Origin of the sequence: Mucilaginibacter frigoritolerans (assembly GCF_007830615.1) — a bacterium.
Taxonomy (GTDB): Bacteria; Bacteroidota; Bacteroidia; order Sphingobacteriales; family Sphingobacteriaceae; genus Mucilaginibacter; species Mucilaginibacter frigoritolerans.
The window spans coordinates 57,672-115,342 of record NZ_VLLI01000018.1; the positions used below are offsets into that span (position 1 = coordinate 57,672).

At 39.1% G+C, this 57,671-nt stretch carries 50 protein-coding genes and 1 tRNA gene; 30 read left to right on the top strand and 21 right to left on the bottom strand.

Annotated features, from left to right (window positions below; all coding sequences use genetic code 11):
* Positions 1-283 precede the first annotated feature (283 nt).
* The 4 genes from JN11_RS22530 (at position 284) to JN11_RS22550 (ending at position 7,334) form a co-directional block, all read left to right on the top strand.
* Positions 284-2,740 (top strand): glycoside hydrolase family 95 protein, encoded by a 2,457-nt coding sequence (locus JN11_RS22530; RefSeq protein WP_144916363.1) that lies wholly within the window; start codon positions 284-286, stop codon positions 2,738-2,740.
* 20 nt (positions 2,741-2,760) lie between these two features.
* Entirely contained in the window at positions 2,761-3,522 is a 762-nt protein-coding gene (locus JN11_RS22535; protein WP_144916365.1) for a GDSL-type esterase/lipase family protein, read from the top strand.
* 137 nt (positions 3,523-3,659) lie between these two features.
* Positions 3,660-4,037 carry a hypothetical protein gene (locus tag JN11_RS24690; RefSeq protein ID WP_211360885.1) on the top strand — a complete coding sequence of 126 codons (378 nt, stop codon included), beginning with the start codon at positions 3,660-3,662 and terminating at the stop codon, positions 4,035-4,037.
* An 816-nt stretch (positions 4,038-4,853) separates the two neighbouring features.
* Positions 4,854-7,334 (top strand): TonB-dependent receptor, encoded by a 2,481-nt coding sequence (locus JN11_RS22550; protein WP_144916366.1) that lies wholly within the window; start codon positions 4,854-4,856, stop codon positions 7,332-7,334.
* A 196-nt stretch (positions 7,335-7,530) separates the two neighbouring features.
* Here the strand turns inward: JN11_RS22550 and JN11_RS22555 are convergent, their stop codons facing one another.
* The 3 genes from JN11_RS22555 to JN11_RS22565 all read right to left on the bottom strand — a co-directional run bounded on the left by JN11_RS22555 (position 7,531) and on the right by JN11_RS22565 (position 11,925).
* Positions 7,531-8,943 (bottom strand): alpha-L-fucosidase, encoded by a 1,413-nt coding sequence (locus tag JN11_RS22555; RefSeq protein ID WP_144916368.1) that lies wholly within the window; start codon positions 8,941-8,943, stop codon positions 7,531-7,533.
* 19 nt (positions 8,944-8,962) lie between these two features.
* Positions 8,963-11,263 (bottom strand): GH92 family glycosyl hydrolase, encoded by a 2,301-nt coding sequence (locus tag JN11_RS22560; protein WP_144916369.1) that lies wholly within the window; start codon positions 11,261-11,263, stop codon positions 8,963-8,965.
* A gap of 588 nt (positions 11,264-11,851) precedes the next feature.
* Positions 11,852-11,925: transfer RNA gene (locus JN11_RS22565), tRNA-Asn, on the bottom strand.
* Positions 11,926-12,182: 257 nt separating this feature from the next.
* On the opposite strand from JN11_RS22565, the gene JN11_RS22570 reads away from it, so the two are divergent.
* Positions 12,183-13,097, top strand: a complete 915-nt coding sequence (locus JN11_RS22570; RefSeq protein ID WP_144916371.1) for a PfkB family carbohydrate kinase — start codon at positions 12,183-12,185, stop codon at positions 13,095-13,097.
* A gap of 102 nt (positions 13,098-13,199) precedes the next feature.
* Here JN11_RS22570 and JN11_RS22575 read toward each other — a convergent pair whose 3' ends face one another.
* The 7 genes from JN11_RS22575 to JN11_RS22605 all read right to left on the bottom strand — a co-directional run bounded on the left by JN11_RS22575 (position 13,200) and on the right by JN11_RS22605 (position 19,434).
* Positions 13,200-13,436 (bottom strand): cytochrome b5 domain-containing protein, encoded by a 237-nt coding sequence (locus tag JN11_RS22575; protein ID WP_144916373.1) that lies wholly within the window; start codon positions 13,434-13,436, stop codon positions 13,200-13,202.
* 175 nt (positions 13,437-13,611) lie between these two features.
* Positions 13,612-14,148 (bottom strand): RNA polymerase sigma factor, encoded by a 537-nt coding sequence (locus tag JN11_RS22580; RefSeq protein ID WP_144916374.1) that lies wholly within the window; start codon positions 14,146-14,148, stop codon positions 13,612-13,614.
* 246 nt (positions 14,149-14,394) lie between these two features.
* Positions 14,395-15,414, bottom strand: coding sequence for a UDP-N-acetylmuramate dehydrogenase (gene murB, locus JN11_RS22585; RefSeq protein WP_144916376.1), 1,020 nt, complete (start codon positions 15,412-15,414; stop codon positions 14,395-14,397).
* A gap of 123 nt (positions 15,415-15,537) precedes the next feature.
* Positions 15,538-15,744: a helix-turn-helix domain-containing protein gene (locus tag JN11_RS22590; RefSeq protein WP_144916378.1), complete on the bottom strand. Its 207-nt coding sequence runs from the start codon at positions 15,742-15,744 to the stop codon at positions 15,538-15,540.
* Positions 15,745-15,746: 2 nt separating this feature from the next.
* The gene (locus tag JN11_RS22595) at positions 15,747-16,742 is read right to left on the bottom strand and encodes a DUF2975 domain-containing protein (protein ID WP_144916380.1); all 996 of its coding nucleotides are present in this window, start codon (positions 16,740-16,742) and stop codon (positions 15,747-15,749) included.
* A 256-nt stretch (positions 16,743-16,998) separates the two neighbouring features.
* The gene (locus JN11_RS22600; RefSeq protein ID WP_144916381.1) at positions 16,999-17,970 is read right to left on the bottom strand and encodes a hypothetical protein; all 972 of its coding nucleotides are present in this window, start codon (positions 17,968-17,970) and stop codon (positions 16,999-17,001) included.
* A gap of 120 nt (positions 17,971-18,090) precedes the next feature.
* On the bottom strand, positions 18,091-19,434 hold the full coding sequence (locus tag JN11_RS22605; RefSeq protein WP_144916383.1) for an APC family permease: 1,344 nt from the start codon (positions 19,432-19,434) through the stop codon (positions 18,091-18,093).
* A gap of 84 nt (positions 19,435-19,518) precedes the next feature.
* On the opposite strand from JN11_RS22605, the gene JN11_RS22610 reads away from it, so the two are divergent.
* The 9 genes from JN11_RS22610 (at position 19,519) to JN11_RS22650 (ending at position 30,176) form a co-directional block, all read left to right on the top strand.
* On the top strand, positions 19,519-20,187 hold the full coding sequence (locus JN11_RS22610) for a hypothetical protein (RefSeq protein WP_144916384.1): 669 nt from the start codon (positions 19,519-19,521) through the stop codon (positions 20,185-20,187).
* A gap of 123 nt (positions 20,188-20,310) precedes the next feature.
* Complete coding sequence (locus tag JN11_RS22615; protein WP_144916386.1) at positions 20,311-22,206, top strand: DNA topoisomerase IV subunit B; 1,896 nt, start codon at positions 20,311-20,313, stop codon at positions 22,204-22,206.
* 219 nt (positions 22,207-22,425) lie between these two features.
* Positions 22,426-22,974 carry a hypothetical protein gene (locus tag JN11_RS22620; protein WP_144916388.1) on the top strand — a complete coding sequence of 183 codons (549 nt, stop codon included), beginning with the start codon at positions 22,426-22,428 and terminating at the stop codon, positions 22,972-22,974.
* 158 nt (positions 22,975-23,132) lie between these two features.
* A complete protein-coding gene (locus tag JN11_RS22625; RefSeq protein WP_144916389.1) occupies positions 23,133-23,711 on the top strand; it encodes a carboxymuconolactone decarboxylase family protein in 579 nt (192 codons plus the stop codon).
* Between the two features lie 47 nt (positions 23,712-23,758).
* Positions 23,759-24,298: a carboxymuconolactone decarboxylase family protein gene (locus tag JN11_RS22630; protein WP_144916391.1), complete on the top strand. Its 540-nt coding sequence runs from the start codon at positions 23,759-23,761 to the stop codon at positions 24,296-24,298.
* Between the two features lie 65 nt (positions 24,299-24,363).
* Positions 24,364-24,918 carry a hypothetical protein gene (locus JN11_RS22635; protein WP_144916392.1) on the top strand — a complete coding sequence of 185 codons (555 nt, stop codon included), beginning with the start codon at positions 24,364-24,366 and terminating at the stop codon, positions 24,916-24,918.
* A 123-nt stretch (positions 24,919-25,041) separates the two neighbouring features.
* Positions 25,042-27,330: a CRTAC1 family protein gene (locus JN11_RS22640; RefSeq protein WP_144916394.1), complete on the top strand. Its 2,289-nt coding sequence runs from the start codon at positions 25,042-25,044 to the stop codon at positions 27,328-27,330.
* Between the two features lie 76 nt (positions 27,331-27,406).
* On the top strand, positions 27,407-29,650 hold the full coding sequence (locus JN11_RS22645) for a CRTAC1 family protein (protein ID WP_144916396.1): 2,244 nt from the start codon (positions 27,407-27,409) through the stop codon (positions 29,648-29,650).
* Between the two features lie 142 nt (positions 29,651-29,792).
* A complete protein-coding gene (locus JN11_RS22650) occupies positions 29,793-30,176 on the top strand; it encodes a hypothetical protein (protein ID WP_144916397.1) in 384 nt (127 codons plus the stop codon).
* 71 nt (positions 30,177-30,247) lie between these two features.
* Here JN11_RS22650 and JN11_RS22655 read toward each other — a convergent pair whose 3' ends face one another.
* Positions 30,248-30,700 (bottom strand): lipocalin-like domain-containing protein, encoded by a 453-nt coding sequence (locus JN11_RS22655; RefSeq protein ID WP_144916399.1) that lies wholly within the window; start codon positions 30,698-30,700, stop codon positions 30,248-30,250.
* Positions 30,701-30,969: 269 nt separating this feature from the next.
* Here JN11_RS22655 and JN11_RS24885 point away from each other — a divergent pair, with 269 nt between their 5' ends.
* Positions 30,970-31,104, top strand: a complete 135-nt coding sequence (locus tag JN11_RS24885; RefSeq protein ID WP_262713304.1) for a hypothetical protein — start codon at positions 30,970-30,972, stop codon at positions 31,102-31,104.
* Between the two features lie 93 nt (positions 31,105-31,197).
* On the opposite strand, the gene JN11_RS22660 is transcribed toward JN11_RS24885, so the two are convergent.
* Positions 31,198-31,929 (bottom strand): SDR family NAD(P)-dependent oxidoreductase, encoded by a 732-nt coding sequence (locus tag JN11_RS22660; protein ID WP_144916401.1) that lies wholly within the window; start codon positions 31,927-31,929, stop codon positions 31,198-31,200.
* Between the two features lie 155 nt (positions 31,930-32,084).
* On the opposite strand from JN11_RS22660, the gene JN11_RS22665 reads away from it, so the two are divergent.
* The 4 genes from JN11_RS22665 to JN11_RS24560 all read left to right on the top strand — a co-directional run bounded on the left by JN11_RS22665 (position 32,085) and on the right by JN11_RS24560 (position 35,282).
* A complete protein-coding gene (locus JN11_RS22665) occupies positions 32,085-32,384 on the top strand; it encodes an ArsR/SmtB family transcription factor (protein WP_144916402.1) in 300 nt (99 codons plus the stop codon).
* A gap of 15 nt (positions 32,385-32,399) precedes the next feature.
* A complete protein-coding gene (locus JN11_RS22670; RefSeq protein WP_144916404.1) occupies positions 32,400-33,506 on the top strand; it encodes an NADH:flavin oxidoreductase in 1,107 nt (368 codons plus the stop codon).
* Positions 33,507-33,831: 325 nt separating this feature from the next.
* The gene (locus JN11_RS22675) at positions 33,832-35,049 is read left to right on the top strand and encodes a hypothetical protein (protein ID WP_144916405.1); all 1,218 of its coding nucleotides are present in this window, start codon (positions 33,832-33,834) and stop codon (positions 35,047-35,049) included.
* Between the two features lie 86 nt (positions 35,050-35,135).
* Positions 35,136-35,282 (top strand): hypothetical protein, encoded by a 147-nt coding sequence (locus JN11_RS24560; RefSeq protein WP_170227832.1) that lies wholly within the window; start codon positions 35,136-35,138, stop codon positions 35,280-35,282.
* A gap of 81 nt (positions 35,283-35,363) precedes the next feature.
* Here JN11_RS24560 and JN11_RS22680 read toward each other — a convergent pair whose 3' ends face one another.
* Positions 35,364-36,215, bottom strand: coding sequence for a DUF6515 family protein (locus JN11_RS22680; protein WP_144916407.1), 852 nt, complete (start codon positions 36,213-36,215; stop codon positions 35,364-35,366).
* Positions 36,216-36,500: 285 nt separating this feature from the next.
* Between JN11_RS22680 and JN11_RS22685 the strand changes: the two genes are divergently transcribed.
* The 3 genes from JN11_RS22685 to JN11_RS22695 all read left to right on the top strand — a co-directional run bounded on the left by JN11_RS22685 (position 36,501) and on the right by JN11_RS22695 (position 40,154).
* Positions 36,501-38,072: a M81 family metallopeptidase gene (locus tag JN11_RS22685; protein ID WP_144916409.1), complete on the top strand. Its 1,572-nt coding sequence runs from the start codon at positions 36,501-36,503 to the stop codon at positions 38,070-38,072.
* 38 nt (positions 38,073-38,110) lie between these two features.
* The gene (gene rlmF / locus JN11_RS22690; RefSeq protein ID WP_246139080.1) at positions 38,111-39,148 is read left to right on the top strand and encodes a 23S rRNA (adenine(1618)-N(6))-methyltransferase RlmF; all 1,038 of its coding nucleotides are present in this window, start codon (positions 38,111-38,113) and stop codon (positions 39,146-39,148) included.
* 61 nt (positions 39,149-39,209) lie between these two features.
* Positions 39,210-40,154, top strand: coding sequence for a hypothetical protein (locus tag JN11_RS22695; protein ID WP_144916410.1), 945 nt, complete (start codon positions 39,210-39,212; stop codon positions 40,152-40,154).
* Between the two features lie 334 nt (positions 40,155-40,488).
* Here JN11_RS22695 and JN11_RS22700 read toward each other — a convergent pair whose 3' ends face one another.
* Both JN11_RS22700 and JN11_RS22705 read right to left on the bottom strand, forming a co-directional pair.
* Positions 40,489-43,182 (bottom strand): DNA gyrase/topoisomerase IV subunit A, encoded by a 2,694-nt coding sequence (locus JN11_RS22700; RefSeq protein WP_144916412.1) that lies wholly within the window; start codon positions 43,180-43,182, stop codon positions 40,489-40,491.
* 135 nt (positions 43,183-43,317) lie between these two features.
* On the bottom strand, positions 43,318-43,824 hold the full coding sequence (locus JN11_RS22705; RefSeq protein ID WP_144916413.1) for a YdeI/OmpD-associated family protein: 507 nt from the start codon (positions 43,822-43,824) through the stop codon (positions 43,318-43,320).
* Between the two features lie 162 nt (positions 43,825-43,986).
* On the opposite strand from JN11_RS22705, the gene JN11_RS22710 reads away from it, so the two are divergent.
* Positions 43,987-44,412: a nuclear transport factor 2 family protein gene (locus tag JN11_RS22710; protein ID WP_144916415.1), complete on the top strand. Its 426-nt coding sequence runs from the start codon at positions 43,987-43,989 to the stop codon at positions 44,410-44,412.
* A 71-nt stretch (positions 44,413-44,483) separates the two neighbouring features.
* On the opposite strand, the gene JN11_RS22715 is transcribed toward JN11_RS22710, so the two are convergent.
* Together JN11_RS22715 and JN11_RS22720 are read right to left on the bottom strand one after the other, a co-directional pair.
* Complete coding sequence (locus tag JN11_RS22715; RefSeq protein WP_144916416.1) at positions 44,484-45,143, bottom strand: GDSL-type esterase/lipase family protein; 660 nt, start codon at positions 45,141-45,143, stop codon at positions 44,484-44,486.
* 31 nt (positions 45,144-45,174) lie between these two features.
* On the bottom strand, positions 45,175-45,675 hold the full coding sequence (locus JN11_RS22720) for a cytidine deaminase (protein WP_144916418.1): 501 nt from the start codon (positions 45,673-45,675) through the stop codon (positions 45,175-45,177).
* A gap of 232 nt (positions 45,676-45,907) precedes the next feature.
* Between JN11_RS22720 and JN11_RS22725 the strand changes: the two genes are divergently transcribed.
* Entirely contained in the window at positions 45,908-46,885 is a 978-nt protein-coding gene (locus tag JN11_RS22725) for a YeiH family protein (RefSeq protein WP_144916420.1), read from the top strand.
* Positions 46,886-46,993: 108 nt separating this feature from the next.
* Here the strand turns inward: JN11_RS22725 and JN11_RS22730 are convergent, their stop codons facing one another.
* Positions 46,994-48,037: an NAD(P)-dependent alcohol dehydrogenase gene (locus JN11_RS22730; RefSeq protein WP_144916421.1), complete on the bottom strand. Its 1,044-nt coding sequence runs from the start codon at positions 48,035-48,037 to the stop codon at positions 46,994-46,996.
* An 88-nt stretch (positions 48,038-48,125) separates the two neighbouring features.
* The gene (locus JN11_RS22735; RefSeq protein ID WP_211360886.1) at positions 48,126-49,004 is read right to left on the bottom strand and encodes a helix-turn-helix transcriptional regulator; all 879 of its coding nucleotides are present in this window, start codon (positions 49,002-49,004) and stop codon (positions 48,126-48,128) included.
* A gap of 180 nt (positions 49,005-49,184) precedes the next feature.
* Here JN11_RS22735 and JN11_RS22740 point away from each other — a divergent pair, with 180 nt between their 5' ends.
* The 3 genes from JN11_RS22740 to JN11_RS22750 all read left to right on the top strand — a co-directional run bounded on the left by JN11_RS22740 (position 49,185) and on the right by JN11_RS22750 (position 53,772).
* Positions 49,185-50,078 (top strand): glycoside hydrolase family 25 protein, encoded by an 894-nt coding sequence (locus tag JN11_RS22740; protein ID WP_246139081.1) that lies wholly within the window; start codon positions 49,185-49,187, stop codon positions 50,076-50,078.
* Positions 50,079-50,195: 117 nt separating this feature from the next.
* On the top strand, positions 50,196-52,991 hold the full coding sequence (locus JN11_RS22745) for a TonB-dependent receptor (protein ID WP_144916426.1): 2,796 nt from the start codon (positions 50,196-50,198) through the stop codon (positions 52,989-52,991).
* Between the two features lie 4 nt (positions 52,992-52,995).
* On the top strand, positions 52,996-53,772 hold the full coding sequence (locus JN11_RS22750; protein ID WP_144916428.1) for a GLPGLI family protein: 777 nt from the start codon (positions 52,996-52,998) through the stop codon (positions 53,770-53,772).
* Between the two features lie 90 nt (positions 53,773-53,862).
* Here JN11_RS22750 and JN11_RS22755 read toward each other — a convergent pair whose 3' ends face one another.
* Positions 53,863-54,744, bottom strand: coding sequence for a phosphatidylinositol-specific phospholipase C/glycerophosphodiester phosphodiesterase family protein (locus JN11_RS22755; RefSeq protein ID WP_246139082.1), 882 nt, complete (start codon positions 54,742-54,744; stop codon positions 53,863-53,865).
* Between the two features lie 151 nt (positions 54,745-54,895).
* On the opposite strand from JN11_RS22755, the gene JN11_RS22760 reads away from it, so the two are divergent.
* The 3 genes from JN11_RS22760 (at position 54,896) to JN11_RS22770 (ending at position 56,685) form a co-directional block, all read left to right on the top strand.
* A complete protein-coding gene (locus JN11_RS22760) occupies positions 54,896-55,468 on the top strand; it encodes a Crp/Fnr family transcriptional regulator (protein ID WP_144916430.1) in 573 nt (190 codons plus the stop codon).
* A gap of 99 nt (positions 55,469-55,567) precedes the next feature.
* Positions 55,568-56,284 carry a pirin family protein gene (locus JN11_RS22765; protein ID WP_211360887.1) on the top strand — a complete coding sequence of 239 codons (717 nt, stop codon included), beginning with the start codon at positions 55,568-55,570 and terminating at the stop codon, positions 56,282-56,284.
* Positions 56,285-56,382: 98 nt separating this feature from the next.
* Complete coding sequence (locus JN11_RS22770) at positions 56,383-56,685, top strand: response regulator (RefSeq protein WP_144916433.1); 303 nt, start codon at positions 56,383-56,385, stop codon at positions 56,683-56,685.
* Positions 56,686-56,808: 123 nt separating this feature from the next.
* Here JN11_RS22770 and JN11_RS22775 read toward each other — a convergent pair whose 3' ends face one another.
* Positions 56,809-57,468, bottom strand: a complete 660-nt coding sequence (locus tag JN11_RS22775) for a hypothetical protein (protein WP_144916435.1) — start codon at positions 57,466-57,468, stop codon at positions 56,809-56,811.
* Positions 57,469-57,671 lie beyond the last annotated feature (203 nt).

The following is a 57,671-nucleotide window of genomic DNA, read 5'->3' on the forward strand; positions in this document are numbered from 1 at the left end:
AAGCTTATAAACTTTACAAAGAAAGGTATTGGTTAGTTGTTATTAATTTAGCTGGCATAACCTGGAGTGATCCTAAGATTATATTTTTTTATTCTTTATTAGAATTACTTTTTTTGCAATTCGTTAAATTTAAATTTTACATTCGATTTTGAGGGTTTTGCTATTTTCTTTTAAAGGATTGTTTATAATATTTTAAGTGTAATATACACAATTATTAAGATGTAAAAAATCTGATTTTTGAATCCTATAATTTGCTCTGTATAAAATAATAAAATCAAAAAGCATGAAACGTACTCTGCTCTTCATTTTTTCAGTTATCCCTTTCTCCCTCTTGGCCCAGCACCATTTAAAATTATGGTATAAACAGCCTGCCAAGATATGGACAGAAGCATTGCCTGTAGGCAATGGCCGTTTGGGCGCAATGGTTTTTGGTGATGTAAATGAAGAAACTATTTCACTAAATGAAGGGACATTATGGTCTGGCGGCCCGGTGAAAACTAACATCAATCCAGATGCACCTAAATATTTGGCCAAAGTACGCGAAGCATTATTGGTAAAGCATGACTATGCCGAAGCCGATAGGTTAGAAAAAAAGATGCAGGGGTTATACACAGAATCATACCTGCCACTTGCCGACCTGATTATCAATCAACAACTGAAAGACACTACAACATCTGCGTACTACCGTGATCTGGATTTAAGTAATGCAATAGCTACTACAAGGTTTACTTCTGCGGGCATCAGCTACACGCGTGAGGTTTTTTCATCTGCACCAAACCAGGTAATAGTTGTTAGGCTTACAGCCGATAAAACAGGGATGCTGAATTTTAAAATAGCTTCAAAAAGCCAGCTGCATTACCAGGTTACGACTAATAGTAATAACGAATTTGTGTTGAAGGGAAAAGCTCCATCACACGCTGATCCAAGTTATTACACTCATAACAACCACCCAGTTGAATACAATGATGCCGATAAATGTGCAGGGATGCGTTTTGAACTGATTATTAAGGCGATTAACGAAGGAGGAACAGTGGAAAGCGATAGTAGTGGTATTTCGGTAAAAAATGCAGCCTCGGTTACCTTATTAATTTCGGCAGCGACAAGCTTTAACGGTTTTAACCATTGTCCGGACAAAGACGAACACCTGCTTGCTGAAAACTATCTAAACAAAGCCTCCAAATTAACTTACGCAACATTACGCAACCAGCATATAGCCGACTATCAAAAATATTTCAACAGGGTATCATTTGAGATTAAAAGCAATACCCGTGATAAAAACGACGACCTACCAACCGACCAAAGAATAAATGCTTATACTAAAGGAGCTATTGACCCGGATTATGAAACGCTTTACTTTCAGTACGGGCGTTACCTGCTAATTTCGAGCTCAAGGCCCGGTGGTGCACCTGCCAATCTGCAAGGTATCTGGAATAATGAATTGCGCCCGCCATGGAGTTCAAATTATACTATTAATATCAACACAGAAATGAATTATTGGCCGGCAGAAGTTACTAATCTTTCAGAAATGCACCAGCCATTATTCGGATTAATAAAAGGACTTTCTGTTACGGGCAAAACTACGGCTAAACAGTTTTATAATATGAATGGATGGGTTGCCCATCACAATACAGATATATGGGCACAATCAAACCCAGTTGGCGACTTAGGGCATGGAGACCCTAAATGGGCCAACTGGACCATGGGCGGCAATTGGCTTTGCAGGCATTTATGGGAGCATTATTTATATACCAACGATAAGGCATTCTTAAAAAATGAAGCATATCCTTTAATGAAAGGCGCGGCAACTTTTTGTTTGGATTGGCTAGTTGAAGATAAAAATGGCTACCTGGTTACTGCTCCGGGCTTATCTCCCGAAAACGACTTTATTGACGAAAATGGAAAACAAGGTGACGTTTCTGTTGCCACAACCATGGATATGTCAATCATTTACGACCTTTTTACTAACCTGATCAACGCGTCGAAAACGCTGAATATTGACCCCAATTTCAGGGCATTACTTATAGAAAAAAGAAATAAATTATATCCGCTTCACATCGGCCAAATGGGCAATCTGCAGGAATGGTTTAAAGATTTTAAAGATGTAGACCCACATCACCGGCATGTATCGCATTTATTTGGTCTATATCCGGGCAATCAAATCTCTCCGGTAACTACACCTAAATTTGCAGCGGCGGCACGTAAAACACTTGAAATCAGAGGTGATGATGGCACCGGCTGGAGCCTTGCCTGGAAAATTAGTTTTTGGGCAAGACTATTAGATGGTAACCATGCTCACTTGTTGATAAGGGAGCTGCTTAAAACCTGCCTTCAATCGCAAACGGACGATCATCATGGAGGTGGTGTATACCCCAATATGTTTGATTCATGCCCGCCTTTTCAAATTGACGGTAATTTTGGCGGCACAGCAGGCATGGCCGAAATGCTTATCCAAAGCCATTTAAATGATATTTATTTGTTACCAGCACTGCCAGAAGCATGGAGCAACGGCGAGGCAAAGGGGCTTAAGGCACGTGGTAATTTCGTGGTTGATATGAACTGGAGCAACAGTAAATTAACTACGGCTAAGGTTCTTGCTGTTAATGGTGGCATTTGTAAAATACGTACTGCCGGTAAAATTAAGGTAAAAGAAGCTTCAGCAAAAAGCATTCACACCAATTATGGGTATGTAACGGCTTTTACTACTCAAAAGGGAAAAGAATATCACATAGTGGCATTGTAAATTAATTATTGAAAATAAGCATGAATAACAGAAGGGATTTCCTTAAAAAAGCATCCATAGCTGGTGTTGCTGCCTTAACGGGGTCTCAAATGTTGAGAGCCGGCGCGTATAACGAAGTATCATTATCAGATGATACTGTTTCAAAAACATTTCTTTTTCAGGGCGATTCAATTACCGATGGCGGCCGCAGCAATAACCTTGATTGGAACCACGTTTTCGGCCAGGATTATGCTTATTTGATTGTCAGTCGCCTAAATTTTGATTATCCGAACAGGGATTACAAGTTTTTTAACCGCGGCATTAGCGGCAACACCGTTGGCGACCTTGCTGCACGCTGGCAAAAAGATACACTTCAAATTAAACCAGACTTGTTAAGCATATTGGTTGGCATCAATGATGTATTTGCAGTGGTAGTGAAAGGTGAGAAAATTACTGCTGATGATTTTGGGCATACTTATGATACACTTTTGACCCAAACAATTCAGGCCTTGCCAAATATTGAACTTGTACTTTGCGAGCCCTTTATCTTGCCGGTAGGCATGGTTAAAAATAACCCAACTCTATGGACAACTGAAGTGCAAAAGCGCCAGCCTATAGTAAAGGAATTAGCTGCTAAATATAAAGCCGTTTATGTACCGCTTCAGGATGCGTTTAATAAAGCTGCACTTAAAGCACCAGCCGATCATTGGATTTGGGATGGCATTCATCCTATGCCAGCCGGCCATGAATTGATTGCCAGAGAATGGCTAAAAACCGTAAACAAGCATTATAAAATTTATTAATTGAAACCCCTTGATGATTGCTGAGTTTTGATACAACATAGGAAATTTTAACATAAACACATTTCTATTATTTAGAATAATTCTAAAAAATTCAACAATTGTAATTATCAATTGTTATATCCATTACCTTTGCGCAAATGCTCAAAAAAACCATTGCTATATGTTTGCTTGTTACGCTGATCAGTTCCAACTTTTCGCGTTTCTTCATATATGCAGGTTTTGAGCTGAACCATAAATATATAGCCGAGAACTTTTGCATTAACAAGAGCCGCCCATGGATGCATTGCAATGGTCATTGTTATTTCATGAGAAAGATTAAAGAAGCTCAGGAAAACGAAAAAAAACAAGATCGGGCTAATCAGCAAAACCATAATCAGGAAGCACTTCCGGCAATATTGCCTGTTTCATTACTGGCGTTTAAAGACATGGCACCGAAAGTAACTTATCCAAAATCAACTACTCCGGAGATAATTCACCGTTCTTACACTATTTTACTTCCACCAAAAGTCGTTTAATCCCCCTCAGAAATATTGGAGATACTGTTTGCTATCTCAAATTTCTCAATTTTTAATTCAAAGCATTTAGCCTCATTTATACCAGGCTATAATTGCGCTAATTAATCATTACCAAACGAAAATATAATTACTATTTCAAAAGGCATTTATTGATGGCCTTAACAACTATATGCAATCTGATTTTTATCAGTTTGTGTAAGAATAAAATGAATTTCCAGGCCACAATGAAAAGGGTCAAAAATATTCTGAGATAAATTAATATATGCTCAAACGACTTACCATATGGTTTCTGATCTTTGCAATTTTCATTGCGAATTTCGCCATGGTGTTTGTATATATGGGGTTCAAACTCAATCAACAATATATCGCTCAAAACCTTTGCATTAACCGGTTTAAACCAAGTATACACTGCAACGGACATTGCTATTTTATGCGAAAGATAAGGCAAGCGGAAGAAAATGAAAAAAAGCAGTCAACGAAAGGAAACTCAGGCCGGGTTGAAATATCTTTTTTCCAGGAGCCGTTTAGCATTTCATTCATAGAACCCATAATATCAGATAAGGCTGCAACAAGCTTTCGGTTTTTTGTTTATAGGTATATCAGCCAATATTTAAATTCCATTTTCCGACCACCCAAGTCGCTGGTGTAACCTGTATTGACGTTAAGCAGAATCTGCTGTACTCCCAATACCTGGCCATATACCGTTTTAAAATCAACCAGTTAAATGGTTGAAATCCCACTATTGCTTAGAATTAAAATAAGAGTAAGCATCCCTTATAACTTTAGGAAACTGCTGTTCTTATATGACAAATATATATGAAAACTCAATTACGATTTTTTAGTGCACTTTTTATTATATTGATTATATCCGCAGGCCAAACGGCTTTCGGAAAAACGACTATTAGAGACGGAAAAATCACAGGTAAGGTTACCGATAAAGTTACCGGACAACCAATACCTGGTGTAACGATTACTATACCCGATCTAAAAATAGCAACCAGCACGGATACAAACGGCATATATGTGCTGAAGCGACTGCCAAAAGGCGAATACCTCATCCAGGTTAGCGCGATGGGTTACGCGAGTGAGACTAAAATAGTTGACCTGGGCAATACTTATTCAGTAGATTTTAAGCTATCTGCCTCCAATTATGAACTTTCGGATGTAGTGGTAACGGCTTTGGGTAACACAACAACCAGAAAAAGGGCAACCATACCTATCACTATAGTTACCAATAAAATGATCAGGGAAGGTGTTGCCAATACAGCGATTGATTTAGTGTCCTCTCTGCCTGGTGTTAATGCAACAACAGAAGGATCAGGCACCAGTAAACCACAGATAAATGGCCTAGGGTTTGATCGGGTGTTGACCCTGATGGATGGTGTGCCACAGGAAGATTTTCAATGGGGAGATGATCATGGTATATTGATTGATCCTTATGCGGTACATGATGCTGAAATTATCAGAGGGCCCGCTTCACTGCAATATGGAGCCAGTGCCGAAGCTGGTGTGATCAGTTTCAAATCAGCACCTTTACCTGATAATGGAACTGTTTTGGGAAGTATACTTACCGAATACCATACCAATAATGGTTACCTGGGTACCTCATTAAATTTGGCAGGCAACAACAATGGATTTGTATGGGGACTGCAGGCAAGTGGTGAAGAAGCGCACAGTTATTCAAACCCTAAAGACGGTTACGTATGGGGAACAGCATGGAACCAGGTAAACGCCAGGTTAGTACTCGGCATAAACCGCACCTGGGGCTATTCGCGCCTAACCTTGAGCGCCTTGCACCGCAGGATAGAATTGCCCGATGGCAACCGCGACAGCACCGGACGTTTTATGTTCGACTCACCTCAAAACGGAAAGATTTACCCTACGCGGTCTGATTTCTTATCATATAACGCCAATATAGCCAGTGATAAAAGCTTAGGGGAATATCAGGCCTGGTGGCAAAACAGCATCAATGTAGGCAAAGGCCGCCTCGGGCTTGACCTTGGCTTTACCCGGAGTGTTCACCATGACATCGATACCGGAAGTGTTGGCTCTGGTAATTTACTGGTAAACGATATACCTTTCTCTTTCAAATACCAATTAGCGGGAGATAGTTCGCAATTGAAACTAACCACAGGCATCAACGGTCTTTATGAATTTCAGCATAATGGCGCTGCACCGCCTGCGCCATATGTACCGGATTATGAAATACCCAACTACACCAACTTTGAAATAGGCAGTTATGTCATCGTTGAAAAGAATTATAAAAATTTGACGCTGAGCGGCGGTTTACGTTTTGACCGCACAAACTTTATAGGCGACCCAATGTCATTAAACGATGCTGGTAATATTGTTCCAACCGGGGCACCGGGATCTACAGTACAATTTATCGGGTTTAATAACACGTACAGTGGCTTATCAGGAAGTATTGGCGCATCGTATCAGTTGCTTGATAATAATTATGTAAAGCTCAATATTTCAAAAAGCTACCGGGCTCCTGCAATTAATGAATTAACCAGCAACGGGCTGAATATTGGCTCAAACCTGGTGGAAGTTGGTAATATACACCTGAAAGCTGAACAAGGCTACCAGTTAGATTTAGCTTACGGCTATGATGGTAAAGATGTAAGTGTAGAAGCAGACGGTTTTTATAACCATATCAACAACTTCATTTTTGCAGATCGGACAGACGCACTATCAGACGGATTTCCTATCTATCAATATCTTTCCACCAATACCGCGATAATTGAAGGTATTTCCGGATTTTTGAATATACACCCCGCAACTGCTAAATGGCTGGAGTTAGATAATGGCTTCACCTACATCTATTCTCACATTCCAAATGCATCCGATTCAACACAGCATTTGCCTTATATACCAGCCCCTCACTTAAATTCTGAAATAAAGTTAAGGTTGAATGACAGGCACAATTCAATTTTAAAGGGAACTTATTTAAAATTCGGCTTACAACATGACTGGGCGCAAAACAATGTTTACAGCGCATTTTATACAGAACTCCCTTCTGCTCAATATACCCTATTCAATGCAGGCCTGGGTACCAATTTTGTTAACCCTAAAACAGGGCGAACCCTATGCTCCTTATATGTGAATTGTACTAACCTAACCAATGTGGCCTATGCTGACCACCTTAACCTGGCACAATACTTTCTGGCCTATAACGGCACACCCGCTACGGTAACCCGACAAAGCCAGGGGATTTACAACATGGGCAGAAATATCAGCTTTAAATTAATTTTCCCCTTTGGCGGTAACACTAACAAAACTGTATCAGCAGAGTAAATGGATATTAACAGCAATTAAAGATAAATTGCCTTAATAAGGGCCTTTTCCGGTCAATGAACGGAGAAGGCCCATAAGAGCTGAACAAGGGAAATGCAAAATCAGCGCATCTCCATAAGGGTAAAGTTTAACGCAGACAGGATACGCCTCTTTTTGTACGCTACAGTATTAATTTATGGAAAACCTTTTCATTGAATTATCTTTTCTCATTGTATACCTCAAATTCAGCAATTGATGGCTGATGATCTGCACCATCAATAGTGATCCGTGCTTTGGTGCCTTTTACCCCGTCAAAACGGTGTATCTTGATCCTGCTGGCATTATCTCCTTTAAAAACCATCTTCCATTGCCCATTCTGGTAATACTCAAGTGTATAGCTTTTGATGTTTGACTTTTCTTCAGCAATCACTATCGCGTTAAATGATTCTTCCTTTTTGAAGTCTATCTCATACCATGCTCCTTTATTAATAGTTGGATTAGATACCCACGATGAACCAAAATCATCATCATTGGCAAAATCCATAATTGCAGAGTCATCACTCCAGCTTGAATTTGCCTGTTGTTTTTTAGCAAGATTGTGTGATATAATAGGTGCTTCCATCTGTGGTAATTGCATTTTGCTACCATCATTATGCCATAACTCACCTATTTTCTTTAACGCCGCTAAAGCATTATCATCCATTAAACCATCACGGTTTGGTGCCACGTTTAATATAAAGTTGCAATTTTCCTTATTTAACGGGATCAGCGTTTCATTCACCAGCTTTACCGGGTCTTTTACAGGAGTTGTTGGATGGCTGGTTTCCCAGAACCAGTTTTGCTGCAATGGTAAACAGGCAATAGATGGCAAACGGTTTTCTTTATTGGCTATACGCTGTCCTGCTCCCATTTCATAGGTTTTAATATCAGAATAGTATAATGCCTCCTGCGGATATTTAGCACCATTCAAATCCATCAGCAGGCAATTTGGCTGTAAAGATTTCACCAGGTGATAGATTTCCTCGAATGGTATATCATCGTAGGAGATCCTTGACCATGGTGCATCCCAACCGTCAATAATCAAGGCCTCTATTGGACCATAATGGGTAAGCAGTTCTGTTAACTGCGCCTTTACCATTTTAATATGTTCAGGAGTGATACAGTTTGGCCTTAAATGGTGATGGGTATCCAATATAGAATAATACAAAAATACTTTTAAGCCGTTTTTGCGAAAAGCATCAGTATACTCTTTAACCACATCTCTTTTTAATGGGCTATTCATTACATTATAATCCGTTGTTTTGGTATCCCAAATACAAAAACCACTGTGATGCTTGGTGGTGATACAGCCATAGCTCATATTAGCTGATTTAGCTGCTTTTGCCCATTGATCGCAATTTAACTTTGTAGGGTTAAAGGCAGAAGCAGGCATTTCCGGATCGGGCCAGTCCTGATTAGCATACGTTGGGATATTAAAATGGATAAACATTCCAAAACGCAGGTCAACAAATTCCTGCTGTAATTCTGATAATGGCTTTACCGGGGTATTGTCTTTCTGCGCCTTCAGCATTGAAGGAAAAATGCTCAAAAGTAACAGACTTAGCGTTGCAATTTTTTTTATTGTACTCATTGTTATTGTATGTTTCTATCTAATTTTTATAGCCCCATAAAGGTGGTTGATCTTCGGCTTTTGTCCCCCATGATTTGTTGGGCTTAGCTCCCATAGTAAATTCCAGGTTGCTGCCATTCATAATATCATCCTGAGTAATATAGGTTTTATTATAAAGCTTACCATTCAGTTTTACCGATTGGATGTAAATATTTTGTTTGCCAATATTTTTAACACTCATGCTGAATATTTTATCATTTGATAAAGTCATTGATGCACTCTTTAATATCGGTGAACCAATGGCGTATATTCCATTGGCCGGGTTTACCGGGTAAAAGCCCATCGAACTAAAAATGTACCATGCCGACATTTGCCCGCAATCTTCATTACCTGCATAGCCAGATGAGGAGTTGTTATACAGTTCATTCAACACTTTTGATACATAATACTGGGTTTTCCAGGGTTGGCCTGCATAATCATACAGGTAGGCAATATGATGGCTTGGCTCATTACCATGTGCGTACTGCCCTATAAAGCCCGAGGCATTGCCATTAATATCTCCGGGTTTGTTAGCCAGTGTGAAAAAAGTATCCAGTTTGGCTGTGAATGACCTATCACCACCCATAAGCTTAATCAGATCAGGTATATTTTGCGGCACATACCATGAATATTGCCAGGCGTTTGCTTCGGTATAAGGACTGCCACCGTTGCCACCATAGCTAAGCGGATCAAATGGGGTTAACCAGTTACCATCCTTGTTCCTGGCCTGGAAAAATCCAGTTTTAGCATTATACAGGTTTTTGTAAAACGCTGATCGTTTTATAAAACGTTCGTAATCGGCGGTTTTACCCAGCTTTTTGGCTAGTTGAGCAACGCACCAATCGTCATAAGCCATTTCAACAGTAATGGATACGGATTGTGATTCAATATCTTCAGGTATATACCCGTATTTTTCCCAGGCTGTAAATGGCGAACCCGGATGGTCTGTAGTAGATGATGCCTTTACCGCTTGGTATGCTTTTTCGACGTCAATACCCGGGATGCCTTTTAATATAGCATCGGTTATAACGGGAATGGCGTGATTACCGATCATACAGTAATTTTCATCGCCCCAAAGCTGCCATATGGGCAAATAGCCATAGGTTTCATATTGCCTGATCATGGTATTGATAAAACCTGCCGTTTTTTCGGGCTGGATTAAGGTATACAAGGGGTGCGCCGCACGGTAAGTATCCCATAACGAAAAGGTTGAATACTGAACCTTATCCGGTGCGTTACGGATGGTCATATCCGTGGCCTGATAATCACCGTTTATGTCGGCTATATTGTTGGGCTGGGTAAACGCATGGTACAGGCCAGTGTAGAATATTTCTTTTTGTTCTTGTGTCCCCTCTATAATGATCTTGCTAAGTTCTTTCTCCCATTCATCAGCGTTTTGACTGCTTATTTTGTCAAAATCCCAACCAGGAATTTCTGCCATCATATTCTGTTTTGCATTTTCAATGCTTACTGATGATAAGGCTACCTTTACCGTTACCTGTTCATGATCTGTGGTGCTAAAATTCAAAGCTGCTTTTAAAGCAGTGCCGTTCAGCAGGGTAGTTGCATATGGTTTTTGTTTACCATTGGCCATTACAACGCTGTCAAATGGCTTGGAGAACTCTGCATGAAAGTAAACCTTACGCAGCCTTGCCCAACCCGTAATAATGCGATAACCTTCAATAGTATGATTATTGATAACCTTTATTTCACCTGCAATGATTCTGCACTCCCAGTAACCACGCTTTTTGTCCAGTGAATGATCCATGTCTATCACAATATGTGATTGCGTACTTGCCGGGAAGGTATAACGGTGCATGCCTGTATGTGATGCTGAGGTCAGCTCTGCGTTGATGCCATAATCTTGCAGCATTACCTGGTAATACCCCGGCCGTGCAGTTTCCTGCCCGTGCGAGAATGCAGAACGGTACCCGCTGCGGCTAATTTTAGCATTTCCTGGGTTAAGTTTTACCTCACCTGTGGTTGGCATTAATAATACATCAAACAAATCGGCAACCCCTGTACCACTTAAATGGGTATGGCTAAACCCTACAATAGTTTTATCATTATAATCATAGCCTGATGCCGGATCATCAGGAGCATCGCGTGTATCCGGACTTAACTGTACAAAGGCAAATGGCGTGGTTGGCCCGGGGAAATTACTGCCCGACAGACTGGTTGTATCTACCGCGCTTGTTCCTATAAAGGGTTTGACATAATTAACCAGTTTAACAGGCGGTATACTTTGCGCAGATACTCCCTGCCACAATAGAAAAAAAGGAATTACCAGTATTCTGTTCATTGATATATAATAAACTTATTGATTTTTTAATAATTCCGCTAATTTCTTATTAAGAGATTCACCAACCAAATCATTGTTGCTATTATTTGCAATAATCTTCCCGTCCAGGTCAATAAAAAAAGGGGGACGCCCTTAATGTTTTTCAGCGGTAAATAAATCTAACTGGTCGCCAAGATCGCTAATGCATTTACAATAGTCATCCAGCATCCGGTTTAGTGTGGCAATAATAAATTGATCTTTAATCTTAAGGTTTTTGTGAGCTGATTATAGACAACATAGTGTACAGTGAAATACCCTCTCTTCGTGGTGGTTAATGCAGATTTTAACATTGTAGTACCATCAACTTTCTTATAATGTATGAAAATATTTGCGCTCAAGGAATCCTTAATCAATGAAAGATCTGTTACATATTTATTACAGTTTTTCGTAAAGTTTGACAAAAAATCTTACGAAACTAAAATTTTGATGATATAGCCTCTGCATTTTGTAAGGGTGAAAATTATCGCCAGGGCAGCAAAGAATAGCATTTAATGCTCAAAATGGACCATTTTTATTAAAAAAAAGCCCCGCAGACATGCGGGGCTTTTGCTCCTGAGGCTGGGCTCGAACCAGCGACCCTCTGATTAACAGTCAGATGCTCTAACCGGCTGAGCTACTCAGGAATCATTTTCCGGTTTGGAGTTTGCAAAAGTATAATTTCTACGTTAATTTCACAACCCAAATTGAAAAAAAATGTATTTTTTTTCAATAGCATAAACAGACAAGTACCGAATGAAAAAACTAAGCATTGATTAACAGGCAGATAACCGTTATCCAGCCACCATAATTAATTAAATAATTTTGATGTTTTTTTTCAAAAAGCATGTTTTACGGGGTAATTTCACAATATTTGCGACAAAAAAACACAAGATAACCCGGAATGAGTTTATTAGTTATTGGCACCGTTGCGTTCGACGCTATTGAAACACCCTTTGGTAAAACAGATAAAATTGTTGGCGGCGCTGCCACTTATGCAAGTTTAGCTGCAGCTTACTTTTATGATAAAGTGAAAATTGTAGCCGTAGTAGGCGACGATTTTCCGCAAAGCGAGATTAAAGATTTAAATAATCATCATATCAATACTGAAGGGCTTCAAATAAAAGCAGGCGAAAAATCATTCTTCTGGTCGGGCAAATATCATAACGATATGAACAGCCGGGATACATTGATAACTGAGTTGAATGTATTGGCCGATTTTGATCCTATTATCCCATCATCATACCAAGATTGCGAATATTTGATGCTGGGAAACTTAACCCCGCAGGTTCAGCAAACGGTTATTAAACGTCTAACTAATCGCCCGAAACTAATTGTAATGGACACCATGAATTTCTGGATGGATATTGCACTTAATGATCTTTTGGAAACCATTAAAATGGTGGATGTATTAACTATTAACGATGCTGAGGCCCGCCAGTTATCAGGCGAATATTCATTGGTAAAAGCTGCCCGTAAAATTTTAACCATGGGTCCTAAATACCTTATTATTAAAAAGGGCGAGCATGGTGCGTTGTTATTTCATGAAGATAAAATATTTTCGGCACCAGCACTTCCGCTGGCTGAGGTGTTTGACCCAACCGGAGCCGGCGATACTTTTGCAGGTGGCTTTATAGGCTATATGGCCAAAGTAGGCACCGTTAACTTCAATAACATGAAGAATGCTATCATCTTAGGGTCGGCCCTGGCTTCATTCTGCGTTGAGAAATTCGGAACAGAAAAAATCAAAAACCTAACTAAAGAAGAGATTGCTGCCAGGGTTGATGAATTTGTACACCTATCAAAATTTGAGATATAATTTTTGATTTCGGAAGTCGGAATTTCAATTTCGGAATTTTATTCTGCATGTGAGATTCCGGTTTTAATATTTTATAGTAACATCCCGACTTAAGACTTTAGACTAGGCAAGCTTCCCTATCGGATCGAAATGCTGGAACACCCATTCATCATGAGGGGCATCTGATAGTTCGGCGGTAAGATCCTGGCCTGCCCAATGTTCATAATGCTTGCCATTGCGCCATAGCCTGCTGCGTGATACATCATAGATCAATCCCTTATAGGCTATCCATACCTCTGGCTTATCTTGTCCGTTGCGAAGGGCGAGTTGTGATCTGGTATAAACCGGCAATTCATTCATCCGGCTAAAATAATAAAATGAGCCTGCAATAACCTGCCAAAATATTTAAAATGCAAAGCGGCCCGAATGGTAACATCCGGGCCGCTTCTATATATATGGATTTGGATTTTTCAATTTGAAATCTTTCCCCTGCAGTATATAGCAAAGGGAAAGATTTCTGGATTATATATGCTGATTAATTTTCTGCATAAACAGGTTTTGCAATGCCATTGTCATACGCTTTCAAGCTCTTTTTTAACAGCTTACGGGCAACATGGATGCGGGTTTTTACTGTGCCGATAGGTATTTCCAGATGATCGGCAATTTCATGGTATTTATGGCCCTCAAAATACATGGTAAAGGGCACATAATAATCTGCGGGGAGCCTGTCTAAAGCTTTTTTCAAATCATCCATCACAAACTTAGCTTCGCCCTGATTTTTGGTTGAACTGAATACCAGGTTTGGAGAAGATATCTCGTCAGACTTGGTAACAAAGGTGTTCATCTTTATAAACCGGCGATAGTTGTTGATGAAAGTATTTTTCATGATAGTGTATAACCACCCCTTTAAATTTGTTCCTTCTTTAAACTTATTGTAGTAAGTTATGGCCTTCAACATTGTATCCTGGACAAGGTCGTTAGCATCATCTGCGTCGTGGGTAAAGTGTAAGGCGTAAGACCTTAGGGAGGTTGCCTGACGTAGTACTAGGGTGTTAAACTCAATCTTTGTCATACTGTTAAAGTTTTGTATTAGCAGTAAGGCAAACATAGTACCACTAAAAACACTATAGCCCATTTATATCCTATAGTTTAATCACAGGTTTAATCAATCGCCAACATAGTGTAAACCATACACAACAAAACATACAAATAACTGATAATAAGAAAGATAATAGCTATTTAAAATAACAAAAAGGAAATAAACAAGATAATCTTACAGATAAGATGCGATAAATTATTCTAGTTAAAATATAATAAATTAACTAATAATATTCACTTCGCGTTGTAGGATAACGCCAAATTTAGTGTACACACTGTCTATGATTTGCGACGAAAAACTGTACACTTCTCCGCCCGTTGCACCACCATGGTTAACTAATACCAATGCCTGATTTTTCCAGGTACCTGTATTTCCAACCACTTTTCCCTTCCATCCGCACTGTTCAATTAACCAGCCTGCAGCCAGTTTCACCTGGCCGTTAGCCGCGGGATAGTGCACTACTTCAGGGTGCTTGCTTATCAATGTATCAAATTCCAGAGCGCTGATAATAGGATTTTTAAAGAAACTACCTGCATTCCCAATGGTTGATGGATCTGGCAGTTTGGATACCCGGATATGTGACACCACCTGCGATACATCCTTCAGTGTAGGCGCATTGATGCCTCTTGCGGCAAGTTCCTGCTCAATGACTCCGTACTTTAAATTAAAGCTGGGCACAAGAGACAACAGAAATTTTACCGATACAATAATATATTGTTCTTTAAGCTCACTTTTAAAAACACTTTCGCGGTAATCAAACTTACAATCGGCTTTGGTAAAGATTTTAAATTGGCCCGTAGCAATCTCAAAAGCTTCACAGCTCTTAAAAACATCTTTCAGTTCCACACCATAGGCACCAATATTCTGTATTGGTGATGCCCCAACTGAACCCGGAATAAGGCTAAGGTTTTCCAACCCTGCATAACCACGCATAACATTATAATTCACCAAATCGTTCCAAACCTCGCCGGCACCAGCCTCAACATGTACATCAGTATGGCTAATGCGATGCTCAATACCGCGGATATTCATCCGGATAACCAGCCCGCCGAAATCATTTAACAACAACATATTGCTGCCACCACCAAGTACCAGCCTATCGGTTTGTTTCCATTTCGGATCCATGAAAAGTTCGGTCAGTTCCTCTTTTTTACTGATCTCAACAAAATAGCGGGCATTGGCCTCAACACCAAAAGTGTTGAAATTTTTAAGCGAAACGTTTTCCTGTATCTGCAACATGCAATCAATTTTCAGTTGCCGCGAATTTCGTAATTTAATCGGGAATAATGGAACCTCATTAAAATTGCATCATTAAATTACTGCAAAAACCAGCGTTCATTTTTGAACGCAGTGAACCCCATACTAATCTTCCACAAATTCCAAAATATCGCCCGGCTGGCAGTTTAAAATCTTGCATACTGCTTCTAAGGTCTCCAGGCGTACGGCTTTCGCCTTGCCTGTTTTTAAGATGGAAAGATTAGCCATGGTTATACCTACTTTTTCGCTCAACTCGGTCAATGACATTTTTCGTTTAGCCATCATCACATCTAAATTTATTATTATGGCCATGGTTAAACGGTTAAGTCCTGTTCGTCTTTTAATAATTTGCCCTGGTTAAAAGCGCGGTATAACAATAGAAATACGAGGCCAAAACCAATCGGTTTTAATGAATATTTCAATAAAGCGTCATTAATAATTACATCCGGCGTAAAGTATCTGTGAAATATTAGCCTCATCAGCAGCGTCAGTAAAAACAATATGCAGGGATATATCAGCAAGCTTACCGCAATTAATCTTAAGCGGTTTACATTTTTATCAGTAAATGAAAGTCCTTTTGAAAGGTCGGCAATAAACTTTAAAAACGCGGCTAAAAGGTAAAGCATATAAAAAACAAACATAAATATACAAACACCTAATATTATATTGATAACATTACGGGTAGATTCACTTACCGGCACCAGCAAACATTGGAGGCGTTGATTGTAACCAAATGGTACAGGTACATCCACATAATGTAGCTGATTATAAACCGAGTCTTTTTTGTTTTTAGTCGATTTATAGATCACCTTTTTACGGATATAGGACTGATTATTTTCGCGGAAAAATTTAACAGAATCATCATTGTAAAAATCATTGGCAGTAGCTTTTAATTTCCAGCCGGGTAATTGAATAAAGTATTGCGTATGCTCTTTCCTGTCATCGATATGTGCTTTGGCAAACATATAGCCATTTACTGTACAGGTATCACATAAAATATAACTCCCTGTAGTACCTGCAACATAGCCTAACTCAAATCCGCTGACATTAGTCTCATTCTGATTTTTAAAATTGCGCAGATTCTTAATACTATCCCTAACCGAAATATATTTATAATAAGGCAGATCTATTGACACTACTGGATCAATTGGTTTCAAATTGTACGTGATACCATTGGTTATATCGCCTTTTCCGGGGATGCCCCGATTGACCCCACGCATCATCAGGGGAACAAACGGGATCATATATAAAACTACAACTACGCCAATAACCACATTGACTACGATGTTGGTGTTGAACTTAATTTTCATTTTTAATTATTTATAAGGTTTTTAGTAAATCAAAAGTAGTATATAATTATCGATAAAAAGAAATTATTTATTGATTTACGATAAATAATTAAAAGCAGGATGAGTTTTTAAGATACACTACACATCTTATATTTTTAATATTTGGGGGTTAAACCATTAGGAATGTTATCTATTTATAAGACACAAAAACGCTTTCAGGCGCCATAGGAACTACCTGAACCAATCAATCCCAATAAAATTCCAATGCTTTTACCCGCTATTTTTTATATCCCGTAACGTTTAACAATATAATGCTGTAATGTGGAATGCCCAAGGTTCGGCCGGGCGTTACCGTTAAATAAGCCTTCAGGTAACCATCCGTTATGGCTTTCATGGTAGCAATGGTCGACTCTTTAAATTCGGGATACGAGAATTGGTTCGATTTGCGAAACACCAAGTTACCCTTATCATCCACATAAGCTGAAAACAAATAGCTAAAATCCTGGTAAGCCTTATGGATCACAATATCATAGGTAGGTAATAAATACTCATCATACGATTTCGATTCCATATCATAATCCTGAATGGTTTCTTTTTTTACAGTGATCAATTTGCTTTTAGCTATCAGGGTTGCGGGTTCAGTACCAGCAAATGAGCTATCAGGTATACGATTGGCCAGTTCTGATTTAGCTTTTATATAGAGGGTGTCCTTACGGCTTGGTCGCCATAGATTAGTGGTATCCGTATGCAGTACATTCTTAATATAATCGTTGGAGTAAAAAGTCATAAAAACATGCACCTTTTCATCCTGTATCACATTATTTTTCACATGCAGTACCATAAATTGCAAGCTGTCTTTTCTCAGATATTTGAGTTTTAACCAGGCCCAGGCCACGTTAAAAATAGAATCGTGGTCAAATACTACCGGGGCATTTAAAAACCTCCCTTTCTTCGGACTATAAATATTAACTGAATCCATTGATGGGAAGGAAATCTTCCATTCGGGCACCAACTGAAACCCTACCGGACTAAAAGACAATCCATTATCAAACCTACGCCTAACCTCGGTGTATTTGATACCCTGTATGGTTTTTATTAAGCTCTTGGTATGATTAGCTTCCAATGCTTTTTGGGCTTTCTCTGCCTCTATTGCCCTTAATCCGCGATTGCATCTGCCTGCAAAAACTAAAATAAATACAAACAGAACTAATATATTTCTTTGGATAAACCGGAAAATGTGTTTATTCATAGCTAATCAAAAGCACCTTAATTTTTAAGCAGCTAAAATAATAAATTAAATGGATGGGCTACAGGCTAAAACAGCGATAATTCAACTTATCAAATGTTTGTTACAAACTGCTGGATCAGCCTATATGGCATGATTATCACCTTTCCGTTTATATGTACCAACATAATAAATAAGCAGCCCAATTGCATAAACGGCTAAGCATACCAGTATAGCATACGGATTATCTTTAAAAGTGATGAAAATACTGACAGTTACAAACCAGTAAGTAAGTATATAAAGTACGGGCACTAAGGGAAACCATTTAATGCTATAAATACCTGAGCCATCAAGATGTTTTGTTTTTTTCCGCAGTACAAAGATCGATGCTGCAGCCAATGACATGCCGATGGTATCAAAAAACATTACATATTTCAGCATATCGCCAAAGCTGGCAACAAAAAACAGAATAATAATAATTGCGCCAACAAAAAAGCTCATCCCAAATTCCTGCACCTGCGTTTTTTCGTTTACCTTTTTAAATATGGGTGGCAAAATACCATCCTCGGCCATAGCATAATATACCCTAGGGTTTGATAATACATTAACATTTACATAAGCCAGCACCGACAGGAATATCATAACCGATGTTATTTTATATCCCGTACTGCCAAATATCACCCCAACCATTTTGGCAGCCAGGGCCGGTGTTTGCTGTAAACCTCCAATACCCAATACGCGGAAATAGGCATAGTTAATGGCTAAATAAAGCAGAATGACTACCGTGATACCAAAAAAAATAGCCTTGGGGATATTGGTTTTAGGATTAATAATATCACCACCAAAATTAATGGTTTGCTGGTAGCCTGTATAGGTAAAAAAAACAGCTACCAAGCTTAATCCAAAAGCCGCAACCACATTACCTGTGGCCGGTACGGCGGCCGTAATGACAGCTGCTGTTGCATTACTTTTAAAAACAGCCGAACATATCAACAGGATCATGATTATTTTAAAGGCCGTTAAAAATGTTTGCGCTCGCGCACTCATTTTAATTCCTAAGAAATTAATAGCATACAAAATCAATATAGATGTTATGGTAATTATCCGGGTACCGGTGTCGTTCTGCAAATGGGCGGGCAATAAAAAGGGCCTGATATAATTAGCCCCGATAAGTGCTACCGCAGCCACCGATCCTGCATTACTAATCACCACTACCCAGTTAATCATAAAAGCAAATGCAGGGTTATAACAATACGAAAAAACCTTGTAAAAACCTCCGGTAGCGGGAAAACGGGCTCCAATCTCTGCAAAAGTAAGGGCACCACATAAGCTAATTATCCCCCCAAATACCCAGGCTCCGAAAAATATCCAGGCATTACCTCCCCTAATAGCTACTTCACTTGGTGTTGCAAAAATGCCCATCCCTATTACAAGGCTTATAACAATTACAGTTAAATCGAAGCGGTTAAGTATGGGTTTAATACTCATTTATAATTTAATCTATTTGTTTATATTTTAAATTTATATTTTAAATTTGTTGCTAATACCCTCTTTAATTGTTAATTAATACTATTGTTTACATACCTAATGGATGGCGTATTGAAGCAAATTAAGCAAATATTAATCACTGCGGCGCTGATGCTTATTATTAATTCAATAATGGCACAGGTACAGCACACAGCTGTTTCCCATCAAAAGCACCCTTCAAGCAAGCAATTAAAGGATTTTTTAAATTTAATGGCTCAGGCCAATATTACTTTTAACTATCCCAAAGGCTTTAAAGAAATAAATGCCCCAAATAACGAATATTTTTCGTTTGATTACGCACTCGATTTACCGGGCCGTGATTTTGAAATATGGTTCAGGGTAAAATCAGAAAAACAAGACTGGGCGAGTTATCAAAATTCACTCAACAGTACAGATTCACAATTGGCAAACCCCGATTCTTCTTATATGGCCACGGCAAAGGCAGAGGCCATTGCTTTAACCGGCGATACAAGTTATTTCATAAGAACCATCCCTCCCAACATACTGGCACGCTACCGAGCTGATGCCGGTAAATCATACTTGCTAACCTTACTTGATCTTCCTGAAACCAAGCATTATAAATATGCCTTGCTTATTACGCTCCAAAAGTATCACACGGGCACCATTATGGTAGTTTGCTTTACCAACGAAAAAGGACCTGAGTTTTTCAAAGAAATGAACGAGGCAAGTAACTGCCTCAAGTTTAAACCCTAAGCGCTTAATGTTGATATGTTAGCACATTTAAATAAAACTTGAGTGTGTATGTGTTATTTTTGCTGATTGAGGGCATGGTCTGCTTTTTATAGCCTGTCTGTAATTTAAAAACATCAAACTTCAATGGCTGAACCTATAGAATATAGTGATGATAGTATCCGCTCGCTGGATTGGAAAGAACACATTCGCCTGCGCCCCGGAATGTATATTGGTAAACTGGGCGATGGATCTGCCTATGATGACGGCGTTTATGTTTTGCTGAAAGAGATCATTGACAACTCCATTGATGAGTTTGTGATGGGTGCTGGTAAAACAATTGAAGTAAACATGAGCGATCATAAAGTATCAGTAAGGGATTATGGTCGTGGTATTCCACTGGGCAAGGTGATTGATTGCGTATCAAAAATAAACACCGGAGGTAAATACGATAGCAAGGCATTCCAGAAATCAGTAGGGTTAAACGGTGTGGGTACCAAAGCCGTTAATGCGCTTTCCAACTCATTTATTGTACAATCATATAGGGATGGCCGCACCAAATCGGCTGAATTTGCTAAGGGTGAATTAATAAAGGATGAACCTGAAAAAGAAACCACCCAACGCAATGGTACCGCTATAAATTTCCTTCCAGATGATACCATCTTCAGGCATTATCGTTTTATTCCTGAGTTTGTGGAGAGCATGATCTGGAATTATGTATTCCTTAACTCGGGTCTTACCTTAAACTTTAACGGACAAAAATACTTTTCAGAACGCGGTTTATATGACCTGCTTACCCGTAATACCGATGCCGAAACTATCCGTTACCCTATTATCCATTTAAAGGGCGAGGACATTGAAATAGCCATGACCCACGGGCAGCAATATGGCGAAGAATATTACTCTTTTGTAAACGGGCAAAACACCACGCAGGGTGGTACTCACCAGGCAGCATTTCGTGAAGCGGTAGTAAAAACCATCCGTGAGTTTTATAAAAAAGAGTTTGATGCTTCTGATGTTCGCGCATCTATAGTGGCGGCCATTGCTATAAAAGTACAGGAACCGGTATTCGAGTCGCAAACCAAAACCAAGCTAGGCTCACAAAATATTGGACCAGACGGTCCTTCTGTTCGTGGCTTTATTAATGATTTTGTTAAAAAAGAATTAGACAACTACCTGCATAAAAATACCGCTGTTGCTGATGCGCTGTTAAAACGTATTTTGCAGTCGGAACGCGAGCGTAAGGATATAGCTGGCATTAAAAAACTGGCCAACGAGCGTGCTAAAAAAGCATCTTTACATAACCGTAAACTGCGCGATTGTAAATTGCATTTTGGCGAAGGACATGAGCGCCAGCAGGAAACCACCTTATTCATCACCGAAGGTGACTCTGCCAGCGGATCTATCACCAAATCGCGCGATGTAATGACACAGGCCGTTTTCAGCTTAAAGGGTAAACCGTTGAATTGCTTTGGCCTTACTAAAAAAGTGGTTTATGAAAACGAGGAATTTAACCTGCTGCAACACGCGCTGAATATTGAAGACGGGCTGGACGATTTAAGATATAACAACATTGTGATTGCTACTGATGCCGATGTGGATGGTATGCATATTCGTTTACTGCTGATGACTTTCTTCCTGCAGTTTTTCCCGGATCTGGTTAAAGCCGGGCATGTGTTTATTTTGCAAACTCCATTATTTAGGGTGCGTAATAAAAAAGAAACCGTTTATTGTTATAGCGATGAAGAACGCCGCAATGCTATTGCCCGCTTAGGTACCAAGCCCGAGATTACCCGGTTTAAAGGTTTGGGTGAAATTTCTCCCGATGAATTCGGCTTATTCATTGGGAAAGACATTCGTCTTGATCCAGTGATATTAAAAGATGCCAACATTAAAGGTTTACTCGAATATTTTATGGGTAAAAACACTCCGGCACGTCAACAACATATAGTAAACAATCTCCGTGTTGAAAAGGACGACGAAAGCATAAATCCTTTAGTAGCCGAAGATATAGAAACCGTAAGCTTACCTGTAGCAGTATAACAAAAACAGACATTGCATTTGGTAACACAAATAAACTGTTATCAAATGCAATGTTTAATATTCCTGAATCCTATCCTTATTCTAATTTAATCCATCAGCATTGATGGTGTCGCTAATCATTCTTATCATACTAAAGCATCTCACCTCCATCGTTTCGATAAAAATATATTTTGAAAATCAAATGATAAATCTCATATTTATAAAACCAATTATCCTGTTTTGAAAAAATTCATTGCTGCATCGTTGCTTGCTATCTACCTGTTTAACATAGGTGGTCAGCTTATCATGCATCAATATTTCGCCTATCTTACCGACAGGTACTTTAATCAGCAGGTAAGTAAAGGGTTTTATAACATCAACGATCTTACAGAAGTTGCCTTGCCGGTAAATATGCCCAATATTGCCGATTGGAAAAACTATGAAAACGTAACGGGCCAGATTCAGTTTGGTGATGCCAGTTACAACTATGTAAAAATGAAAATCACCAGGCACACTTTATATTTAATGTGTGTGCCTAATTACAGCGCCACTCGCCTGTTAAACCAAAACATCATCAACGCCAAACAAACCAAAAATATCCCTGTACCCAAAAAGGATCATGTTCCTTATGGTAAACTAACGGTGCTGGGTAATTTTAACTTCACCTTTTCTCAATTCGCATTTTATTCCTTTTTTAAAACTATACCCTTGCAGAATGCTCAACCTGCACAACAGTTGGCTTTCCGCTTTCTCACTATCCCTGATCAGCCACCACGGCTTTCTTGCTAATTTTTATTCCATTTTTTAATTAACATTCAATTTTCAATGGCCGGTTATCAGCCATCTGATCAATGCCGAAGTTTATTTTAAAGCAATTATCATGGGCTGGTTTTTATCGGCCTAAAAAAACCATTAAGGCTTAGTAATTAATAATTAAACCTGTAAATATGCCACACATTAATTTACCAAAGGAATTTCCTGGTATCCGGAGCCTTTTTATGTTTCGGCCAGAAACTGCCGCACCTTTAAACCATTTGGTACAAACCTTATTGCATAATCCGCATCCAAGCTTAAGCGCAGGAGAGCGGGAGTTAATTGCTACTTACGTATCCGGTTTAAATACCTGTAAATATTGTTGCAGCATTCACGGCGCAATAGCGCAACATCAGCTAGGCAACAATGCCCAAATTGTAAAGCAAGTACTGGACAATCCGGATACCGCACCTATAAGCAGCAAACTAAAGGCTCTTTTAAAAATTGCTGCTAAAGTACAAAGCGGGGGTAAAAATGTGATTGCTTCAGATATTGATCTGGCCCGAAACGAAGGAGCAACAGATATTGAAATTCATGATACCGTGTTAATAGCAGCAGCCTTTTGCATGTACAACCGCTACGTTGATGGCCTGGCCACCTGGCAGCCCGATGATGCTGCACTTTACGACAAAATGGGTGAACAACGTGCCCGCGAAGGGTATTTAACAGCCCCTTTTAAAGTAACAGAGGTGACTGATACTATAAACAGTTGATTATTTAAAAGAAGCTAAACCTAACTAACTTAATAAACTAACCAACCATGGCACATATAAAATTATTAAATGAGGAATTACCGGGCATAGTAGGCTTACTAAACTACCGCCCTGAAACCGGCAAACCATTAACAGATCTGGCAGAAGTTTTACTCCGTGGGCCATCAAGCCTGAGTAGCGGAGAGAGAGAAATCATTGCTGCATCAGTTTCTTATTGGAATGGATGCCATTTTTGTCATACCTCGCATGCTGCGGCAGCGGCGGCTCATTTAAAATCGGGCTTAAGCCTCATAGATGATATTAAGGCAGGCTTACCTCAAACACCTGTTTCGGATAAATTAAGGGCGCTGCTACATATTGCCCATCAGGTACAACGCAATGGCAAAAATGTTACTGAAGAAGACATTACCGAAACGCGTGAATTTGGTGCAACAGATATTGAGATTCATGATACAGTATTAATTGCAGCCGCTTTTTGCATGTATAACCGCTATGTAGACGGATTGGGTACATGGGCACCCGGCCCCAATGAAGCTTATGCCGAAATGGGCGAACGAATGGCCCATGTAGGATACGGAAAATTTTAATTTGAAGTGATCAGGATAGGATATTTACCGATTTTCTATCCTGATAGCCTCACAAAACCAACAAATTGAAAAAACTAATTGCCATAACATTATTATTTATCCACCTGTATAACATAGGTGGGCAATTGGCATTTTATCAATATTTGGTTTATAAATCTGATAGGTTTTTTAATGAGCAGATTAACAAAAACCTTTATAACATTGATGATCTTACAGAAGTAAAAATCCCTATGAACATGCCCAATGTGGCCGATTGGAAAAACTACATTAATTTAAATGGGGAGGTCAGGTTTAAAAATTCAAGTTATAACTATGTAAAGATCAAAATTACCCATGATGCCGTTTACCTGATGTGCATCCCTAATTATGAAACCACCCATCTGTCTGGTCAAAATATAATTAACGCCAGGCAGATAAAAGACATTCCTGTTCCCCACAAAGAGCATGTACCTTTTGGCAAAATTATTTTAATGACCTATAACCACCCGGTTATACACTATACGTTCATAATGCCCTTAATCATTTTACAAAAGGAAATCCAAACAGATCATTCTGTAATTCTCCATTCCTTTATCAGTGGCCCCGGCCAGCCTCCGGATAGCATACCTTCAATTTCATAAACTATAAACATCTTCAGTATCAAAATATAGACCAGCATAAAGTAATATGTCCTTTTGCTGAAGGTTGATTTAGTTTAGATCCTATTTATAAGAAACCTCAAAAATCTATTTAAGAAAAAAACAATGCCTATCCCCTTTAAATTTCAGGATGCAGGCATGAAAGAATTTAATAAAATGAAAAGCAAAAAAATTGCAGGAACAGCTCTTCTGGTATTCGGAATGGCTATAACATTATTTTCCTGCCACGATTCATCTCATCAGCAAATGGTTAACATTCTTGCGGAGTTGAATAAAAGAAATAGCAGTTTCTCCAATCCATTTAGCCCTGAAAGCAAAATGGCGCATTGCGATTCAATGCTTAAACTGCCCGGCAACCAGCACAACATGTGGCTATTGAATTTAAAAGCCTCACTTGCCCTAAAAGTAGGCAAGGAAGAACAATCTGTTAACACGTACCAGGAGCTGATAAGAAAAACAGATTATATGGGTTTAGATGCCATGATGCCCGACGTAGGTATTGCCTATATGCGCCTTGGTGAACGCAGCAATTGCATGCTTAATCATAATGGAGCATCATGTGTATTTCCTATAAAGGATGGTGGTGTACATGTCCTCAAAACAGGATCAACCAAAGCCATTGAAACATACGAAACAATATTAACCAATCACCCGGACGATCTGGAATCAAAATGGTTGCTCAACATCGCATTTATGACCCTTGGCGGCTATCCAAAGGATGTGCCCAAACAGTTTTTAATACCCGGCTTAAATGCCGACACTGCATTTAAAGTAAAGCCATTTACCGATATGGCAGCCGATCTTGGTCTTAATATAAATGGAAAAGCCGGTGGCGTAATTATTGATGATTTTAATAACGATGGCTACCTGGATATCGTTACTTCCGGCTGGGGTTTGGGCGACCCGATGCATTACTTCCAAAATAATAAAGACGGAACTTTCAGCGATTTAACAGAGCAAAGCGGACTTAAAGGCATTACCGGCGGCTTAAACATTCAGCAAACTGATTATAATAACGATGGCAATACCGATATTTTTGTTTTACGCGGCGCCTGGAACACAATGGGCTTCGGTAATCAGCCAAGTTCATTGCTGCGCAACAACGGCGATGGCACATTTACTGATGTTACTATCTCAAGCGGACTGCTCTACTATCAGCCTACGCAAGCTGCTGTTTGGGCCGACTTTAACAACGACGGATGGCTGGACGTTTTTATCGGTACAGAAAACTCCGGACGAATGGATGCGGATGGCACCCACACCTGTATGCTTTACTTAAATAATCACGACGGCACTTTTACCGAAGTTGCACAAAAGGCACATTGTGATATCAAGTCGTATGTAAAAGGTGTAACCGCTGCCGATTATAATAACGATGGATGGCCAGATATTTTTATCTCAACCTTTAATGGTAAAAAGTATCTGCTAAAAAACAAAGGCAAATCAGGAATGGGTGTCGATTTTGAGGATGTTACCGCCAAATCGGGAATTGACAAAAATACAAGAGGCACTTTTACTACCTGGTTTTTTGATTATAACAACGATGGATGGCCAGATATTTTGGTAAGTGATTACCATTTCAACAAAAGCCTGGCTTATTATGCCGGAGCGGAAGGAATGGGCAAACCCGAACCCAATGCCGGCAATGTTTATCTGTACCGCAACAATCACGATGGCACTTTTACCGATGTAACCAAAGAAACCGGCCTAAATAAAGTGGTGTACAGCATGGGGGGCAACTTTGGCGATATTGATAATGACGGCTATCCTGACATGTATTTTGGAACCGGCAATCCTGACTTTAAATCGCTGGTACCCAATAAACTATTTAAAAACATTGACGGTAAAAGGTTTGCCGATGTTACCACTTCATCACGTACAGGCAATTTGCAAAAAGGGCATGGCGTAGCTCTTGCTGACTTAAGAAACACCGGCACACAGGATATTTTTATTGAAATGGGAGGTGCCTACGTTGGCGATTCATACACCAGTTCGTTATATGTTAACCCCGGGCAGAGTAATAACAACTTTATCAGCCTAAAGCTTGAAGGGGTAAAAGCGAACAGGCCCGCAATAGGTAGCCATATCAAAGTAACTTTTACAGAGAATGGAGTTAAGCGCAGTGTTTATAAGGATGTAAACTCCGGCGGCAGTTTTGGATCATCACCCTTGCGGCAAGAACTGGGAATAGGCCAGGCAAAATTGATTGATGATATTGAAATCAGGTGGGCCGGTAGCAATACCATTCAGCATTTTAAAAATGTTAAACCAAACCAGTTTCTGCATATAACCGAAGGAGATAACAATCCAGAGGTTATCAACCTCAAAAAACTAACATTTAAACACAAACCACAGGCACCTATGTGTATGCCGATGGTTACTGCTTTAAAATAAAATTAATCGAAAGTATCATCTGGCTTGCTCCGAGCAGGTAATAATGTGAGGCATCCGGATCATAAGAAATTGATGTATGATAAACATAAAAAAGATTTCAGGCTGCGTTGTTTTGTTTGTATGGATGATAACAATCATCTCCTGCCACGACTCGTCGCACCAGCAAATGATCAATATCCTTGCTCAATTAAATAAAAGGAACAACAGTCCATTAAATCCATTTAGTCCTGAAGCAAAAGTTGTTCAATGCGATTCGTTTCTTACAAAAATCCCCGGCAATAGTAACAACCCCAGCGTACTTACTGCAAAGGCGGGGCTTTTACTCAAAGTAGGCCGGGAAGAAGAAGCCGTTAAGATTTACGAAAGGCTCATTAAACGAACCGATTTTATGTCGATAGATGCTATGATGCCTGATATTGGCCTGGCTTACATGCGTCTTGGTGAGCGCAGCAATTGCATGCTGAATCATAACGGTGAATCTTGCATCTTCCCTATAAAAGACGGCGGTGTACACCTCATCAAAACAGGATCCTCCAAGGCCATTGAAACTTATGAATCGGTTTTAAAAAGCCATCCTGAAGACCTCAGTTCTCGCTGGTTGCTTAATATCGCGTTTATGACTTTAGGAGGTTACCCAAAAAATGTACCCAAAGAATACTTAATTCCAGGTCTGGATGCCGACACTGCATTTAAAGTAAAACCTTTTAACGATATGGCTGCCGATTTAGGCCTGAATATTAATGGCCGGGCTGGTGGTGTAATTGTGGATGATTTTAATAATGATGGATATCTGGATATTGTAACCTCCGGCTGGGGGCTTGATGATGCCATGCACTATTTTCAGAATAATAAAGACGGCACATTTAGTGACATGACGGAGCATAGCGGTTTAAAGGGCATTACGGGTGGTTTAAACATTCAGCAAACTGATTACAACAATGATGGCAACACAGACATTTTTGTATTAAGGGGCGCCTGGAATCAGCAAGGATTTGGCAACCAGCCCAGCTCTTTACTCAGGAATAATGGTGATGGCACTTTTACCGACGTAACCATACCCAGCGGCTTATTATTTTTTCATCCCACACAAACAGCAGTATGGGCCGATTTTAATAATGATGGCTGGCTGGATGTGTTTATAGGTGCCGAAAACATTGGTGGAGCAGATACCAGCGGCGTTCATACCTGCATGCTGTACATTAATAATCACGATGGCACATTTACCAATGTGGCAGAAAGTGCCCATTGCAATATCACATCGTTTGTGAAAGGTGTAGCCTCGGCTGATTTTAATAACGATGGATGGGCGGATATATTTATATCAACGTTAGACGGTAAAAAGCATCTATTAAAAAACCTGGGCAAACCAGGAATGAATGTAGATTTTGAAGATGTTACCGAACAATCCGGAATCAGCAAAAATAAGCGCGGTACTTTTACCACCTGGTTTTATGATTATAATAACGACGGCTGGCCCGACATTATGGTAAGCGATTACGATTACAGGATTAATAGCTTGGGCTACTATGCTGCAGAAAAAGCTTTAGGAAAACCAACTGAAGGGGCGGGAAATGTTTACCTGTACCGAAATAATCACGATGGTACATTTACAGATGTTACGAAGGAAACAGGGCTCGATAAGGTGGTATACAGCATGGGTGCCAATTTTGGTGATATTGATAATGACGGCTACCTGGATATGTATTTCGGCACCGGCAATCCTGATTTCAGGTCGCTTATACCTAACAAGATGTTTAAAAACATAGGCGGCAAAACATTTGCAGATGTTACCATATCATCTCGCACAGGCAATTTACAAAAGGGGCATGGCGTAGCATTTGCCGATTTCAGGAACAATGGCACACAGGATATTTTTATTGAAATGGGTGGCGCATTCAGAGGCGATTCATACACCAGTTCGCTATATGTAAACCCAGGACAGAGTAATAACAACTTTATCAGCCTAAAACTGGAAGGAGTAAAAGCCAACAGGGCCGCAATAGGCAGCCGCATCAAAGTAACCTTTACAGAGAACGGTGTTAAACGTAGTGTTTATAAAGATGTAAACTCCGGTGGCAGTTTTGGCTCATCACCCCTTCGGCAGGAACTTGGAATAGGTCAGGCAAAATTGATTGATGATATAGAGATCAGGTGGGCCGGCAGCAACACTATCCAACATTTTAAAAATGTTAGCCCCAATCAGTTCCTGCATATTACAGAAGGCGATAATCATGCAGAGGTTATTCACCTAAAAAAACTAACTTTCAAACACAAGCTTCAGGCACCTATGTGCATGCCCATGGTTACGGCCTTAAAATAAATCTGTTTACAATATATTTTGTCATCGCCAATAATAAAGCAACTGCATCACTAAAAATAAGTTAAAGAAACAGTTATGAGTTTATATTGTTAAATATATATGTTACATTTATAATATTATAACCATTAAAACCATACTGAAAATGAAAAGAGTTTTGTTAATATGCTGTTTGTTTATTGGAGTAACAATAGCATGCCACGCGCAAACCAGCTCCGCAAATAATCCTGTTGAAAAAGCAAAAGGATTACAAAAACAATTAAAACTGAGTGATGGACAAACCTCTAAAGTTGCAGCTATTTACAAGGAGTCGGCAGAAAAGTTTGATAAAATCAAAACTCAGGATCATGGAAATACCGATAAAATGTTAGCTGATGTTGGCCCGTTAAGAACCGCAACCATTAAAAAAATAAAAGCAATATTAACCCCGACACAAGCCATCAAATATGATAAGCTGGTAACTGATTCTAAAAACTCCACTTTAAACGGTGGTTGGAGTGATGGATGGAGTTCGGCTGAGGCAAAGTAATTGAATAATAAGATATTTAAATAAAAAAGCGGTTCATTAACCGCTTTTTTATTTAGTAACATTTTTCAAAACTACTTCACCCGCACATATTTCTCAATAATCACCCTGTTTATATTTTCCTTCTCCACTTTTTCCAATCCTTTTTGTATAAGCGTATCGCCTTTAAAAGTAATGGTAAAATCGAACGATTTGCCTTCCCAGTTTTTGTCTTTATAATAGTCAAGATGTTCTGTGTATTTATCTCCCTCAATAGTATAAGAACCACCTCCGGCATCAAAATTATTGGATGAATCTTTTGGCGTTTTAAGGTTATGGATTAAAAAGGCAAAATGAGAATCATTAATAATTTTTATCATATGCAGGTTTTGAGTATAGTCGGTAACTACACTTGATCCTTTGGTAATTTCGGTATGGCTTAACAGTTGCCAGGTACCTGCCACCGGGCTGTCAGGCTTGGCCTTGTATTCGCAGGCTGAAAGTAAACAAGCAATTACTAATGTTGTGGTGAGAACAATTGATTTCATGTAATAATTTGGTTTATAATTGAATAACAATAATAATAAAAAATCTTCAGGAAGATATTGTATCGTTTTATTTCCTCAAAAAACAGCATTCCGAAAAACTTAAACCATGCACAGCATGTTTCCAAAACCCAAACACCTTAATTATTGTTAATAATGATATCAAATTAAAAGCCATAAAAAACAAACTCATCATATTAACCCTATCAGCAGGCATATGTATTTTTACAGCCTGCTCCGGCGATCAAACGGCACGAACCGGTAAAGACACCGTGAACAATCGTTTTGGGGTAACAAAAGATACTTCTAAGATGGATACCAGCAAAATAACCAGTGGAGACAACAGTGCCGCAGGTGGTTCAAATCTGGTTAAGGATACTTCAAAAAAACAAACCCCTAAGCAGTAGGCAAGCGGTATTTATCCCGATAATTTTTCACCAATTTTTGCACGGTTATTTTATAAAGCCCAGTAAACAATTGGGTGAAACGATAAATTACTTTTACCTGTAAAGGGAAGATAATGACTCTGTATTTGCAGCTACGCCCTTTAAAATATGGTGAACAGCTTTTTGAATAGTGATACCTTTAGCAACTTCATTAATAGCATGTTCATTCCATTTGGTATTGGCATGAGGGTTAATGGCATTTTCGCCAATAGAAGTACTGATAAAACCCGGACATACTACGTTGGCTTTCACACCCAGCTTTTTGGCTTCAATTCGTAAAATTTTGGTGTAATTTACAATAGCATGTTTGGTAACGCTATAAGGTGCCATTAAAGCCAGGTAATCAATTAGCCCAGCCGCCGAGGCTATATTTACAATTTGCCCCGAACCCTGTTTTAACATTTGCCGATATGCCGTTAGCGAACCGTTGAGCACACCGTAGAAGTTAATGTCAACAATCTTTTTCCATTGTTCAATATCAATATCGCGTATTTCACCACTTACGGCAATACCAGCGTTATTAAATATCAAATCGAGCCGACCATGCCGATTTACAATTTCTGTAACAATGTTTTCAAATTCAGTTATTATCGCAACATCAAGCTTTTGGGCAATTATATTACCATTTATTGCCATAGATTCGGTCTCTATGGCTTTTGCAATATCGATATCAGTACAAAAAACAATTGCACCTTCAGTTGCCAATTGCAGGCACAAACCTCTCCCAATACCCGAGCCAGCACCTGTTATCAAAACAACTTTATTATGAAAATAGTTATTGTACATTTCTAAATCTGATTAAAACAGGTTTACCAAAAACACCATGAAAAGTGTAAAGTGGACCGAATATAAAAAAAATTGCAGCAAGCCACTTTATCAATTCCGTGTCATCTCTCTTACATAAATTGACATATCGGAAAAAACCGATATATATTTGTGCCATGGATCAGGTAGAGATTTTTAAGGCATTGTCCAACAAAACCAGGCTGCAAATATTAGGCTGGCTCAAAAACCCGGAAGAAAGCTTTCCGGAACAGGGGACATATGGCTATGCCGATGGTGTTTGCGTTGGGCAAATACAGGTTAAAACCGGGCTCACCCAATCAACCGTATCCGAATATTTAAGCAGTTTACAACGTGCAGGCCTGGTTACATCAACTCGTAAAGGGCAGTGGACCTATTACAAACGCAATGAAGAAGCGTTTACCGCATTGAGTCAAATTATTCAATCAGAAATATAAAATCAATAAATAAACATGAATACGGATAGTTTATTCAGGCCATTCAGCCTCAAATCATTAAATATAAAAAACCGCATTGTAATGGCGCCAATGACCCGGTCATTTTCGCCTAATGGAACCCCCACACCGGATGTTGCTGCTTATTACCGCAAACGCGCCGAAGGCGAAGTTGGTCTGATCCTTTCTGAAGGAACTGTGATAGATCGTGTATCCTCGTCTAACGATGCTAATATCCCCCATTTTTATGGCGAACAGGCATTAGCAGGCTGGCAAAATGTAATTAATGGCGTGCATACTGCCGGAGGCGCTATGGCACCGCAAATATGGCACATGGGGGTTATGAACAACCATCATTCGGGCTGGTTACCAGCTGAACCCTTTGAAGGGCCATCGGGCCTAAACAAGCCGGGCTTTAACAATGGCAAAACTATGACTGATGCTGACATTGCCGATACCATTGCTGCATTTGGCCGTGCTGCCGCCGATGCAAAAAGATTAGGTTTTGATTGCGTTGAAATACACGGTGCACATGGTTATTTAATTGATCAGTTTTTTTGGGAAGGAACTAACGAACGCACAGATATTTATGGCGGTAAAACCCTTGCAGAACGTACCCGGTTTGCCACCGAAGTAATTAAAGAAGTACGCAAACAGGTAGGCGAAGATTTTGCAGTCATTATCCGTTTATCACAATGGAAACCTGCCGACTATAACTATAAACTGACCCAAACACCACAGGAAATGGAAGCGTGGCTCAATCCGCTTGCTGATGCAGGTGCCGATATTTTCCATTGCTCGCAACGCCGTTTCTGGGAGCCTGAGTTTGAAGGATCTGAACTTAATTTTGCTGGCTGGGCCAAAAAACTAACCGGTAAAGCAACCATCTCTGTTGGCTCGGTGGGACTAAGCGGCGAATTTCTGGCAGCTTTTGCCGGTGAAAGTTCTGAACCAAGTTCATTAGATGAATTACTACGCCGTATGGACAATAACGAATTTGACCTGGTGGCTGTTGGCCGCCCGTTATTGGCAGATCCTAACTGGGTGAAAAAGATTCACGAAGGCCGTACCAGCGAATTAAAAGGATTCAGCAAAGCAGCCTTAACTGAACTTGTTGTAGATTAATATTCATATATATATCTTATTAATAACAATGGTCAAAGAATAACATCTTTGACCATTGTTATTTTATATTGGTGGTGCTGAGGATGTAACTTACCGATCATCGCACGTTCAATTAGTCATTATATAAAGACTTGGAATATAAAAACCAACCCGCAGCTTCACCCTTTGTAATGCCCAATAAGTATCGTATCTATAACACACACCAATAATTTGGCATTAAACCATTCTTTATACCTGAACATCAGCAGGCTATATTAAGTTTGCAATTATTATGTGGCTATTTGTACAGGTATTAGGTATTTTGCAATCAACTTAAACATTAGTCATGATTAAAAAAATCCTAATTTATTTAACACTGCTAACCCCGCTTGCGGCATTTTCACAAAACGATGCACCGGTTTTAAAAAAGTTTTACAAAGATGCCGGCTCTACTCCCGATGTCTTGATTTTAAATGCCCAGGTAAACATTATAGCTGTACAGGCTGGAAAAAAGAATTCAGACGTGATGGCAGTAAACGATCACATGGAAACTTTATGGACAACCCCATTAACCGGCTCTGGCGTTATAACAGAAAAATTTAAAGATAAAATAGTTGCCATTACAACTGATGATGAAGCAAAGGATATAGCTATTACTAAAGCATTTATTCTGGATCCTAAAACCGGGAAAATATTGCTTGAAAAAAAGATAGTTGAAACAAAAAAAGATTATTTGATTGAAAAACAAATATTCACTGGTGAGGGTAAGTACCTGAAAATAGCATTAAGAGAAACTGGTTTTAAGAATACGCTCCACGTAGCTAGTGTGTTTTCAAACCCGTTGAAAACGTTAAATGAAACCAGAGATATATCTGTTATAGAATATGATGACCTGTTGAACCCTAAGCAATATAAGCTTGATCTGCACGACGGCACCCTGGAAAACATAACAACCGATATAAATGGCAATTTGATAGTATCGTGGCTTAATCAAAATCATCTGGAAATCGTTAAATACGGAACGGGCAGTAATACTGCTATTACTAGCATAAAAACTGATTTACCCTATGAAGCCGACAAAAACTATGATCCTTCCCATTCCCTCCACTTAATTTCATCCACTGCTAACCCCAACACCATATATTGTGCAGCAATGTTCAGCAATCAGGATAACAAAACAGAGCTTTCTATAGGTAAATTTGACTTTGCTACCGGCAAAACCAACTTTACCGAAGAGGTATTTACCAACGACCATTTAAAAAGCTTGCGGAAAGCGTTTGTACCTATAAACAAAAAAATGGATGCCCCAACATTTGAGAGCAAAAAATCATTAGCCATCAGGTATTTTAAAGAAGCAGGCGAAAAATTAGTCGTTTCGGTGTCTGCGCGGACAACTGAACCTAGCAGCATCGGTGGCGGTTCATGGATGACCGAAAGCTCATTCCTGCTTAATATTTATGACACTGATATCAACCTAAAAGCACAACAGTTTTTACCAGTGTCGTACTCTGTTCCTTTTGCAACATTACCAACCGCATACCATTATAATGATGGAAAGTTATAGGTAATGATAAAACCGGAGCTACAAAAGTAAAAGCTGTTTATGGTATCCTTAACCTTCAAAGTGGCCAATGGGAACAGTTAGACTGGTTGTCGAAAAAAGACCTCGATGGTTCTGATGTTGGGCTAAGCTCTTCTACCATGTGGTTTAAAAACGGCTTTATTTTACCTTATAGCGATCTTAAAATTTTATTGAATTCGAAAGAAGATATTAAACTTCAGCAAAACACGCTTTAATAATCAAATTCATATAAAAAGGAAGTCTCCGGCATAAAAACCGGAGACTTTCTTTTTTAGCCGGAGAAACAGTTGTTCAATTTACTGCTCTTCCATATCTACAACTTCGTACGCATCTTGTCCATTGGCATTAACGGGCTGGTAATAAGTACCATTGTAAACAAGATATTTATTCCCGTCGATAGTTGCTTCCTGAGCACCATCGGGTAGCTTGGTTACTACAGCTCCAATAGGGGGAGCCACCACTTGGTAAGCACCATTAGTTTGCGTGTAATAGGCGCCCCCATAATAATAGTAATTAACACCACTAACCGGAATAGTGCTATATCCTGATGGCAAAACGGTTATGGTTGCACCAATAGGCGCCGGAACAACATTATAACCACCGGAAGCCGGTACATAATATACGCCATTGTCGTAGTGATATTCCTGATTATTAATGGCGATAATAACGGCTGTTGTAGCAAGTGCAGCAATAAAAAAGCCTAATGGATGCCATGTTGGGCCCCAGTAATATGGCCTATATGGATGATAGCGATAAGAGTAAAATGGTCTTCGCCTGATAAAAACGGGGCGTGATGGCCGGTAAATTGGCGGACGTACTGGTGGGCGATGGCCAAAGCCTGGTTTTCCGGGCCGGTAGCCATGAGTTGGCTTGTGGTGGCTTGGTGGCCGATGATTAGCTGGCGGACGGGGATTATTAACAGGCGGCCTGTGTCCCTGGCTTGGTGGGCGCTGACCGGGTGAAGGGCGTTGACCCTGTGGCGGACGTTGACCTTGCGCCGGGCGTTGATTAGTACCCGATGGCACTGACGGCATTTCTGCTGCTATAACGGATGAGCGGTAAAAACCGGCGTAAACCGGATCGAACACCATAATAAACGTGGCCAATAAAAAAAACACAGCCAATAATTTGGAATACAGCTTCCTCATAAAATTTTTGATTAAGGGTGATAGATATCTTTTAAAACAAAACTTAAAGTCTTAAAAAATAGATAAATCAATCAGGAGGGGCCTATACAATGTACTATATAAGGCTTAGATAACATAAATATCGTTAACATTATTAACAATTGTCACTTTTATGCAAATAATTATTGATAGCCCTTTACTAAAATAAACTATCAAACTTGGTTAGCAATTAAATAGTTTACTGATACTAAATTTTATAAATGCAGGCAGATTTATATTAGATTTAAATAATCAATTACAACCTTTATGAAAAAACGGCTATATCTCATTATCTGCTATTGCCTGGCATTGTACACTGTAATGGCTGGGCCCGGCAAGCACCTACATTACCCGCCAAAACCATTGCCCCGCATTGCTATAGCTGGCCTGGGAATTGAGTCCAGTACTTTCTCGCCTGCATTAACAAGCGAAGCTGCTTTTCATGCACAGTACGGTGCTGATGTATTTGCTGTTTATCCATTTTTTGCAACGGACTCCGGGCTGCGCGACAGAGCCGTGTGGATACCAACCCTGGTGGGCCACGCCTTGCCAGGTGGTACTGTTACCCGCGAAGCTTATGAATCACTGGTAAACAAAACACTCGATTCGCTTAAAAAGAATAGCCCATACGACGGTTTATATTTCGATATCCATGGCGCTATGAGCGTTGTAGGGCTCGATGACCCGGAGGGTGACTTTATTGAACGAATAAGGAAAGTTGTTGGTCCGAAAACCATAATCTCAACCTCTATGGATCTGCACGGCAATGTTTCCTGGCGCCTGGCAGTAAACACCGACCTCATTACCTGTTACCGCAAGGCTCCGCATGAAGATGCCATGGACACAAAAAAAAGAGCGGTTGAAAACCTATTGGAACGGATAGAAAGTGGAAAAGGCAAACCAGCATACAAGGCGTATATAGCCATACCAATACTGCTCCCCGGCGAAAAAACCAGCACACGGATTGAACCGGCCAAAAGCGTATACGCCGCGGTTACACCTGCTGCCACACAAAAGGGAATTATTGATGCAGCCATATGGGTTGGCTACGCATGGGCCGACGAGCCACGTAACCATGCAGTGGTAATGGTTACTGGGGATGACAAAGAAAAAGTAACCTCAACTGCAGAAGCGCTGGCACAACGTTTTTGGGATGCACGAGCCGGCTACGCCTTTGTGGCACCCACAGGCAATTTGGAACAATGCCTCAATAAAGCATTATCCAGCACTAAGCATCCCTTTTTCATCAGCGACTCGGGAGATAACCCTACTGCAGGCGGAGCAGGGGATGTAACCTGGACATTGACCCAAATACTTCAACGCTCTGAATTTAAAAATGACAATGGTCCTTCCTTGATTTACGCCTCTATCCCCGGCCCTGAGTTGATAAAAAAGGCCATAGCAGTGGGCGTAGGCAAACAGGTAGATGGTTTTGCAGGCGCCGCAGTTGATGCACGCAATGCGCGCCCTGTACATATCACCGGAATTGTTGAATCTATTGTTTATGGCGATAAAGATGCCGAGGTTGAAGCTGCTATAAAAGTGGGCAGCGTTCATATTATAGTTACTCAAAAACGGAAACCTTATCATAAAGAAGCCGATTTTACCCGTCTTGGCCTTAACCCACGCAAAACAGATATTGTGGTAGTAAAAATTGGCTACCTGGAACCTGAACTTTATAACATGCGAGCCGACTGGATGCTTGCGCTAACCCCTGGAGGCGTAGATCAGGACATTGAGCACCTCCCTTATCATCGTATTCAACGCCCTATGTTTCCAATGGATAAAAACATGCCCACTCCGGATCTGACAGCTAAGCTGGTACCTTCGGTTCAATAGCCACTACTATTACAGCGTATATTTACGAACTATTGCCCATGAAAAACACGGCCCCAACAACAGCCGTGTTTTTTGTAACTTTGCAATCCCGTTATTCTTATTTTATGTCGATACCAGTCAAACCAATAGTTGCCGAAAAAGAAAACCTGCACCCCCGCAATGCACATCGGCAGGAGTATAATTTTGACCAGCTTATTAAAACCAATCCGCAGCTTCGCCCCTTTGTAAAGCCTAATCAGCACGGTATCGTATCTATCAATTTCAGCGATCCTGAAGCGGTAAAAATACTGAACAAAAGCTTGCTGAAACAATTTTATGGAGTTAACGATTGGGATATACCCGAAGGATACCTTTGCCCGCCTATACCCGGCCGTGCAGATTACATACATTATATAGCTGATCTTTTAGGCGAAATGGATAATGGCAATATCCCCACCGGCAAAAAAATAAAAATTCTGGATATAGGAACCGGCGCAAATTGTATTTATCCGGCAATTGGTAGCACAGTTTACAACTGGCATTTTGTGGGTACTGATATTGATCCGATTGCTATCCGGTCGGCAAAAGACATTTTAGCCGCTAACAAACATTTAAAAGATCATATATTACTGCGTCAGCAAACCAACAAGCATAACATATTTAAAGGCATTGTTTTAAACGCTGAAGGCTTTGATGCAACCATTTGTAATCCGCCATTCCACGCATCGGCATTAGAGGCACAGCTGGCAACCGTTAACAAATGGAACAAGTTAAAGGGAGTCCCACAGCCACAAACCACACAAAACTTTGGTGGCCAAAAAAAGGAATTATGGTATCCAGGCGGCGAGGCGGCATTTATTAAACTCATTATTGAACAGAGCGCATTGGTAGCTAAGCAATGTTTATGGTTCACTACACTGGTATCTAAAAAAGACACCCTTCCCGGAGTTTATAAAGCATTAAAAAAAGTAGCTGCTGCCGATGTCAGAACCATAGGCATGTCGCAGGGGCAAAAGGTAAGCCGCATGGTAGCATGGACGTTTTTAAATGAAGCTGAACGCACCGAATGGGTTAACACTTGGTGGCACAAAGCATAATTACCACCAATTTTTAAAATACCATTTGCAGGGTGGTTCTTAAATATTTAGTTTTGAATCTATGGCTAAAACCAACCGGCAGCACACTACAAAAGCATCGGATAAAGCTTTGAAAGCTGCAGATGAAACTAAACCCAAAGACGGAAAAGCGGCACCAAAAGCCAAAAGCTCCCGTCCCAAAGTTAGCAACACAAAAGAACCCGAAAATAGTGGCACCGCTCATGAAAAAATAGAGGAGCCATTACCAATATCCTCACCCAAAATTGAAATGGAAGTACATCATCATCCACAACTTGACCACAAGCCTAAGCCATGGAAAGAATACCTGTTGGAAGGTTTAATGATATTTATTGCCGTAATGATGGGCTTTATTGCCGAAAATGTAAGAGAAGCCATTACCAATCATCAGCACGTAAAGGAGCTTACCTCACAGCTTGTTCAGGACCTTAAAACCGATACCGCTCAATTAAATGAGATCTATCAATTTGAAACAAACATTTTAAAAACCGATGATTCTTTGGTAAGCGTTTTACAGTTGCCCTTAAAAGATGAAGATATAGGTCACATACAAAAGCTTGTTGCTAATTCACATAGTATTTCACTCTTTCATCCATCAGCAGGTGCCATTTTTGCTATTAAAAACGAGCTCCACCTAAAGCAATTTTCAAGTTCAAAAATAATTAGCTACATCGCAGCATACGAAAGGCATACCGAATTATTGCACACCGCTCAGGATATTGCATTGCAATATCAAAGAAGCTTTGTCGATCCGTTTTTACTGAAGCATTTTACCGCGGCTAACCTGAGTGCAGCTTTTGGCGGCCACAAACTCGAAAAACCCGAAATGAGGAACTTATCGCAGGAAGATATTACGCAATTAGGTGTGGATATGGTACTCATAAGAATTGTTACCGACGAACTGTTACGCGATAACAGGAAGATAAAATACGATGTGATAACACTATTACAATATGTAAAAGAAAGATATCAGCCAGATGAAGAATAATAGATGTAATAACTTATCCAATAACAACAAATACCAGGTGCCCAGGCTTTAATGTATATTAAAAAAGAGCCTTTGATTTCGTCTGTATAAAAAAGACGAGATGAATTATTCTTTTGGTAACAGTTTGACACCTATTAAAGTAACCAAAAAACTAACAGCTAAAAAAATTAGAGACACCCAGATCATAATGCAATTAAACGTTAATAATACAATTATTATTATATTATTTCAATACCGCTAATAAAAAAATTACGCTGATTTATAAAATATAAAAGGGGTTGTCTGAATATCAATTCAGACAACCCCTTTTATTAAGAAATGCCAAGTTCGTGATTTAAAACAACCCTAATTGTCCATCATCATCTATTTCAATATCATCCGGATTAGTAATTTCAAAATCAACCGGCTTGGAAGCCGCCCCGGGCTCATTTTGGGAGCTTGACTCATTTTCGGCATCCGGGCTCAAATCTTCGTTGTCTCCAGCATCCTCATCAGCAACACTTTCTTCAACCTCCGGATTAATCTCCTGTAATAATTCAACTGTCTTAACCGGATGCAGTGAAAGGCGATTACCCATTGCCTTCATGCCTTTAACATCAATTAAGGTACTTAAATCAACTTCAAGCATTTCGGGTGTTTGCTCTTTCCCCTTTAATTGCTGTACATTCACAATGGCTTGTGCCGCTCCTGATATTAACACCAGTTTTGAACCCGCTTCATCACTAATAATACTGGTTTGTTTTCCTATTGCTGCGTTTTCAAAAGTGAATCTTTTAACCAGGTAATTTTTTGATTTCCCTTCCAGATGAACTACCGAGTATACTTTTTCTGGGTTGTATTTTTCAATAACAATCATTTTATCATCAAAATGATTATTTAAATCAAAACTGGTTAGTTCATAAATACCATTGCTTAAAACGGTTAATATCCTATCGTCGCCGTCAAACTCACCAAGGTACTTACCTCTGCCATCCGCATTTAAGCGTTTCAAAGTATCATCATACCATATTTTGCGGCCCGATAATGTTGACTTCCCTTTATTTTTAAGGCTGATTTTTTTAACCGGGTACTTAGTAATAATATTCCCAATTGAGTTACGGCCTTTTATGGTCAGGGCTGCAAAATCTTCATCAAACTGTAGCTTTTTCAATTTGCTTTGGGGCTTCAACTGAATATTAACTACTTCGGCTTCGCCATTCGGATTGGCCGAAAAATACAATACACGGGTGCCTTTAGTACCTTTGGTTAAATCATATTCCTTATCGCGCGTAACGCCCACTACCGAAAAACGTTTTATAAAGCTTACCCCGCTTTGCCCGTCTTTGTAAATCATGTTGTAAACCGTACGCTCATCATTCTTTTTAAATACGGCTACGTGAATAATTTCTTTACCCACAAAAACCTTATCCTGCACTTTGGTAATCATGCAGCGGCCATCTTCTCTAAAAACAATAATCTCATCAATATCTGAGCAGTCTCCAACAAATTCATCCTTCTTTAAACCGGTACCAATAAAGCCATCGGCACGGTTAACATATAATTTAACGTTTGCCAATGCCACCTGTGCCGCTTCTACTCTGTCAAATGTTCTTAACTCAGTTTTACGTTCACGGCCCTTGCCATATTTTTCCTTTAGTTTAAGAAACCAGGCAATGGTATAATCTGTTAAATGTTTAAGGTGATGTTTTACTTCTTTTATTTCTTCTTCTAAACCTTTAATCTGCTCATCCGTTTTCTTCACATCAAAACGGGTAATGCTGCTCATCGGTTTATCAATCAGTTTCTTATAATCTTCAGGCAAAATTTCGCGATAAAACTGCGGAAAGAAAGGTGTAAATAAACGGTTCAGGACTTCCTGTACCATTTCAAAATTACTCGAGCTTTCGTAGTCTGGATGCTTATACATGCCTTCCTGAATAAATATTTTAAGCAGGGAGCTGAAAAATATTTTTTCCATCAGTTCCTTTAGCTTAATATCCAGCTCCATCTTTAATAAACGACGGGTGTTATGCGTGCTTTCTGAGAGCATATCATTTACACTCATAAAGCGGGGCCGGTCACTTTGTATTACGCAGGTATTGGGCGATATAGAAACCTCACAATCAGTAAAAGCATAAAGTGCATCAATGGTTACATCAGGTGATATGCCGGGCGCCAGGTGCACAATAATCTCCACCGTACTAGCCGTATTATCTTCAATCTTTTTGATTTTGATCTTCCCTTTTTCGTTGGCTGATACTATGCTTTCCATTAATCCGCCGGTAGTAGTGGTAAAAGGAATTTCGGTAATGGCTAAAGTCTTTTTATCGCGCTCTACAATTTTGGCGCGTACCCTCACTTTACCACCCCGCTGACCTTCATTATAGGCCGAAGTATCGGCCATTCCTCCTGTAGAAAAATCAGGAACTAGATTAGGGCGGACACCCTTTAATACTTCAATAGAAGCATCAATCAGTTCGATAAAATTATGGGGCAATATTTTGGTAGCCAAACCTACGGCAATACCATCAGCACCTTGGGCAAGCAACAACGGGAATTTAACCGGAAGCGTTATTGGTTCGCGGTTACGGCCATCGTAACTGGCTTGCCAATCGGTAGTATCGGGGTTAAAAACAACATCGAGCGCAAATTTGGATAAACGGGCCTCAATATAACGTGGCGCAGCAGCTGAGTCACCTGTTACCGGATCGCCCCAGTTACCTTGACAGTCAATCAGTAAATTCTTCTGCCCTATTTGCACCATAGCATCACCAATAGAAGCATCCCCGTGCGGGTGATACTTCATGGTATTACCAATAACGTTGGCGGCTTTGTTAAAGCGCCCGTCGTCCATCTCCTTAAGCGAATGCAGGATACGGCGTTGAACGGGTTTTAAACCATCATTAATATGCGGAACGGCGCGGTCAAGGATTACATAAGAAGCATAATCCAAAAACCAGTTTTCGTACAGGCCGTCGAGTGAGGTAATGTTGTGTAATTTATCTTCGTTATTCGCAGTTATCTCGTCGTTGTTTAAATCTTCACTCATTGATTCGCTTAAAAGTTTGGATTTGTAAAGATAAGGATAATGTGCCGATGTGCTGATTTAAGAAATACAGATTTTTTGAACACATTATATCATTTCAACATTAGTTCACTTGTTCATCGCATATGTAAACTCAAATCAATCTTTCCTAATCTCCCTTATCATTTTTCCATAGTCCCATTTCCTTAACATGGCATTTACCGTATTTACAATTCGCTTGGCACGTGTTTCCTGGGTTTTGGCACCGTCAATCCACTTTATAAAATAATCGCGGTGTGATTTGGCCAGACTATTAAAAAAGGTCCAGGTCTCCGGTTCAAAATCAAAACACTCTTTCAAGTCATCCGGCATCTCTACCTTATATTCGGTATCTTCTTCAATACTTACCAGTAGCATTGCCCCAGCATTTTTCCGGATGCCTTTTCTTACCTCAGCTTTCAAAGCCATAATGAAATCACCGTTTCCCATTGGCATTAACGCCATGCCCTTTACTTCAAATCCATCCAGCATTCCCCGCACTCTGAAAGATTTTTTAAATCCGGGCTTAATTTGCTGTGCAATATCCACCGGAACTTCAATATAGGTCCATCCGGTCTTTTCTCCCTGTTCAGCAAATTGCAAAATAATGGTGCTAAACTCAATCATAATGATGCTTTAATTCAATTTTATTGAAAAATTACCAAGGAAATAATCCTAAGGTTAAATGTTTGTTAAATCTAATTTTCAAGTAAATATTCTTGTAACACTTTCGAACTTTGTAGTGTCTTATCAATATAAAATCTAAAAGTAAAACTTAATACAAACATCATGAAAACCTTAAAATCAGTACTGGCAGGCATCGCGTTGCTTTTTATTTCTGTAGCAGCTAATGCAACCGTTCATCCGACTGCTGACAAACCTACAAAAACAGACATAATAAACATTTATATCGATGCTATTACTCACGGAAAAGCAAATACACTTGCAAATGTTTTGGACGATGCTATGGAATACGACGTTCAAAGAGGCGAGAATGTAAATGCCCTTAACAAAGATCAATTGATCCAGTCATTAAAAGATGCCGGAACAAATGATGCAAGTGTTACTACCGAAACCACAATTTTAGCTGATGATGATGATGCTTCAACAGTGAAAGTGACATTTAAATATGCCGATTACACACGCACAGATGTAGTTACCCTATCAAAAACTAACAGCTGGGCAATTACTAAAGTGGTTACTTCAACCAAGTAATTTAACTTAACATTTTAAAAGCCGGAAATAAAGGTTTGATTGATCTTTGTTCCCGGCTTTTTGCTTTTAGCTTAATTAACATAAGGCTCTAAAACCTGCTGCCAGCGGTCGTATCCTTTACTATTTAAATGTAACATATCTGGCTGAAATAGGGAGGGGTCCGGGTCAGTTGAATTGGGTTTTAATATCGCTGTCCCTACATCAATAAAAGTACTGTTGGGTTTGTTAACCAGGTAGCTTTTTATCTGGCTGTTTGCCTTTTCTACTTCACCAAAGTATTGAGCTCTGCTCGGGCTTAGCTTTATCGACATAAAATAAATACTGGCTCCGGGTAATTGTTTATTAATCATTACCCACAATTTCTTAAACTCTTCAAAAACAAACTGTCCGCTTTTACCTGCCGCAATATCATTCTCTCCTGCATAAATAAAAACCTTTTGCGGATGATATGGAAATAATATGTAAGGGGTGTAATAATCTACCAACTGCTCAAGTGTACAACCGCCAACCCCGCGTTTTATTACAGGCTTACCGGCAAAACGCTGTTCCAGATCAGTCCATTTACGGATAGATGAACTACCGATAAACAGGATACCGTTTTTAAGCGAAAAACCAATGCTATCCTGGTGTTTAAATGCCTTAATCTCGTTATCAAAAGGAAAGCCCTGCTGAGCGTGTAAGCTGGTGGTAAAAGAGATACCTAAAAAAAGTATCAATAACTTTATTTTCATTATTAAAATTTAGCTGTTTTAAATATTGGCCTTATACCTTCGCCTCGTTTACCAATCTGTTTTCAAAAAACATAAAAGGCAAAAAACTGTCAACACCATTCATTACCCAAGCGGGCCCATTAATACAAAATAGTATTACTTCAAAAGGCTTGTTCTGTTTCTTTTCATACTCAGCCATTACTTGTAGGCACGAACCACAACAGGTAACCGGTTGCGAAATTTCGAATTCATCTGTGCTCGCCGTTACCGCCATGGCTTCTATCGGATCATCCGGACAATTAGCCCCCCAATGAAACAAAGCCACCCGTTCTGCACAAAGGCCAGAGGGATAAGCTACATTTTCCTGGTTACTGCCATAAATAATTTTGCCGCTTTGCAGCTTTAATGCAACGCCCACCCTAAATTTAGAATAAGGCGAATGGGAGTTTTCCATTGCCTTTATGGCCTCATGGCAGAGGCTGTAATCAGGAGTGCTTAATTCTTGTAAAGTATTATATTCTTTAAAAGCTATTTTTATTTCGTGTTCTGTCATTTTTATTAGCCCTGCTGAAACAGGGGGATACAATGTACAAAATTTTCAATCACAAAGTACCTGTCAAGTTATTTTAAACGCTTCAACTCAATAAAAGTTTTATCCGCCATATTTCATTAAAGGGCATTCAAACAAGCTATTGTCATAACTTTTGGTTATCGGTCATTGTATATTATGATGAAAACGAGCATTCAATAGTGCCGAAATTTGTCCTAATAAAAAATTAATAACAATGCAAGTTCAACAACATCAATTAACCAATACAAACGGAGCATTCCTTAATATAAATGAAACCATTCGCAAAGTCATATTCATTATTTGTGTTATCTTTTGTCTTACTCCTTTTTCCAGTCCGGTAATAGCTTTATTAATGGGTTTGGTAATGGCACAGGTAATGGGGCATCCGTATTTACACCTTAATCATAAAGCCACACACCTATTACTACAGGTATCAGTAGTAGGTTTAGGCTTCGGAATGAATATCCACAGTGCGTTGCAAGCTGGTAAAGAAGGAGTATTATTTACCATAGCCTCTATCAGCGGTACTTTAATTTTCGGATATTTTATGGGCAAATGGTTAACTATTGAAAAGAAAACCTCCTTCCTTATTTCAGCAGGTACAGCTATTTGCGGTGGAAGTGCCATTGCAGCTATCTCACCAGTTATCAAAGCCGAAGAAAAACAGATTTCAGTTGCCCTGGGTTGTGTATTCGTTTTAAACTCGATAGCTTTATTTGTTTTTCCTGTAATTGGTCATCACCTTAATTTATCACAAACCCAGTTTGGCCTGTGGTGTGCCATTGCCATACACGATACCAGTTCTGTTGTAGGCGCTGCAAGTAAATATGGCACTCATGCCCTGGAAGTTGCCACAACCGTAAAACTGGCAAGAGCATTATGGATTGTTCCGGTAACCTTCCTTTCATCATTTGTATTTAAAAACAAATCAAAAAAAGTGAGCATCCCTTATTTCATCGGTCTGTTTATTCTGGCAGTTATAGCAAATACCTATATCTCTGCGGTAACAATTGCGGCACCTTATTTAATTGAAATTGCCAAAGCCGGGCTAACACTTACTCTGTTTTTAATAGGTGCAGGTTTATCACGTACTGTTTTAGCATCAGTTGGTTTTAGGCCCCTTTTACAGGGCGTTATATTGTGGATTGCCATATCAACCACGGCTTTATATGCAGTAATGCATCTGGCGTAAATTAAAGCGGAATAATGTCCGGCTCTTAGTATCTAAAGCGGTCCCAACAAAAAAGGCATGAAGTTATAAACTTCATGCCTTTTTTGAAAATTAGCGGATAGTGAATGATTATAAAGTAGCCATATCAATTACAAAACGATAACGAACATCACCTTTTTGCATTCTATCATATGCAGCGTGAATGTTTTTTATGTCGATCATTTCAATATCAGAAACAATATTGTTTGCCGCACAGAAATCAAGCATTTCCTGAGTTTCAGCCAAACCGCCAATACCTGACCCCGCTAAACTTTTTCTGCCCCCCAATAAACTGAAAGCTGCAATTTCTGCGGGTTTTGGTGGTACACCAACGCAAATATGAACGCCATTGGTTCTTAGTAAAGACAAGTACATATTAAAATCGTGCTCAGCAGATACAGTGTCTAAAATAAAATCAAAAGTACCTTTGGCTGCTTTAATTTGCTCAGGATCGGTAGTTACCACAAAATGATGCGCTCCCAGCTTTTTAGCGTCTTCTTCTTTTTTAGGTGAGGTACTTAATACGGTAACTTCTGCACCAAAAGCAACGCCAAATTTAACCGCCATGTGGCCAAGTCCACCTAAACCTAATACGGCTAATTTATGTCCTTTACCAACTTTCCAGTATCTTAAAGGTGAGTAAGTGGTAATACCGGCACATAATAATGGTGCTGTAGCAGCCAAATCCACCTCTTCAGAAATGTGTAATACAAAATCTTCATTTACTACAATTGAGTTGGAGTAACCACCATAGGTAGGGGTTTTGTGATCCTGTTCTAAACCGTTATAGGTTTGTGAGCTGCCATTTAAGCAATATTGCTCCAAATCTTGTTTGCAGTTTTCACACACACGGCACGAGTCAACCAAACAGCCCGTTCCGGCAAGTTGACCTACCTTAAAGTTTTTAACATGATCACCCACCTTAACAATACGGCCAACTATTTCATGCCCCGGTACCATTGGGAATATCCCTGGGAACCAATCGTTTTTAATTTGATGAAGATCGGAGTGGCAAACGCCACAAAATAAAATGTCAAATTGCACATCATGAGGGCCAACTTCACGACGTTCAAAGTCCCAGGGAGCCAGGTCAGTTTCCGGGCTTTGCGCTGCATATCCTTTTACAGGTATCATATTTTTTATAGTTTAATGTTTCTACAAAGATGGGGTTCTGCGTTTAAATAAGTTTACCCGTAAAGTCCAAATTGATTGACTAATCAGTTCAATCTACCAAAACAAATTCTCTATTTTTAGTTTCTGATGGGGTATGGCCAAAGTACTCTTTATACAACCTTGAAAAATGTGCTACACTCTCAAAGCCCAACGAATAACAAACATCCTTTACCGGTAAGTTTGTCCTCAATAACTCGTTAGCCTTGGTCAATCTCTTTTGCCTGATCCACTGGGCAGGAGGAATCTGATAAATAGATTGAAAATCGCGCTTAAAACTGGAAAGGCTCCTGCCAGATAAATAGGCCAGGTCAGTTAAAGTGACCGGGTTGGCATAATTTTCTTCAACAATAGACGGGATATCCGTAAAAACCTGTTTTTTCAATTGCAGTATCTGCTGAAACAGATTCTTGTCAGTGCTGGCAATATCAAAAAGCAATTCGAGCATTTTAATTTTCATCAAACCTGCATCTATATTATCAGGCTCACTGAAATACGGTTTTAATGATTCAAAGAATTTGAGTAGTCTTTCACCTACTGGTTTCACTTCTACCTTCACCGGTTCGGCACAATTAATTGATTCAATTTTGGCTATCTTCATAAAATCAACCAAAAACTCCTCTTTTAAAAAAAATAACATACTATCATATAACATGTTATTTTCAGGGTTTCCGCTTTTATTAAAAGTAACCATCGTTGCCTTTTTAAGTAACACCATTTCATTTTTATGCAACATAAAGGCGCTATTGCCCTGCGTAATGCGGTTAGTACCTTCTAACACCACCATCAGCATATGCTCCTCCAAATACATACACCCCTCAACATGGCTTGAGTGGGTACACGATTCAACCAAACTAACACCATTCATTTTTAGTTCCCGCAAATAATAGGGAGCCGTGGTTAAAACATCAGGAACTTTTACCGCCTTCATCAATATATTTATTTATGGCTCAAAGTTCAGCATTATTTAAATGATATGCTATTCTTTTTAGTCCAAAGCTATTGCCTATTTGGTTCAATTGATCTATTATTTTATTATCGATTATGTCTATTCTGTTCTTTAAATAATATTTACAACCAAATACAGCCATGCATTTTGTATTTTTACCACGTGGCAACTCCAATCAAGAAAAAAGCTCCCGAGAGAAAAACTCCTGAAAAAAAATCACCGGTAAAGAAAAGAACTCCCCCTAAAAAAAGAAAAACCTCCAATGGAACGCCTTTACAGGTAAAGTTTGTAATAGCTATAATTATACTGGTATTGCTTTCGCCTTTTTATTATGGATATGTTTTAAAAAGCTTCTCATCTGGCTGGCGGTGGATAAAGGATTTTGGCAGTAACCCACATTATCATACTTACACCGACTTCAATATACCCATTCCTAATCAATACAGCATTCACGGCATTGATGTATCATCCTATCAGGGTAAAATAGACTGGCAAAAGGTAAAAAATATGGATGAGGATGATGTGCATATCAGCTTTGCTTATATTAAAGCTACTGAAGGCATATTACAGGTTGATCCTTATTTTCAGCGTAACTGGCGCGAAGCTGCTAAAATGGGCATTGTTTGTGGAGCTTATCATTATTTCAGACCTAAACTTAACAGTAAACTACAGGCTTACTTCTTTTTACAAACGGTAAATATAGAAAAAGGTGATTTACCCATGGTGGTTGACATTGAACGTTTAGATGGCCTTCCTCCTGCTAAAATGCGCGAAGAACTGCAGGTATTTTTGAGCGAGATAGAAGCCAGAACAGGGTCAAAGCCCGTTATTTATTCGGGCTTAAAATTTTATCAGGATAACCTGCAGGGTTATTTTGATAGCTATAACCTTTGGATAGCGCATTACTATCATCCTGAGCTTGATGTAAGTAAAAGTACCAATTGGAAGTTTTGGCAACACTCAGACAAGGCTAAAGTAAACGGCATTAACCATGTGGTTGATTTTAACGTTTTTAACGGCGATGGCGTAGCTTTTAAAAAAATGCTGATTCAATAATTGTATAAATTAACGCATCATTTCAATAAGACACACAGAAGCATTCATTAACCTAAATTGTTAATATTTTTAACTACTAAAAATTTAGTTATATATTAGGTCATCCAAGCCTAATATATGAAGATCACAATTATAGTACTACCTTTTCTTTTACTTTTCACCCTTAATTTGCGCGCGCAGAGCATATACAATGTTAAAGGCATTATAGTTGATACATCCTCAAATGCTAAACTTGTAAACGCTTCAATAAGCATTTTAAATGAAAAAGACTCAATCCTATATACCTTTGTAAGGGCCGGTGTTAGTGGCATATTTGCAATTAATAACTTAAGCAAAGGGAAATTTATTTTGCTGGCTACCTATCCTGGCTATGCCGATTATATTGAATATTTCAGCCTTGATTCTGCTAAAAGAACGCATGACTTTGGTAACATAAATATGCTGCTCAAAACTAAGCTGCTGGCCGATGTAATTGTTAAAGGAAACAGGGCATCCATAAAAATAAAAGGCGACACCACCGAATTTGATGCACGTACCTATAAAGTACAGCCGAATGCTACGGTAGAGGACCTGCTAAAGCAATTACAGGGAATACAGGTTGATAAGGACGGCAAAATTACCGCACAAGGAGAAACCGTAAACAAAGTTTTAGTTGACGGTGAAGAGTTTTTTGGCGACGACCCCACCCTTGTAACTAAAAATTTAAGAGCCGACATGGTAGATAAGGTACAGCTTTATGATAAAAAAAGCGACCAGGCAACATTTACCGGTATTGATGATGGACAAAAAACAAAAACCATTAACATCAAATTAAAAGCCGACAAAAAGAATGGCTATTTCGGTAAGGTAGATGCGGGCTATGGCACTGATAATTATTACCAATCGCAAATATTATTTAATATGTTTAAGGCAAAGCAGAAGTTTTCCTTTTTTAGCACAATAAGTAACGATGGCAAAACAGGGCTGGGCTGGGAAGACAATCAAAAATACGGAGGCGGAAACAATGTTTCAGCTATGGATGATGGCAGTATAATGATAATGGTCGGTGGCGGTGACGATCTGGATTCGTGGGACGGGAATTATAGTGGTAAGGGTACGCCTATAGCAATAAATGATGGTGTTCATTACGATAGTAAGTGGAACGGCGATAAACAATCACTAAACACAAACTATAAATTAGGAGTATTAACAGTTGATGGAGTGGATAATACTTTATCGCAAAATAACTTACCTACGGGCGGAATTATCAATACAACATCCAATCAGAATTTCCATAATTATATGTTCAGGAACAAACTGGATGCTACTTACCAGGTAAAGCTGGATACTACATCAAACTTAAAACTGGCATTTGACGCCACCACTAAACACAGTCAAACCAAAAGCGATTATATGTCAACGAGCCGCAACAGTGGCGACACCTTGCTAAACAGTAGTGAAAGAAACATTACCAACCAGGTTGATGCACGAATATTTAATGCAAATGCATTTTATACCAAAAAATTTAAGAAAAAGGGCCGCACTTTTTCGTGGAACGTTAGCGAAGCATATAACGAAAGTCAGGCTAATGGAACTTTAAAAACTGATGTTGATTATTTTAATAACCTCGGCGTGCAAGACAGCAGCCAGACCACAGATCAGTATAAAACCAATCATCTTATAAGTTCACAGCTGAACAGTAATATGACCTATACCGAACCATTGTCAAAAACGCTGTCAATTATTTTTAACTATGGGCTAGCTATTGACAATAGCACGGCCGACCGCAAATCATTCAATAAAGATGCCAATGGCTTTTATACCATACTGGATAGTTTATATAGTAATGATTATAAGTTAAATCAATTAGCTAACCAGGGAGGGGCAATACTTAATTTAAAGAAGGGAAAAACAACTATAAATATTGGAACCAAGGTAAGTGATGTGAACTTTAAACAAGTAAATGAGTATACAGGTGATATATTTAAACGCAATTTTGTTGACTGGTCTCCGCAGGCAAGCTATCAATACAGGTTCTCGCAGCAATCCAACTTTAACGTAAACTACAATGGTAAAACCACGCAACCAACCGTTGACCAGATACAGCCGCTACTGGTAAATACCGATCCGCTAAATTTGATTATAGGAAACCCTGCACTTAAACCATCTTTTACAAACAACATAAGGTTAGCATATAATTCATATAAAGTATTGAGCGATGAATATTTAGGGGTATATGGTAATTATTCGTTCACATCTTCTCCTATAGTAAACAGTACCGTTACGGATTCGGTTGGCAAAAGCACAACGCAATACATCAACTTAAATAAAATTCCATTTAATTATTACCTAAACATTTACTACGCACGTAAATTGTCTTCAACAGGTATCAACATAGGTTTTACTCTGAATGATCAGGGAAGTAGAACCTATAACCTTTCAAACGGTGAGATCAACGCGATTACATCAACTACCTATTCAGGAAGTTTACGAGTTCAAAAATATGTACAAAAGAAATATGATTTCAATATTTCCTTCGGGCCAAGCTTAACTTATGGAGGGTCATCCTTACAGCGTAATCTAAACAATAATGGACATGGGCTAAATGGCGATGGTGGATTCACCTTTTTTCTACCCTGGCAGTTTTCAATCACCTCAAACGGCAGCTATCAATACAACTCTAAAACAGAGACTTTTGACCAAGATTACTCCAGGTTTTTGTTGAATGCCTGGCTGGTAAAGGCATTTGATAAAAACGAGGATTTTAAAATCACGTTGGCATGCAATGATATTCTCAACCAAAACTCGGGTTTTAACAGGAGCTCAAGCGGGAATTTAATTACTCAGGAAAATTACACTACCATTAAAAGATTTTTTATGCTTACCCTGGTTTGGACATTTAACAAAATGGGCGGTGCCAGCGCAAAAAATTAAGATTATGAAGACAATTATTATAGCGGCTATCAGTTCATTATTACTAATCAACAGTCCATCTTTTAGTCAAAACGCTCATTTTACAACATCGGGCGTAATTGAGTACGAAAAGACCGTTAATATGTTTGCATTACTAAAAAAGCAGATCAATAAAGATAACGAGGCTTTTTATCAGCCCATTTATGATCAATATATAAAAAACCAGCCTCAGTTTAAAAAGCTGAAAAGTACACTAACCTTTTCTGATAATAAAACGCTGTTTACGCCGGTGCCTGATGAAAATCCGTCAGGAAATTTCTTTGGAAACAATGTAATGGTTAGTCAGACCAATACCATCTACACTGACTTACAAACAAAAACATTTATTGAACAGAAAAATGTTTTCGAAGAAGTTTTCCTGGTTAAAGATAGCACTCGCAAGATCCGATGGAAAATAACCGGCGAAACACGGGAAGTTGCCGGATTTATCTGCAGAAGGGCAAATGCAATAGTGTTAGATTCAGTTTACGTTGTAGCTTTTTATAGCGATCAGATCCCTGTTTCAGGGGGACCTGAATCTTTTACCGGTTTACCTGGAATGATATTAGGCCTGGCGCTCCCTCACGAAAATGTAACCTGGTTTACCACTAAAATAACGAATCTAATAGTTGACGGCAAGGCTATATTACCGCCTAAAAAAGGGAAGCTAACTAATAATCAGGATCTATTTAAAACCTTACTGAATGCAACAAAAGAATGGGGGACTTATAAAGATGCTTATTTAAAGGCCTTTTCACTTTGAGCTTGAGATGTAAAAATTAGCTTGAAACAACAGCTCCTGATGAATATTCTTATAAATTTGCAGTATAGGCATATGAGTCACACCTCAAGTTCAGTTGACTTCAATATTATTAATAGGCAGCATAACTGTTGAATTGCCATAACTGCTCTTATAGGTAATTAAAAAGTTTTTAAGATCTACGAGTTTATCGGTATTAATCAAGTCAACACCGCATTTAAGCAACTCTTGCCAAACGCTGTTTTTCTCGGGTGATGCCCATAGTCTTACTTTTTTACCAAATTTATGTGCCATTGATACATAGGCACATAGCTTATTCTTTTCGCTCACCGGAAAATCGCCATTACCATTCCAACTCAACATTTTTGAATATTTACAGCTCGCCAGTTTATATACATTGGCGGCAGTTGTATCCATAGCCGTTTTTCTCAAATCTTCATCAATAAATGCCAGACGATTTGTTTCACTCTTAATCATCTGGTAGGGCTTATGCCCCGACAAAACAATAGTTATAGCCCGCTGGGTAACCTTACCGTTATCATAACTTGATAATATGGATCTGTATTTTTCGAGCAATAGCTTCAAAGCGCTATAAGTATTATTGGCGCCCGTTTTTATATCGATCAGTAAAACAATCGGAGTGGTATATCCTTTGTAAACCTGTCCGTTATTTTTTGCTATGCGGTCTGCCAATGGTTGCAGATAAAGTGTTTCCAGCGTTTTTTCGGCTCTAAAAAATGGATAAATATGTGCTACAATCAAATCTCCCTCTTCTAAAAATATATCAGCCTCAATATTGGTATAACCATTATCAAGCGCATCAAATAAAGGATGCGGATGACAATAGTCATTATGAGCAAAGGCATTAGGAAGTGGTATAGATTGTGAGCGGGCGGATTGGAGGTCAAGAAGCAGTAAAACAAATATTCCTGTTTTTAGTAATTTTTTGCTTAAAATTGCTACCGGCGCTTTCAAGTGTTATTGCTAAATTTATAAAACAAATTTAAGCCTTGTGCATTGCGAAAGCTTTAAGTATCTATTAATAAATAGTTAAATTACAGCTACTTAATATTAAATTATTTAGCAGGGTAATTTTAATCAGACAGAGAGCAACCAATACCAATATATGCCTTTTAATCTGCTGCTGAATAACGTTTCCAGATATATCCATTTAACGGACGCAGAAAAGGAAATCTTCATTTCATTGCTGCAGGAAAAGCAACTCAAACGGAAACAGTTTTTTTTGAATGATGGTGAAATCTGCAAATACTCAGCATTTGTAACATCAGGTTGCTTGCGGGGGTTTACAGTTGACAAGAATGGCATTGAGCATGTATTAAGTTTTGCCCCGCCAGATTGGTGGATGGCAGATATGTACAGCCTGATATCCAAAAAACCAGGCACACTTAATATTGAAGCGTTGGAGGATACAGACATTATTCTGCTATCAAAAACCAATCAGGAAAAGCTATATCTGGAGATCCCCAAATTTGAACGTTTTTTCCGTATCCTTATTGAAAACTCTTTAGTAGCGAATCAACAGCGCATTGTTGACAACCTGAGTCTTACTGCCGAAGAACGCTATAACATCTTCTGCAAACGTTATCCGACGCTGATCAATCATCTACCCCAAAAACAAATAGCCTCCTACATTGGTGTAACACCCGAGTTTTTTAGCAGAATGAGAAACAAGCATTGATTAGTGCCCCCCTTATCATTTCTTAACCTACATCATCTTTCCCGCTTCAATTACACCTTACCTTTGATGTATAAAATAAAACAAAGGAGAACAAACATCATGGCACAAACAGTATTACATAAAGCCGAAACCCGTGGACATGCCAACCATGGCTGGCTTAACAGTTATCATACTTTTAGTTTTGCTAATTATTATAATCCCGAAAGAATGCATTTCGGCGCTTTAAGGGTATTAAATGATGATACCGTTGATGCAGGAATGGGCTTTGGAAAACACCCGCACGATAATATGGAAATAATTTCTATACCATTAGAGGGCGATCTGGAACACAAAGACAGCATGAACAACGTTGCCGTTATAAAAAATGGTGATATACAGGTGATGAGTGCCGGTACTGGTATTTTTCATAGCGAGTACAATAAAGACAGGGAGCAAAGGGTTAAATTCTTACAGATATGGGTATTTCCGGATAAAAAGAATGTAGACCCCCGTTATGACCAGATTACTTTAAATGCTGATGATAGGCATAACAAATTACAGCAGATACTTTCCCCTAATCCGGAAGATGAAGGCGTTTGGATCCATCAGAATGCATGGTTCCATTTGGGTAAATTTGATAAAGGTATAAGTACCGAATATAATTTGAAAGCCAAAGGTAACGGCGTGTATATTTTTAATTTAAGCGGCGACATTAAGGTTAATGATCAGATATTAAACACCCGTGACGGTTATGGGATATGGGATACTGACAAATTCACTATTACAGCCGAAACCGATGCTGAGTTTTTACTGATGGAAGTACCCATGTTAGGATAATAAGAAGTTAAGGGCAAAAGGTTTTGTATTGATGCAGAAAAACTCTTTTGCCCTTTCCTTTTTATTATTTTCACACCAAATAATTAAGCTATCATACTATGAATAAGATAGAAATATTAGTGATAGGTCGGCACCCGGAGATTTTACAAACTGTTGTTCGCCTAGTTAACAATAACCCAGAGTGGAATGCAACCGGCTGCTCGATCGATGAAGAAGCTTTGGTAGCTTTTGCAAATAACACCTTTCGCCTGGTATTACTTGGCGGTGGAATTGAAAAGGAAAGTGAAGATAAATTGTGTAATGCTTTCCGCTCGCTCAATCCTCAAATAACTATTATTCAGCATTATGGGGGTGGGAGTGGACTACTTTCAGCCGAGATATATGAAGCGTTAAAGGGTTAAAATCATTGTAAATCCAGATAACCTGACTTTCGTAAAGGTGCCCTTCCGCATTCAAACAATTGAAGCAGAAGGACATTTTCCTTTATATTAATTACCCCTAATTAATTTCGTTTGCAAATATACTTATTGTACAGCTGCTTGCAGTACCGGTTGTTCTGTTTGATGATCTGTAACAGTCGCCAGAGGTGTATTAACCACTACAGGCGGTATAATCGTTTGCTGCTTATTTTCAGTAGTCTTCAAAGCGGTATATAAACCAGAGCTTACACCCAGCAAGATAAGATTATTAGTACTGATTACAGGTATAATAGCATCAGTACCAATGGCACTGTCATTTAAATGAGCTACCACATAAAAGATAAACCATATTCCGAATACAATATTAAATATTACCGTTTGAAAACGGTGCACATTCACTCCATTTTTATCTGATAAAATATCAAGGAACAGGTTATCCCCTTTAATATTCTGCCCTAATCCGGTAAGGTTAGGGTTAGTTTGATCACCAATATCTATTAATGTCGCCCCAACAGTGGTGGCCGAACTAATGCCCAACAAATAAAGCGTTGAAGTGTCAAAGGTAGGGATTGCGCCTCTTAAAATAATAATACTTATAAAAGAAGCTAATATAATAACTGACCACCAAGCCAGTTGTAACCGCGAAAAGCTGTATGGACGGGGTAGAGCAGTGCTATTATCTCTTAGCATAAAATAATACCTGTCAAAAAAATAAACTAATACAAGGAGAACAATAAATATTGCCCAAAAAACAAGAGTGTTCATAATCTGTGATGTTAAGTTAAGGTTTTGGATAAAGGTTGATAACTATAGCACTGGCTTCAAATTAAACAAGCGCTTAGCTAAATTATAAACAAAAAACAGGAAAAGCAAGTAGTGGTTTTTGAGAAAAAAATTTCATATAAATGCCCCCCTAGTTCTTTTAACAAAGGGCAATGCAGCAGCATTGAAGGTGGTAATAAAAAGGG

Coding starts and splice junctions, on each gene's coding strand:
- JN11_RS22575 (WP_144916373.1), bottom strand. CDS start 13,436: ATGAATGAATTGCCGGTTTATACCAGATCACAACTCGCCCTTCGCAAC.
- JN11_RS22680 (WP_144916407.1), bottom strand. CDS start 36,215: ATGAGGAAGCTGTATTCCAAATTATTGGCTGTGTTTTTTTTATTGGCC.
- JN11_RS22560 (WP_144916369.1), bottom strand. CDS start 11,263: ATGAACAGAATACTGGTAATTCCTTTTTTTCTATTGTGGCAGGGAGTA.
- JN11_RS22685 (WP_144916409.1), top strand. CDS start 36,501: ATGAAAAAACGGCTATATCTCATTATCTGCTATTGCCTGGCATTGTAC.
- JN11_RS22765 (WP_211360887.1), top strand. CDS start 55,568: ATGGCACAAACAGTATTACATAAAGCCGAAACCCGTGGACATGCCAAC.
- JN11_RS22775 (WP_144916435.1), bottom strand. CDS start 57,468: ATGAACACTCTTGTTTTTTGGGCAATATTTATTGTTCTCCTTGTATTA.
- JN11_RS22745 (WP_144916426.1), top strand. CDS start 50,196: ATGAAGATCACAATTATAGTACTACCTTTTCTTTTACTTTTCACCCTT.
- JN11_RS22630 (WP_144916391.1), top strand. CDS start 23,759: ATGGCACATATAAAATTATTAAATGAGGAATTACCGGGCATAGTAGGC.
- JN11_RS22640 (WP_144916394.1), top strand. CDS start 25,042: ATGCCTATCCCCTTTAAATTTCAGGATGCAGGCATGAAAGAATTTAAT.
- JN11_RS22735 (WP_211360886.1), bottom strand. CDS start 49,004: ATGAAGGCGGTAAAAGTTCCTGATGTTTTAACCACGGCTCCCTATTAT.
- JN11_RS22595 (WP_144916380.1), bottom strand. CDS start 16,742: ATGAAAATTAAGTTCAACACCAACATCGTAGTCAATGTGGTTATTGGC.
- JN11_RS22715 (WP_144916416.1), bottom strand. CDS start 45,143: ATGAAAATAAAGTTATTGATACTTTTTTTAGGTATCTCTTTTACCACC.
- JN11_RS22555 (WP_144916368.1), bottom strand. CDS start 8,943: ATGAGTACAATAAAAAAAATTGCAACGCTAAGTCTGTTACTTTTGAGC.
- JN11_RS22670 (WP_144916404.1), top strand. CDS start 32,400: ATGAATACGGATAGTTTATTCAGGCCATTCAGCCTCAAATCATTAAAT.
- JN11_RS22705 (WP_144916413.1), bottom strand. CDS start 43,824: ATGATTGAGTTTAGCACCATTATTTTGCAATTTGCTGAACAGGGAGAA.
- JN11_RS22770 (WP_144916433.1), top strand. CDS start 56,383: ATGAATAAGATAGAAATATTAGTGATAGGTCGGCACCCGGAGATTTTA.
- JN11_RS22590 (WP_144916378.1), bottom strand. CDS start 15,744: ATGGCCATAATAATAAATTTAGATGTGATGATGGCTAAACGAAAAATG.
- rlmF (WP_246139080.1), top strand. CDS start 38,111: ATGAAAAACACGGCCCCAACAACAGCCGTGTTTTTTGTAACTTTGCAA.
- JN11_RS22700 (WP_144916412.1), bottom strand. CDS start 43,182: ATGAGTGAAGATTTAAACAACGACGAGATAACTGCGAATAACGAAGAT.
- JN11_RS22605 (WP_144916383.1), bottom strand. CDS start 19,434: ATGAGTATTAAACCCATACTTAACCGCTTCGATTTAACTGTAATTGTT.
- JN11_RS22725 (WP_144916420.1), top strand. CDS start 45,908: ATGCAAGTTCAACAACATCAATTAACCAATACAAACGGAGCATTCCTT.
- JN11_RS22650 (WP_144916397.1), top strand. CDS start 29,793: ATGAAAAGAGTTTTGTTAATATGCTGTTTGTTTATTGGAGTAACAATA.
- JN11_RS22750 (WP_144916428.1), top strand. CDS start 52,996: ATGAAGACAATTATTATAGCGGCTATCAGTTCATTATTACTAATCAAC.
- JN11_RS22655 (WP_144916399.1), bottom strand. CDS start 30,700: ATGAAATCAATTGTTCTCACCACAACATTAGTAATTGCTTGTTTACTT.
- JN11_RS22535 (WP_144916365.1), top strand. CDS start 2,761: ATGAATAACAGAAGGGATTTCCTTAAAAAAGCATCCATAGCTGGTGTT.
- JN11_RS22730 (WP_144916421.1), bottom strand. CDS start 48,037: ATGATACCTGTAAAAGGATATGCAGCGCAAAGCCCGGAAACTGACCTG.
- JN11_RS22760 (WP_144916430.1), top strand. CDS start 54,896: ATGCCTTTTAATCTGCTGCTGAATAACGTTTCCAGATATATCCATTTA.
- JN11_RS22580 (WP_144916374.1), bottom strand. CDS start 14,148: ATGACAAAGATTGAGTTTAACACCCTAGTACTACGTCAGGCAACCTCC.
- JN11_RS22600 (WP_144916381.1), bottom strand. CDS start 17,970: ATGAATAAACACATTTTCCGGTTTATCCAAAGAAATATATTAGTTCTG.
- JN11_RS22660 (WP_144916401.1), bottom strand. CDS start 31,929: ATGTACAATAACTATTTTCATAATAAAGTTGTTTTGATAACAGGTGCT.
- JN11_RS22530 (WP_144916363.1), top strand. CDS start 284: ATGAAACGTACTCTGCTCTTCATTTTTTCAGTTATCCCTTTCTCCCTC.
- JN11_RS22645 (WP_144916396.1), top strand. CDS start 27,407: ATGATAAACATAAAAAAGATTTCAGGCTGCGTTGTTTTGTTTGTATGG.
- JN11_RS22625 (WP_144916389.1), top strand. CDS start 23,133: ATGCCACACATTAATTTACCAAAGGAATTTCCTGGTATCCGGAGCCTT.
- murB (WP_144916376.1), bottom strand. CDS start 15,414: ATGTTGCAGATACAGGAAAACGTTTCGCTTAAAAATTTCAACACTTTT.
- JN11_RS22720 (WP_144916418.1), bottom strand. CDS start 45,675: ATGACAGAACACGAAATAAAAATAGCTTTTAAAGAATATAATACTTTA.
- JN11_RS22710 (WP_144916415.1), top strand. CDS start 43,987: ATGAAAACCTTAAAATCAGTACTGGCAGGCATCGCGTTGCTTTTTATT.
- JN11_RS22695 (WP_144916410.1), top strand. CDS start 39,210: ATGGCTAAAACCAACCGGCAGCACACTACAAAAGCATCGGATAAAGCT.
- JN11_RS22615 (WP_144916386.1), top strand. CDS start 20,311: ATGGCTGAACCTATAGAATATAGTGATGATAGTATCCGCTCGCTGGAT.
- JN11_RS24690 (WP_211360885.1), top strand. CDS start 3,660: ATGCTCAAAAAAACCATTGCTATATGTTTGCTTGTTACGCTGATCAGT.
- JN11_RS22550 (WP_144916366.1), top strand. CDS start 4,854: ATGAAAACTCAATTACGATTTTTTAGTGCACTTTTTATTATATTGATT.
- JN11_RS22665 (WP_144916402.1), top strand. CDS start 32,085: ATGGATCAGGTAGAGATTTTTAAGGCATTGTCCAACAAAACCAGGCTG.
- JN11_RS22570 (WP_144916371.1), top strand. CDS start 12,183: ATGAGTTTATTAGTTATTGGCACCGTTGCGTTCGACGCTATTGAAACA.
- JN11_RS22675 (WP_144916405.1), top strand. CDS start 33,832: ATGATTAAAAAAATCCTAATTTATTTAACACTGCTAACCCCGCTTGCG.